The sequence below is a fragment of the Frankia sp. AvcI1 genome, assembly GCF_001420875.1.
Lineage (GTDB): Bacteria > Actinomycetota > Actinomycetes > Frankiales > Frankiaceae > Frankia > Frankia alni.
Window position 1 is genome coordinate 1 of record NZ_LJFZ01000033.1, and the last position, 57,671, is coordinate 57,671.

29 protein-coding genes and 51 pseudogenes (1 of these 80 running past the window's edge) are annotated in these 57,671 nt (G+C 73.8%); 32 read left to right on the forward strand and 48 right to left on the reverse strand.

Annotation, left to right across the window (positions count from 1 at the left end; all coding sequences use genetic code 11):
- A partial coding sequence (gene mftE, locus UK94_RS26140) for a mycofactocin biosynthesis peptidyl-dipeptidase MftE (RefSeq protein WP_313949599.1) occupies window positions 1-784 on the forward strand: 784 nt, incomplete at its 5' end.
- The gene (locus tag UK94_RS26145; protein ID WP_011606936.1) at window positions 781-1,617 is read left to right on the forward strand and encodes a mycofactocin-coupled SDR family oxidoreductase; all 837 of its coding nucleotides are present in this window, start codon (window positions 781-783) and stop codon (window positions 1,615-1,617) included. The genes mftE and UK94_RS26145, both read left to right, overlap by 4 nt.
- 17 nt (window positions 1,618-1,634) lie before the next feature.
- On the opposite strand, the gene UK94_RS26150 is transcribed toward UK94_RS26145, so the two are convergent.
- The 7 genes and pseudogenes from UK94_RS26150 to UK94_RS26165 form a co-directional block, all read right to left on the reverse strand.
- Window positions 1,635-2,360 (reverse strand): ROK family protein, encoded by a 726-nt coding sequence (locus UK94_RS26150; RefSeq protein ID WP_095213011.1) that lies wholly within the window; start codon window positions 2,358-2,360, stop codon window positions 1,635-1,637.
- 20 nt (window positions 2,361-2,380) lie between these two features.
- A pseudogene (locus UK94_RS65930) lies at window positions 2,381-3,017 on the reverse strand (ROK family protein); the annotation flags it as partial.
- 1 nt (window position 3,018) lies between these two features.
- Window positions 3,019-3,379 (reverse strand): annotated as a pseudogene (locus UK94_RS65935) (ROK family protein); the annotation flags it as partial.
- Window positions 3,380-3,579: 200 nt separating this feature from the next.
- Window positions 3,580-3,842: pseudogene (locus UK94_RS65940) on the reverse strand (electron transfer flavoprotein subunit alpha/FixB family protein); the annotation flags it as partial.
- A 1-nt stretch (window position 3,843) separates the two neighbouring features.
- Window positions 3,844-4,466, reverse strand: a pseudogene (locus UK94_RS65945) (FAD-binding protein); the annotation flags it as partial.
- 1 nt (window position 4,467) lies between these two features.
- Window positions 4,468-4,532: pseudogene (locus UK94_RS75120) on the reverse strand (hypothetical protein); the annotation flags it as partial.
- A gap of 12 nt (window positions 4,533-4,544) precedes the next feature.
- Window positions 4,545-5,268, reverse strand: a 724-nt coding sequence (locus tag UK94_RS26165) for an electron transfer flavoprotein subunit beta/FixA family protein (RefSeq protein ID WP_268761657.1), incomplete at its 5' end; no start/stop codon positions are given.
- Between the two features lie 639 nt (window positions 5,269-5,907).
- Here UK94_RS26165 and UK94_RS26170 point away from each other — a divergent pair.
- Complete coding sequence (locus tag UK94_RS26170) at window positions 5,908-7,284, forward strand: hypothetical protein (protein ID WP_011606941.1); 1,377 nt, start codon at window positions 5,908-5,910, stop codon at window positions 7,282-7,284.
- 219 nt (window positions 7,285-7,503) lie between these two features.
- Window positions 7,504-8,525, forward strand: a pseudogene (locus UK94_RS26175) (endonuclease/exonuclease/phosphatase family protein); the annotation flags it as partial.
- Between the two features lie 6 nt (window positions 8,526-8,531).
- Here the strand turns inward: UK94_RS26175 and UK94_RS26180 are convergent.
- Window positions 8,532-9,250 (reverse strand): enoyl-CoA hydratase-related protein (locus UK94_RS26180; protein ID WP_235489967.1); only part of this gene is annotated, 719 nt, incomplete at its 5' end.
- Between the two features lies 1 nt (window position 9,251).
- Window positions 9,252-9,308, reverse strand: a pseudogene (locus UK94_RS75125) (hypothetical protein); the annotation flags it as partial.
- A 327-nt stretch (window positions 9,309-9,635) separates the two neighbouring features.
- Here UK94_RS75125 and UK94_RS65950 point away from each other — a divergent pair.
- The 4 genes and pseudogenes from UK94_RS65950 to UK94_RS65970 form a co-directional block, all read left to right on the forward strand.
- Window positions 9,636-10,583 (forward strand): alpha-amylase family glycosyl hydrolase (locus UK94_RS65950; protein WP_268761660.1); only part of this gene is annotated, 948 nt, incomplete at its 3' end.
- 27 nt (window positions 10,584-10,610) lie between these two features.
- Window positions 10,611-10,860, forward strand: a pseudogene (locus UK94_RS65960) (alpha-amylase family glycosyl hydrolase); the annotation flags it as partial.
- A gap of 1 nt (window position 10,861) precedes the next feature.
- Window positions 10,862-11,026: pseudogene (locus UK94_RS65965) on the forward strand (hypothetical protein); the annotation flags it as partial.
- A 1-nt stretch (window position 11,027) separates the two neighbouring features.
- A pseudogene (locus tag UK94_RS65970) lies at window positions 11,028-11,933 on the forward strand (glycogen debranching enzyme GlgX); the annotation flags it as partial.
- A 91-nt stretch (window positions 11,934-12,024) separates the two neighbouring features.
- Here UK94_RS65970 and UK94_RS65975 read toward each other — a convergent pair.
- From UK94_RS65975 to UK94_RS75130, 13 genes and pseudogenes are all read right to left on the reverse strand, one after another.
- Window positions 12,025-12,425 (reverse strand): annotated as a pseudogene (locus tag UK94_RS65975) (DUF3417 domain-containing protein); the annotation flags it as partial.
- A gap of 1 nt (window position 12,426) precedes the next feature.
- Window positions 12,427-12,561 (reverse strand): annotated as a pseudogene (locus UK94_RS65980) (hypothetical protein); the annotation flags it as partial.
- A gap of 1 nt (window position 12,562) precedes the next feature.
- Window positions 12,563-12,779 (reverse strand): annotated as a pseudogene (locus tag UK94_RS65985) (hypothetical protein); the annotation flags it as partial.
- A gap of 1 nt (window position 12,780) precedes the next feature.
- Window positions 12,781-14,583, reverse strand: a pseudogene (gene glgP, locus UK94_RS26190) (alpha-glucan family phosphorylase); the annotation flags it as partial.
- 142 nt (window positions 14,584-14,725) lie between these two features.
- The gene (gene acs, locus UK94_RS26195) at window positions 14,726-16,684 is read right to left on the reverse strand and encodes an acetate--CoA ligase (protein WP_235490006.1); all 1,959 of its coding nucleotides are present in this window, start codon (window positions 16,682-16,684) and stop codon (window positions 14,726-14,728) included.
- 177 nt (window positions 16,685-16,861) lie between these two features.
- Window positions 16,862-17,704 (reverse strand): hypothetical protein, encoded by an 843-nt coding sequence (locus UK94_RS26200; protein ID WP_011606948.1) that lies wholly within the window; start codon window positions 17,702-17,704, stop codon window positions 16,862-16,864.
- The coding region (locus tag UK94_RS65990) for a tellurite-like stress resistance cysteine protease StiP (protein WP_235489969.1) at window positions 17,701-18,362 on the reverse strand (662 nt) is incomplete at its 5' end. The genes UK94_RS26200 and UK94_RS65990, both read right to left, overlap by 4 nt.
- 1 nt (window position 18,363) lies before the next feature.
- A pseudogene (locus UK94_RS65995) lies at window positions 18,364-18,601 on the reverse strand (tellurite-like stress resistance cysteine protease StiP); the annotation flags it as partial.
- A 1-nt stretch (window position 18,602) separates the two neighbouring features.
- Window positions 18,603-18,915 (reverse strand): annotated as a pseudogene (locus UK94_RS66000) (tellurite-like stress resistance cysteine protease StiP); the annotation flags it as partial.
- Between the two features lie 136 nt (window positions 18,916-19,051).
- Window positions 19,052-20,486 (reverse strand): annotated as a pseudogene (locus tag UK94_RS26210) (phosphoribosyltransferase family protein); the annotation flags it as partial.
- On the reverse strand, window positions 20,483-21,691 hold the full coding sequence (locus UK94_RS26215; RefSeq protein WP_055751945.1) for an HpcH/HpaI aldolase/citrate lyase family protein: 1,209 nt from the start codon (window positions 21,689-21,691) through the stop codon (window positions 20,483-20,485). The pseudogene UK94_RS26210 and the gene UK94_RS26215, both read right to left, overlap by 4 nt.
- 289 nt (window positions 21,692-21,980) lie before the next feature.
- Window positions 21,981-22,373 (reverse strand): glycosyl hydrolase (locus UK94_RS66005; RefSeq protein WP_268761658.1); only part of this gene is annotated, 393 nt, incomplete at its 5' end.
- Between the two features lie 9 nt (window positions 22,374-22,382).
- A pseudogene (locus UK94_RS75130) lies at window positions 22,383-22,730 on the reverse strand (beta-mannanase); the annotation flags it as partial.
- Between the two features lie 79 nt (window positions 22,731-22,809).
- Between UK94_RS75130 and UK94_RS66015 the strand changes: the two are divergent.
- Window positions 22,810-23,307: pseudogene (locus tag UK94_RS66015) on the forward strand (hypothetical protein); the annotation flags it as partial.
- A gap of 5,423 nt (window positions 23,308-28,730) precedes the next feature.
- Here the strand turns inward: UK94_RS66015 and UK94_RS66020 are convergent.
- The 3 genes and pseudogenes from UK94_RS66020 to UK94_RS66030 all read right to left on the reverse strand — a co-directional run.
- The coding region (locus UK94_RS66020; protein ID WP_235489971.1) for an Hsp70 family protein at window positions 28,731-29,323 on the reverse strand (593 nt) is incomplete at its 5' end.
- A 1-nt stretch (window position 29,324) separates the two neighbouring features.
- Window positions 29,325-29,605: pseudogene (locus UK94_RS66025) on the reverse strand (Hsp70 family protein); the annotation flags it as partial.
- A 1-nt stretch (window position 29,606) separates the two neighbouring features.
- A pseudogene (locus UK94_RS66030) lies at window positions 29,607-30,401 on the reverse strand (Hsp70 family protein); the annotation flags it as partial.
- Between the two features lie 649 nt (window positions 30,402-31,050).
- Between UK94_RS66030 and UK94_RS66035 the strand changes: the two are divergent.
- Window positions 31,051-31,389, forward strand: a 339-nt coding sequence (locus UK94_RS66035; protein ID WP_235489973.1) for a hypothetical protein, incomplete at its 3' end; no start/stop codon positions are given.
- Between the two features lie 1,894 nt (window positions 31,390-33,283).
- Here the strand turns inward: UK94_RS66035 and UK94_RS26240 are convergent.
- The 7 genes and pseudogenes from UK94_RS26240 to UK94_RS66055 all read right to left on the reverse strand — a co-directional run.
- Window positions 33,284-33,790, reverse strand: a 507-nt coding sequence (locus UK94_RS26240; protein ID WP_235489975.1) for a Tellurium resistance, incomplete at its 5' end; no start/stop codon positions are given.
- Window position 33,791: 1 nt separating this feature from the next.
- Window positions 33,792-33,964: pseudogene (locus UK94_RS66040) on the reverse strand (Tellurium resistance); the annotation flags it as partial.
- Between the two features lie 223 nt (window positions 33,965-34,187).
- On the reverse strand, window positions 34,188-34,404 hold a 217-nt coding region (locus UK94_RS66045), incomplete at its 5' end, for a DUF475 domain-containing protein (RefSeq protein WP_235489977.1).
- Between the two features lies 1 nt (window position 34,405).
- Window positions 34,406-35,307, reverse strand: a pseudogene (locus UK94_RS26245) (DUF475 domain-containing protein); the annotation flags it as partial.
- A gap of 1 nt (window position 35,308) precedes the next feature.
- Window positions 35,309-35,369: pseudogene (locus tag UK94_RS75135) on the reverse strand (hypothetical protein); the annotation flags it as partial.
- A 388-nt stretch (window positions 35,370-35,757) separates the two neighbouring features.
- A partial coding sequence (locus UK94_RS66050) for a TerD family protein (RefSeq protein WP_235489979.1) occupies window positions 35,758-36,114 on the reverse strand: 357 nt, incomplete at its 5' end.
- A gap of 13 nt (window positions 36,115-36,127) precedes the next feature.
- Window positions 36,128-36,333, reverse strand: a pseudogene (locus tag UK94_RS66055) (TerD family protein); the annotation flags it as partial.
- A gap of 699 nt (window positions 36,334-37,032) precedes the next feature.
- Here UK94_RS66055 and UK94_RS66060 point away from each other — a divergent pair.
- The 17 genes and pseudogenes from UK94_RS66060 to UK94_RS66140 form a co-directional block, all read left to right on the forward strand.
- Window positions 37,033-37,228: maltotransferase domain-containing protein (locus UK94_RS66060; RefSeq protein WP_235490009.1), on the forward strand; the 196-nt coding region annotated here is incomplete at its 3' end.
- Window position 37,229: 1 nt separating this feature from the next.
- A pseudogene (locus UK94_RS66065) lies at window positions 37,230-37,992 on the forward strand (maltotransferase domain-containing protein); the annotation flags it as partial.
- A 1-nt stretch (window position 37,993) separates the two neighbouring features.
- Window positions 37,994-38,294, forward strand: a pseudogene (locus UK94_RS66070) (alpha-1,4-glucan--maltose-1-phosphate maltosyltransferase); the annotation flags it as partial.
- Window position 38,295: 1 nt separating this feature from the next.
- Window positions 38,296-38,523 (forward strand): annotated as a pseudogene (locus UK94_RS66075) (alpha-1,4-glucan--maltose-1-phosphate maltosyltransferase); the annotation flags it as partial.
- 234 nt (window positions 38,524-38,757) lie between these two features.
- Window positions 38,758-39,066, forward strand: a pseudogene (locus UK94_RS66080) (alpha-1,4-glucan--maltose-1-phosphate maltosyltransferase); the annotation flags it as partial.
- 26 nt (window positions 39,067-39,092) lie between these two features.
- Window positions 39,093-40,039 (forward strand): alpha-amylase family glycosyl hydrolase (locus UK94_RS66085; RefSeq protein ID WP_268761661.1); only part of this gene is annotated, 947 nt, incomplete at its 3' end.
- Between the two features lies 1 nt (window position 40,040).
- A pseudogene (locus tag UK94_RS66090) lies at window positions 40,041-40,790 on the forward strand (alpha-glucosidase C-terminal domain-containing protein); the annotation flags it as partial.
- 229 nt (window positions 40,791-41,019) lie between these two features.
- Window positions 41,020-41,291: pseudogene (locus tag UK94_RS66095) on the forward strand (aminoglycoside phosphotransferase); the annotation flags it as partial.
- 108 nt (window positions 41,292-41,399) lie between these two features.
- A pseudogene (locus UK94_RS66100) lies at window positions 41,400-41,949 on the forward strand (aminoglycoside phosphotransferase); the annotation flags it as partial.
- A 1-nt stretch (window position 41,950) separates the two neighbouring features.
- Window positions 41,951-42,124, forward strand: a pseudogene (locus tag UK94_RS66105) (aminoglycoside phosphotransferase); the annotation flags it as partial.
- Between the two features lies 1 nt (window position 42,125).
- Window positions 42,126-42,294 (forward strand): annotated as a pseudogene (locus tag UK94_RS66110) (aminoglycoside phosphotransferase); the annotation flags it as partial.
- 1 nt (window position 42,295) lies between these two features.
- Window positions 42,296-42,480 (forward strand): annotated as a pseudogene (locus UK94_RS66115) (aminoglycoside phosphotransferase); the annotation flags it as partial.
- 194 nt (window positions 42,481-42,674) lie between these two features.
- Window positions 42,675-43,260, forward strand: a pseudogene (locus UK94_RS66120) (1,4-alpha-glucan branching enzyme); the annotation flags it as partial.
- Between the two features lies 1 nt (window position 43,261).
- Window positions 43,262-43,827 (forward strand): annotated as a pseudogene (locus UK94_RS66125) (1,4-alpha-glucan branching enzyme); the annotation flags it as partial.
- Window position 43,828: 1 nt separating this feature from the next.
- Window positions 43,829-44,336, forward strand: a pseudogene (locus UK94_RS66130) (1,4-alpha-glucan branching enzyme); the annotation flags it as partial.
- Between the two features lies 1 nt (window position 44,337).
- A pseudogene (locus UK94_RS66135) lies at window positions 44,338-44,411 on the forward strand (hypothetical protein); the annotation flags it as partial.
- Window position 44,412: 1 nt separating this feature from the next.
- Window positions 44,413-45,185 (forward strand): annotated as a pseudogene (locus tag UK94_RS66140) (alpha amylase C-terminal domain-containing protein); the annotation flags it as partial.
- Window positions 45,186-45,264: 79 nt separating this feature from the next.
- Here the strand turns inward: UK94_RS66140 and UK94_RS26275 are convergent.
- On the reverse strand, window positions 45,265-46,206 hold the full coding sequence (locus UK94_RS26275) for a tetratricopeptide repeat protein (protein WP_055751988.1): 942 nt from the start codon (window positions 46,204-46,206) through the stop codon (window positions 45,265-45,267).
- A gap of 161 nt (window positions 46,207-46,367) precedes the next feature.
- Window positions 46,368-46,709 (reverse strand): MTH1187 family thiamine-binding protein, encoded by a 342-nt coding sequence (locus UK94_RS26280; protein ID WP_011606966.1) that lies wholly within the window; start codon window positions 46,707-46,709, stop codon window positions 46,368-46,370.
- Window positions 46,710-46,935: 226 nt separating this feature from the next.
- On the opposite strand from UK94_RS26280, the gene UK94_RS26285 reads away from it, so the two are divergent.
- Window positions 46,936-48,705 (forward strand): hybrid sensor histidine kinase/response regulator, encoded by a 1,770-nt coding sequence (locus tag UK94_RS26285; RefSeq protein ID WP_055751956.1) that lies wholly within the window; start codon window positions 46,936-46,938, stop codon window positions 48,703-48,705.
- A gap of 113 nt (window positions 48,706-48,818) precedes the next feature.
- Here the strand turns inward: UK94_RS26285 and UK94_RS26290 are convergent, their stop codons facing one another.
- The 10 genes and pseudogenes from UK94_RS26290 to UK94_RS66185 form a co-directional block, all read right to left on the reverse strand.
- A complete protein-coding gene (locus tag UK94_RS26290) occupies window positions 48,819-49,232 on the reverse strand; it encodes a cupin domain-containing protein (RefSeq protein WP_041941012.1) in 414 nt (137 codons plus the stop codon).
- Window positions 49,233-49,373: 141 nt separating this feature from the next.
- On the reverse strand, window positions 49,374-50,486 hold the full coding sequence (meaB, locus tag UK94_RS26295; RefSeq protein WP_235489981.1) for a methylmalonyl Co-A mutase-associated GTPase MeaB: 1,113 nt from the start codon (window positions 50,484-50,486) through the stop codon (window positions 49,374-49,376).
- Window positions 50,483-50,933, reverse strand: a pseudogene (locus UK94_RS66145) (acetyl-CoA C-acyltransferase); the annotation flags it as partial. The gene meaB and the pseudogene UK94_RS66145, both read right to left, overlap by 4 nt.
- A gap of 1 nt (window position 50,934) precedes the next feature.
- Window positions 50,935-51,147, reverse strand: a pseudogene (locus tag UK94_RS66150) (acetyl-CoA C-acyltransferase); the annotation flags it as partial.
- A 1-nt stretch (window position 51,148) separates the two neighbouring features.
- A pseudogene (locus UK94_RS66155) lies at window positions 51,149-51,285 on the reverse strand (acetyl-CoA C-acyltransferase); the annotation flags it as partial.
- A gap of 1 nt (window position 51,286) precedes the next feature.
- Window positions 51,287-51,505 (reverse strand): annotated as a pseudogene (locus tag UK94_RS66160) (beta-ketoacyl synthase N-terminal-like domain-containing protein); the annotation flags it as partial.
- A 34-nt stretch (window positions 51,506-51,539) separates the two neighbouring features.
- Window positions 51,540-51,670 (reverse strand): annotated as a pseudogene (locus tag UK94_RS66170) (acetyl-CoA C-acyltransferase); the annotation flags it as partial.
- Between the two features lie 1,250 nt (window positions 51,671-52,920).
- Window positions 52,921-53,072, reverse strand: a 152-nt coding sequence (locus UK94_RS66175) for a sigma factor-like helix-turn-helix DNA-binding protein (protein WP_268761662.1), incomplete at its 5' end; no start/stop codon positions are given.
- Between the two features lies 1 nt (window position 53,073).
- Window positions 53,074-53,214, reverse strand: a pseudogene (locus UK94_RS66180) (SigE family RNA polymerase sigma factor); the annotation flags it as partial.
- Between the two features lies 1 nt (window position 53,215).
- Window positions 53,216-53,478: pseudogene (locus tag UK94_RS66185) on the reverse strand (sigma factor); the annotation flags it as partial.
- 343 nt (window positions 53,479-53,821) lie between these two features.
- On the opposite strand from UK94_RS66185, the pseudogene UK94_RS66190 reads away from it, so the two are divergent.
- The 4 genes and pseudogenes from UK94_RS66190 to UK94_RS26320 all read left to right on the forward strand — a co-directional run.
- Window positions 53,822-54,010 (forward strand): annotated as a pseudogene (locus UK94_RS66190) (crotonyl-CoA carboxylase/reductase); the annotation flags it as partial.
- 1 nt (window position 54,011) lies between these two features.
- A pseudogene (ccrA, locus tag UK94_RS66195) lies at window positions 54,012-54,831 on the forward strand (crotonyl-CoA carboxylase/reductase); the annotation flags it as partial.
- Window position 54,832: 1 nt separating this feature from the next.
- Window positions 54,833-55,171: pseudogene (locus UK94_RS66200) on the forward strand (crotonyl-CoA carboxylase/reductase); the annotation flags it as partial.
- A 74-nt stretch (window positions 55,172-55,245) separates the two neighbouring features.
- Window positions 55,246-55,962, forward strand: coding sequence for a sugar-binding protein (locus UK94_RS26320; protein ID WP_011606975.1), 717 nt, complete (start codon window positions 55,246-55,248; stop codon window positions 55,960-55,962).
- A 45-nt stretch (window positions 55,963-56,007) separates the two neighbouring features.
- Here the strand turns inward: UK94_RS26320 and UK94_RS26325 are convergent, their stop codons facing one another.
- The 4 genes and pseudogenes from UK94_RS26325 to UK94_RS66210 form a co-directional block, all read right to left on the reverse strand.
- Window positions 56,008-56,355 carry a hypothetical protein gene (locus UK94_RS26325; protein ID WP_011606976.1) on the reverse strand — a complete coding sequence of 116 codons (348 nt, stop codon included), beginning with the start codon at window positions 56,353-56,355 and terminating at the stop codon, window positions 56,008-56,010.
- Entirely contained in the window at window positions 56,352-56,942 is a 591-nt protein-coding gene (locus UK94_RS26330; RefSeq protein ID WP_011606977.1) for a DUF1232 domain-containing protein, read from the reverse strand. The genes UK94_RS26325 and UK94_RS26330 overlap by 4 nt, the downstream gene beginning before the upstream one ends.
- Before the next feature lie 178 nt (window positions 56,943-57,120).
- A partial coding sequence (locus UK94_RS66205) for a 3-hydroxyacyl-CoA dehydrogenase family protein (protein WP_235489983.1) occupies window positions 57,121-57,507 on the reverse strand: 387 nt, incomplete at its 5' end.
- Window position 57,508: 1 nt separating this feature from the next.
- A pseudogene (locus UK94_RS66210) lies at window positions 57,509-57,671 on the reverse strand (3-hydroxyacyl-CoA dehydrogenase NAD-binding domain-containing protein); its annotated part runs 608 nt beyond the window's last position; the annotation flags it as partial.

The following is a 57,671-nucleotide window of genomic DNA, read 5'->3' on the forward strand; positions in this document are numbered from 1 at the left end:
CGCGCGAGAGACCAGCTCGGTTGTCCGGGAGAGGAGTGACGAGGTGTCGGTACTCGGCCGAGCAACCTGGCGGGAGCTCGGGGGCGACCGACCGCTGCTCGTGCTGCCCCTGGGCAGCACCGAGCAGCACGGACCGCACCTCCCGCTCGACACCGACACCCGGATCGCCTCCGCCGTCGCCCACGGTCTCGCGCAGCGGCTGGAGCCCCTGCTCGTCGGGGCGGCGCTGCCGTACGGGGCCAGCGGCGAGCACGCCGGGTTCCCCGGCACGGTCTCCCTGGGCACGCAGGTGCTCGAGCGGGTGGTCGTCGAGCTCGTTCGCTCGGTCGACGACACGGCTCGCGCCGTCGTGCTGGTCAACGGTCACGGGGGGAACATCGCCGCCCTCAGGTCGGCCCGGCGGATCCTGGCCGGGGAGGGTCGTCCGGTGTTCCTGTGGGCGCCGGTTGCGGCGCTGGCCGCGACCGTCGGCGTACCGGCGGCGGACCGCGACCTGCACGCCGGCCGCGGCGAGACCTCCCTGCTACTGCACCTGGCTCCCGACCTGGTCCGGCTGGACCTGGCCGTGGCCGGACCCAGCCCGTCGCTGGCCGAGCTCCTCGCCCGCGGCGTCGCCGCGCTCAGCCCCTCCGGAGTGCTGGGCGACCCGGCGGGCGCGTCGGCGGCCGAGGGCGCCCGCCTGCTCGACGCCTACGTCGACGACGCCGTCGAACGGCTGCTGGACTGGACGCGGCATCAGGGCCTCACGCCGCCGACGGCGCGGACCGTGGGCCGGTCCGCGTGACGCGCGGCAGCGGCGCCCCGGCCTCGTCGCCGTCTTCGGTCGCGCCGTCTTCGGTCGCGCCGGCTCCCGTTGCGCTGATCACCGGTGCGGCGCGCGGGCTCGGGGCCGCGGTCGCCCAGGCGCTCGACGCGGCCGGATACCGCCTCGTCCTCGCCGATCTGGCAGTGCCGGAACCGCCGACGGCGGGCTACCCGTACGCGACCGGACGAGAGCTCGACGCGGTCGCCGCCCGCTGCCGCGACGCGGTCGCCGTCCGGGTGGACGTCCGCCGCCAGGCCGACGTCGACGCGGCCGTCGCCGTCGCCCGGGAGCGCTACGGCCGGCTCGACACGGCCGTCGCCGCCGCCGGCATCATCGCCGGCGGGCCCCCGATCTGGCAGACCGACGACGACTCCTGGCAGACACTGCTCGCCGTGAACCTCACGGGTGTGTTCCACGTCATCCGGGCGGCGGTCCCGGCACTGCTCGAGGCGCCCGCCGGGCGGTTCGTCGCGGTCGCCTCTGCGGCGGGAACCCGGCCGCTGGCCCGCCTGGCCGCCTACTCCGCCGGCAAGCACGGCGTCGTCGGGCTCGTGCGCAGCCTCGCCGCGGACCTCGCCGGTACGGCGGTGACGGCGAACGTCGTCTGCCCCGGCTCGATGGACACCACCATGCTGGCCGAGTCCGCGAAGATCTACGATCTGCCCGACGCGGGGGAGTTCGCCGGCCATGCCTACCTGCGCCGGCTGCTGCGACCCGAGGAGGTCGCCGCCGCGGTGGCCTTTCTGTGCTCACCCGCGGCGAGCGGGATGACCGGCTCCGTGCTGGCTGCGGACGGCGGCTTCACCGGCTGACCGGCTGACGGGACATGTCAGTCTGGCCAGCCGTAGCGTTCCGGCGCCAGGACGAAGGCGGCGGCTCCCCGCAGCGCGACGCCGGCCGGATCGTCGCTGCGCCCGATGCGCATCCGCCGGACGAAGGCCAGACCGGCATGGCGCTCGAAGCCGGCGAGCAGGGCGTCCCAGAAGATCGGCCCGGACTGCGCGAAGCCGCCGGCCACGACGGCCGCCTCCAGGTCGAGCAGGCTCGCGCTGGCGGCGAGCCCCGCGCCGACGGCGGTCCCGGCTCGGGCGAGCTCGCGGCGGGCGATCTCGTCACCGGCCGCGGCCGCGGCGGCGAGGGTGTGACCGTCGGCCGGCTGACCGGCGGGGGGAGCCCACCCGGCCGCCCGGGCCCGGTGCACCGTCCGCGGACCGGACGCGAGCGCCTCGACGCAGCCCCGACCGCCGCACGGGCAGTCCGGTCCGTCCACGTCCACGACGACGTGACCGATGTGGCCGGCGTTGCCGGAGGTGCCGTGGAACAGCCGGTCCCCCAGCACCAGCCCGCCGCCGACGCCGGTCGAGACGGTCACCGCGAGCAGGTTGCGCACGCCCCGCCCCGCCCCGGCCCAGTGCTCGCCGGCGACGAGCGCGACGCCGTCGTTGTGGACCAGCACGGGCCGCTCGGGGAACAGCTCGCGCAGCCGCGCGCGCAGCGGGAACCCCCGCCAGGCCGGGATGTTCAGCGGCGACACCTCGCCCGCCGGCCATTGCATCGGGCCCGCGCACCCGCAGNGGCCAGACCGGCATGGCGCTCGAAGCCGGCGAGCAGGGCGTCCCAGAAGATCGGCCCGGACTGCGCGAAGCCGCCGGCCACGACGGCCGCCTCCAGGTCGAGCAGGCTCGCGCTGGCGGCGAGCCCCGCGCCGACGGCGGTCCCGGCTCGGGCGAGCTCGCGGCGGGCGATCTCGTCACCGGCCGCGGCCGCGGCGGCGAGGGTGTGACCGTCGGCCGGCTGACCGGCGGGGGGAGCCCACCCGGCCGCCCGGGCCCGGTGCACCGTCCGCGGACCGGACGCGAGCGCCTCGACGCAGCCCCGACCGCCGCACGGGCAGTCCGGTCCGTCCACGTCCACGACGACGTGACCGATGTGGCCGGCGTTGCCGGAGGTGCCGTGGAACAGCCGGTCCCCCAGCACCAGCCCGCCGCCGACGCCGGTCGAGACGGTCACCGCGAGCAGGTTGCGCACGCCCCGCCCCGCCCCGGCCCAGTGCTCGCCGGCGACGAGCGCGACGCCGTCGTTGTGGACCAGCACGGGCCGCTCGGGGAACAGCTCGCGCAGCCGCGCGCGCAGCGGGAACCCCCGCCAGGCCGGGATGTTCAGCGGCGACACCTCGCCCGCCGGCCATTGCATCGGGCCCGCGCACCCGCAGNCGACCCCGGCTACCGCGTCCGCCGCGACCCCGGCGGATGCCAGCGCCGCGTTGACGCACTCCCGCAACGCGCCGAAGACCTCCTCGGCCGCCCTGCCCCGACCCGGCCCGGCTCCGGCCGGCTCGGCTCCGGCCGGCTCGGATTCGGGCGGCTCGGATTCCGACGGCTCAGGCCCGGACGGACGGTGAGCAGGCACGGGACGGCGGGCGGTGGCACGGATCGTGCCGTCGGCGTCGACGACCGCCGCTGCGATCTTGGTGCCGCCGACGTCCACGGCCAGCGCGGGCCCGGCTCCGAGCTCGACCAGCGGTGCCGACGCCTCGACCCCGACGACCCCCCGTGGCCGCGACGACCCCGCCATGCCCCATCCCTCCGCTCGGCCCGTTCTCTCGACTGGCCGTCCTGCGACCCGATCCGCGGGCCCGTGGCCGTGGCCGTGGCCGTGGGCGTGGCCGTGGGCGTGGGCGTGGGCGTCCGGGCGAACAACAACGGCCGGGCTCCAGCCTCGTCGGGGACGGGTGGAGGCCCGGCCGTGCGGTCCGGGGAACCGGTCAGCCAGCNTTGCGCTTCTCGATCGCCTCGGTGAGCTGCGGGACGACGTTGAAAAGGTCGCCGACCAGCCCGTAGTCCGCGAACTCGAAGATCGGCGCCTCGGGGTCCTTGTTGACGGCGACGATCGTCTTGGACGTCTGCATCCCGGCCCGGTGCTGGATGGCACCGGAGATGCCGACCGCGATGTAGAGCTGCGGCGACACCGTCTTGCCGGTCTGGCCGACCTGGTTCTGGTGCGGGTACCAGCCGGCGTCGGTCGCGGCACGCGAGGCNCCGACGGCCGCACCGAGGGTGTCGGCCAGCTTCTCCACCAGCGCGAAGTGCTCGGCTGCGCCGAGACCACGGCCGCCGGAGACGACGACCTGGGCCTCGGTGAGGTCCGGCCGGCCGGACTTGGCCTCGACCACCCGGTCGACGATCTTCGCGCCCTTGGCGGCGTCGGAGATCGCGACGTCCACGGTCTGCTCGGCCGGCGTCGACGGCGCGGCCTCGGGAGCCGTGGAGTTCGGCCGGACGACGACCACCGGAACGCCCTTGGTGACCTTCGAGGTGACGATCGTCGAACCGCCGAAGATCCCCTGGGTGGCGACCAGGTCCGCGGTCAGCGCGGTGGCGTCCCAGATCAGGCCGGACTCGGTCTTGGCGGCGACCCGGGCCGCGACCTCACGGGAGTCCGCGGTGGCCGCGACCAGCACGGCCGCCGGCGACGCCGAGGCGACCAGCGAGGCCAGCACCTCCGCCGCCGGTCCGCCGACGTAGCTCGCGATGTCGTCCGACTCCGCGACGTACACCTTGGCGGCGCCGTACTGGGCGAGGTAGTCCTTGGCCTTCGCGTAGGTGCCCGGGGCACCGAGGAAGACCGCGGACGGCTCACCGAGCGTGCGGGCGAGCGTCAGNAGCTCGGCGGTGACCTTCTTGGGTTCACCGTCGGCGTGCTCGACGAGTACGAGAACTTCAGCCATCGAACAGACCCCTCAGATGAGCTTCTGCGCGGCGAGGAACTCCGCGACCTTCGTTCCGCCGTCGCCCTCGTCCTTGACGATCGTCCCGCTCGAACGCGGCGGGGCGGGCTCCGACGTGACGACCGCCGACGCGGCGCCCGCGAGGCCGACCGCGGCGCCGTCGAGCCCGGCGTCGCCGGCGGACAGCGTCGTCAGCGGCTTCTTCTTGGCCGCCATGATGCCCTTGAACGAGGGGTAACGCGGCTGGTTGATCTTCTCGACGACACCGACGACCACCGGCAGGCTCGCCTCGACGAGGGCGTAGCCGTTGTCGGCGAGCCGCTCGATCGTCACCTTGCTCGCGCCCGGGTCCACCGTGACCTTGCGGGCCTGGGTGAGCTGGGGCAGCCCGAGGCGCTCCGCCAGCAGGGCACCGATGACGCCGCCACGGGCGTCCGAGGCCTCGGAGGAGGTGATGACGATGTCCGGGGACAGCGTCGAGATCACCTTGGCGAGCGCCGCGGAGGTCGCCAGCGCGTCCGACCCGTGCAGCGAGTCGTCCGTGAGGTGAACGGCCTTGTCCGCGCCCATCGAGAGGGCCTTGCGGATCGTCTCGACCGCCTTGGCCGGCCCCATCGTGACGACGGTGACCTCACCCCCGTGCGCTTCCTTGATCTTCAGGGCCTCTTCGACCCCGTACTCGTCCATCTCGTTCATGACGTTGTCGACGCTCTTGCGGTCGACGGTCTTGTCCGCGNCGTCGNGCTTCTTCTCCGCCCAGGTATCGGGAACCTGCTTGACGGTAACGACGATGTTCACGCCTTGGGGCCTCCGTAGCCAACATCCGATGTCAGTGCTCTTGACATCGTCGCATCTGGGGCGCTCACACGCCCGATGATCGGCGGCGTGACGCCGACCGCACTGTGCCCCTGACCTGGACAGGCAGCACGGGACGGGTATCGACTACACGCCGTCACCAAGACTAGTCCGTGCGCCCCGCTGCGGNCATACCTCGNGGTGGGTGNACCACGCCCGGCCAGTTCCACCCAGAGCGGGACAAGGTCTCCCCCGCGGACGCGGCTTTGCCACGCATATGTCCCATCCGCCCCGGGATGCACGTNCATAAGTACCGCGCATCTGGATGAGCAGATGACTCAACTCCCACGTTCCGTGGTACCGCTGCGAAGCCATCCCCCGCCGCCGGCGCAGCACCAGAGGCGTCGGCCCCGGATGGGCGTGCAATTCGGCCAGGTTGTGCACACCCTCTTCCCTTGACAGTGACTGACCCACTACTTTCTGCCCAAGGCAGGGTTACCACCCAGGGCACCGCCCACCAGACAGGGCCACCACCCAGGGCACCGCCTACTTAGGCTTACTTAACTTCGACGGGGGACAGATGTCGAATACGCCGCCGGAAAATCCCGCACCCAGCTCCCCCTTCGCGCGTCTGCTGCGCGAGGCCGGGGTATCGGACACCAGGTTCGCCTGTCAGGTGAACGCCCGCGCCCGCCAGCAGCGCAAGATCGAACTGGGCCTGGCACGCACGACGGTCGGTCACTGGCGGCGGGGCATGCGCCCGCGCGACCCGATGGTCGCGGAACTTGCGGCCGCCGAGATGTCGGCCGCGCTGGGTTACCCCGTCCTGCCGGCCGACCTCGGCTGGCGCGGGGAGTCCTACGGCAACGACGACCTGGGGCTGTGCGGCGCGAACGCACCCGTCGAGACCCTGCGCACCCTCGCCGGACTATCGGGAAGAGACATGCGCCGACGTGACCTTCTCCAGGATGGAACCGCCTTCATCGCGTCCGCCTTCGCCGAGCCGGTGCTCTCCAGCCTCACCGGCGTCGTCGACCGGATCGTCGGCGCGCCACCACCGGTCGCGGGCGGCGGCGCGCTGATCCGCGACGTGACCGAGACCTTCCGCAAGCTCGACGCCAAGTTCGGCGGCAGCGAGATCCGCCCCCAGGCGGTCAGCTTCCTGCACGACCAGACCCGGGCCGCCCGCGACAACCGTCCCAACCCGGACCTGTTCAGCGCCCTGGCGGAGCTGACCCAGTTCTGCGGCTGGCTCGCCCAGGACTCCAGGCGCGAGGCGCTCGCCCAGCGCTACTACATCCAGGCCCTCAGCCTCGCCGAGCACGCCGACGACGCGATGCTTGCCGGGCGGATCCTGTCCGGCATGAGCGACCAGGCCGCCCAGCTCGGCCATCCGCGCCAGAGCCTGGCGCTGGTCCGGGCCGCGCTGCGCCGGTCGTTGAAGCAGTCCACCAGCGCGGTGCAGGCCATGCTGTACGACAAGAACGCCTGGGCGCTGGCGCGCAACGGCGACGAGTCCGGGTGCCTGCGGGCCCTGGACGCCATGGACGAGGCCATCGCCCGCGACGACGGGGCCGGGCCGTCCTGGGCCGGCCACTACAACGCCGGCGACGCCGCCGAGTGCCGCGGTCACTGCCTGCTGCTGCTGAAGCGGCCGCGCGAGGCGGCGGACATGCTCGTCGAGGCACGCACGCTGCAGGGCGCGGCCCGCGCGCGTACCCGCAGCTACGCCGAGGCCGACCTGGCTCTGGCCTACCTGCGCGGGCCGGTCCCGGAGCTGGAGGGCGCCCTGGAGGCGGGCTACCGGGCCGTCTCCGTCGCCGGGCAGGTCTCCTCGCAACGGATCGCGAGAAAACTGGGCGAGCTCGACGAGGAGCTCAGCAGGCACCCGACCGTCGCGTCACGGCAGTGGCGCGAGCAGGCCCGCCCGCTGCTCCAGTCCGCCTCCGCCGCCTAGCCCTCCCGACGGGGGCTGCCACTCGGCGTGGCCCCCTCCCCCACGTGACGCACTCCTGGGGCCCGCCTCGCGACGGCCCGGCGCTCCCGCCGGGCCGCGCGGGGGTCCCCGCCAGGTCACCCGGGTCACCCACCGCTCGGATGCCCCGGCGCGCCGGGCACTCTGGGATGGTGACATCCGCGCAGGATTCCGGCCGCACGGCACCGGACGCCAAGACCNACACCGGACCGGGCGACATCCCGGTCGCCGCTCCCGAGCCGAGGACCCGGCCGGCCGTTCCGGTCGGCACCGTCATCACGGTGATCGCCTGGGTCGTCGCCACGGGCCTCGCCCTGCTCGCCCTCGGCCGGCTGGTGCACCTCGACGACGGCGTCGACTGGCCCTACTCGGCGATCAACGCCGTCACCCCGCTGCTCTACCTGCCGGCCTACGCCACGCTCGCCGTGGCCTTCGCCCTGCGCCGCAACCTGCTGCTGATCCTGTCGGTCGTGCTGGTCGCCGTCCACCTGTTCTGGTCGGTGCCCGAGCTGCTCCCGGGCGACGCCGAGGACGCGCCCCAGGGATCGGCCAGGCTGCGGATCATGTCGGCGAACCTGCTGTACCGCAACGCCCACGCCGACCGGCTCGGCGCGCAGATCCGCTCGGCCAACCCCGACGTGCTCATCCTCGTCGAGCTCTCGCCGCTGACGCTGTCCCGGGTGAACGCCTCCGGCGCCCTGGCCGGCTTCCCCTACCGGGAGGTGCACCCGGACGACGGCGCCTTCGGCGCGGCGATCTACTCCCGGTTCCCGCTGCGCGACGCCGCCACCCCGGTCGTCGGCGGGTCGATGTCGCTGCGGGCCACCGTCGAGGTCGACGAGAACCGCCGCTTCGTGATGTACGCGGTGCACACCATCTCGCCGACGTCCGGTTCCTACACCGGCCGATGGCGCACCCAGCTCACCGCGCTGCGCCACGAGGCCCAGCACGCCACCCTGCCGGTGGTGATGGCCGGCGACTTCAACGCCACCCGCGACCACCGGCCGCTGCGCAGACTCGTCAGCGCCGGGGTCCGCGACGCGCACGACGTCGTCGGCGGCGGGTGGGAACCCACGTGGAACGCCCGCTCGGTGGTGCTGCCGCCGGTGCTGCGCATCGACCACGTGCTGACCTCGCCCGCCTTCGCGGTCACCGGCTTCCAGGTCGGCCACGACTTCGGCAGCGACCACCTCCCGGTGATCGCCGACCTGGCCATGCGGTAGCGGGGATCAGCGGCCCGTGAAGTCGGCCTTGCCGGGGCCGTGGGCGAGGAAGGACTCCATGCCGATGCGACGGTCCTCGGTGGCGAACAGGCCGGCGAACAGGGCGGCCTCCAGACGCAGGGCCTCGGCGAGGGCGAGCTCCGAACCGTCGTCGACGGCCTGCTTCGCCGCCGCCAGCGCCATCGCGGGGCCGGCCGTGTACCGTCCGGCGATCTCCCGGGCCCGGTCCAAGACCTCCGCCGCGGGGACGACGACGTCGGCCAGGCCGATCTCGGCGGCCTCGTCGGCGCGCACCTGCCGGCCGCTGAAGATGAGGTCCTTGGCCCGCCCCGGGCCGATCAGCCGCGGCAGGCGCTGCGTCCCGCCGGCCCCCGGGATCACCCCGAGCAGGATCTCCGGCTGGCCGACCTTCGCGTTGTCGGCGAACACCCGCACGTCGGCGCACAGCGCGAGCTCCAGCCCACCGCCGAGGGCGTAGCCGGTGACCGCCGCGACCACCGGCTTGGGAATGCGGGCGACCACCTCGAAGGTCGAGTTGAGGTCGCCGACCCAGGCCGACGCCTCCGCGTACCCCATCGGCGCCATCTGCTTGATGTCCGCGCCGGCGGCGAAGACCTTCTCGCCCCCGTAGAGGACCACCGCCCGGATCGCCGGATTGCGAGTCGCCTCGACGGCGGCCGCCCGCAGGTCGGCGGCGACGCCGGAGTCCAGCGCGTTCATCGGCGNCCGATCCAGCCGGATGGTGCCGATCCCACCGTCGACCTCGAGCCGCACGACGCTCATCCAGGGTCCTCCCGCTCTGGCCCGCGCCCGGGCAGGCGGGGCATGGCGACACCCGACCGGCCGCGGCGATCACCTGCCGGGGACGCCCGCCGCCCGGCCTGGTCGTCGGTCGCTCCAGGGATGGGTCGCGGCGGCCGCCCGGGTCGGATCGCGCGGATCAGCGGGTGGTCGGTGGTCACGATAGGCCGACCGGCGCTGATCTTCCTGCGTTCGCGGCGGCGGCGGGGGTGGGAGGGAGGGAGCCGCCCGATCGGCCCACCGGGGGCGGGGGCGTCCGTTAACGTCACCGAGGTGTCCGACGCAGGCGGCAGCATCCGCGCACCACACATGTCACCCCGCTCGGGCGGCGGCCCGCACCCGGGGCGGCCCGGCCCGCTCGGGGTGATCTGGGACGGCGCCGGGGTCAACATCGCCGTCGCCGCCCCCGGCGCCGAGGCGGTCGAGTTCTGCCTGTTCGACGACGCCGACCGGGAGTCCCGTCACCGCCTGCCGGAGCGCGACGGCGAGGTGTGGCACGGCTACCTGCCCGGCGTCGGGCCGGGGCAGCGCTACGGCCTGCGCGCGCACGGACCGTACGACCCGAGCCGGGGCCAGCGCTACAACCCGGCGAAGCTGCTGGTCGATCCGTACGCCCGGCTGCTGACCGGGGCGCTGCGGCCGGATCCGGCGATCTACGGGTTCGGCGGCGGCGATCCCTACGGCTACGAGCCGGACGCCCGGGACTCCGCCCCCTTCGTGCCCCGCTGCGTCGTCGCCGGACCCACCCGCCGCGACGGCGCGCGCCGCCGGGGCAGGGGCCGGCACCCGGCGGACAACAGACCCGCGATCCCCTGGTCCCAGACCGTTCTGTACGAGGCGCACGTGCGTGGCTTCACCCGCCTTCACCCGGGCCTGCCGGCCAGGCTGCGCGGCACCTACGCGGGGCTGGCCCATCCCGCCGTGGTCGACCACCTGCACCGGGTGGGCGTCACCGCGCTCGAGCTGCTGCCGGTGCAGGCCTCGGTCTCCGAGCCGGCGCTGCTCGAACGCTCGAAGACCAACTACTGGGGTTACAACACCCTGGGGTTCTTCGCGCCGCACGCCGCATACGCGGCGACCGGCGACCCGATCGGCGAGTTCCAGACGATGGTGTCGACGCTGCACGCCGCCGGCATCGAGGTGATCCTCGACGTCGTCTACAACCACAGCGCCGAAGGCAGCGAACGCGGCCCGACGCTGTCACTGCGCGGCCTGGACAACGCGACCTACTACCGACTGGAACCCACGGACCCGCGGNGCTACCGCGACGTCACCGGGTGCGGNAACACCCTGAACATGACGTCGCCGCACGTGGTGAAGCTGATCTGCGACTCCCTGCGCTACTGGGTCAGCGAGATGGGCGTCGACGGCTTCCGCTTCGACCTGGCCACCGCGCTCGCCCGCAACCCGGACTCCTTCGATCCCGCCGCCGGCCTGCTGACCGCGATCCACGCCGACCCGCTGCTGTCGTCGGTGAAGCTGATCGCCGAGCCGTGGGACGTCGGCTGGGGCGGCTACCAGGTGGGCTCGTTCCNGGCGCCGTGGGCGGAGTGGAACGGGCGCTTCCGCGACACGGTGCGCGACGTGTGGAACGGGCGCAGCAGCGGCGTAGCCGATCTCGGCTACCGGGTGACGGGCTCGTCCGACCTGTTCGAGCACGGTGGGCGCCGGCCGTGGGCGTCGGTGAACTTCGTCACCGCNCACGACGGCTTCCCGCTGGCCGACCTGGTCTCCTACGCGGAGAAGCACAACGAGGCCAACGACGAGGGCAACCGGGACGGCGAGTCGGACAACCGGTCGTGGAACTACGGCGCGGAGGGCCCGACCGACGACCCGACGATCCTCGCCACCCGCCGCCGGGTCCGTCGCGGCCTGCTCGCCACGCTGCTGCTGTCGGCCGGCGTGCCGATGCTGCTGGCCGGTGACGAGTTCGGCCGTTCCCAGGGCGGCAACAACAACGCCTACTGCCAGGACAATCCCGTGTCCTGGCTGGCCTGGCCGGTCTCCGGCTCCAGGCCCGAGACCAGGGCCGGTGCCGCCGGTGCCGCCGGGGCAGCAGGGGCCGCGGGGCGCGACCCTGCCGGACCGGACGCCGCCCTGACCCGCCTGGTCAGCGGCCTGATCTCGCTGCGTCGACTCGAACCGGCGCTGCGCCGCGAGGTGTTCTTCCACGGCGGCGAGTCAGGCCCCGACCGGCTCGCGGACATCACCTGGTTCCGCGCCGACGGGCAGGTGATGTCCACGGCGGACTGGAACGCGCCGAAGGTCGTCACGCTGGTCGCCCACATCGCCCCCGGCACCTGCGCGGGCACCGCCCCGGACACCACCTCCGGCGCCGTGCCGGGCGGCCTGCCCGGCACCGGACGCGACGGTGGACGCGCGCCGGGCCTGCTGGGCGTGATCCACCCCGACGGTGCGGACACCGCCGTCACCCTGCCCGCGGCGCCGTGGGCGCAGCGCTACGACCTGCTGCTCGACACCGCCGACGAGGACCTCGCCGGTTTCCCGGCGACCCTGGCCGACCCGCGCCGGACACTGCTGCCCGGCGCCGTCGTGCCCGTCCGCGCCCGCAGCGTCCTGCTGCTGCGGGCGCATCCCCCGGCCTGACCAGCCGGCGAGCCACGACGATGGTGAGCCGACCGGGCGGACGACTTACGGGCGGGCCGACTTACGGGCGGGCGACTTACGGGCGGGCGACTTACGGGTTGGCGACGAGGCCCAGCTCGGCGACGCTGGCGGTGAGGCGGTGGCGGGGCAGCACCCGCACGGTGTAGCCGAACGGCCCGGTGCGGCCGAGCGGGATCGTGCCCTCGTAGCGGTGGCCGCCCTCGCCCTCGCCGACGGGCTGCAACGACAGCACCTCCGGGGCAAGGATCCGGTCGGTCTGGTCGATCCGACCGTAGGAGGCGAGGACGTCGACGTCGTCGGCTGCGAGCCCCCCGAGGTCGATCGTCGCCCGCACCACCAGCGACTGGCCCACCTGCGGGGTGTCGCCGAGCCCGGCGGAGTCGACGTTGAGCACCCGCACCCCCGGCCAGGCGGCGCGGACCCGGCTCTTCCAGGCGGCGAGGTCGCGGGCGCCGGCCAGGCCGTCGGCGGNGGCGGTCCGGGCGGAGACGCCGGCCGGCACGTAGTACCGCTCGACGTACTCCTGCACCATCCGGCTGGCCAGCACCTGCGGGCCGAGGCTGGACAGCGTGTGCTTGACCATCGCCGTCCAGCGCCGCGGCGCGCCNTCGCCGCCGTCGCGGTCGTAGAACCGCGGGGCGACGGTGTTCTCCAACAGGTCGTACAGGGCGGCGGACTCGATGTCGTCGCGCCGGTCGGGGTCCTCGACGCCGTCGGCGGTCGGGATCGCCCAGCCGTTCTGGCCGTCGAACATCTCGTCCCACCAGCCGTCCCGGATGGACAGGTTGAGGCAGCCGTTGAGCGCCGCCTTCATCCCGGACGTGCNGCACGCCTCCAGCGGGCGCAGCGGGTTGTTCAGCCAGACGTCCGAACCGGAGTAGAGGAACCGCGCCATGCCGATGTCGTAGTCGGGCAGGAACACGATGCGCGCGCGCACGGCCGGGTCGTCGGCGAACTGGACGATCTGCTGGACGAGCTGCTTGCCGCCGTCGTCCGCGGGGTGGGCCTTGCCGGCGATGACCATCTGGATCGGCCGCTGCGGGTGCAGCAGCAGTCGGCGCAGCCGGTCGGAGTCCCGCAGCATCAGCGTGAGCCGCTTGTAGGACGGCACCCGGCGGGCGAAGCCGATCGTCAGCACGTCGGGATCGAAGACGGACTCGACCCAGTCGAGCTCGCCGGGCGCGGCGCCGCGCTCCAGCCACGAGGCCCGCACCCGGCGGCGGACCTCGCCGACGAGCCGTTCCCGCAGCTGGCGACGGGTGGCCCAGACGACGTCGTCGGGCAGCTCGGAGATCTTGGCGAAGCCGGCCGCGTCGTCGGCGAGCAGGCCGGGGCCGGGCTGGCGGTCGGCCAGCTCGATGACCGCCCGCGAGACCCAGGTCGGGGCGTGCACGCCGTTGGTCACCGAGCCGATCGGCACCTCGGCGGAGTCGAACCCGGACCACAGGCCGGCGAACATCTCCCGGCTGACGATGCCGTGCAGCTTGCTGACGCCGTTCGACCGCTGGGCGAGGCGAAGGCCCATGTGCGCCATGTTGAACACGTTCGGGTCGGACTCGACCCCGAGTTCCAGGATCCGCTCGACCGGCACGCCTGGCCAGGAGTTGTCCCCGCCGAAGTGACGCGCGACGAGGTCGCGGGGGAAGCGGTCGATGCCGGCGGGTACCGGGGTGTGCGTGGTGAACAGCGTGCCGGCGCGGGCGGCCTCCAGCGCCTCGTCGAAGCTGAGCCCGGTCTCGACGAGCTCGCGGATCCGCTCCAGGCCGAGGAAGCCGGCGTGGCCCTCGTTGGTGTGGTAGACCTCCGGCGTCGGCGTGCCGGTGACGGCCGCGTAGGCGCGCAGCGCCCGCACCCCGCCGATGCCCAGCAGCATCTCCTGCAGCAGCCGGTGGTCGGTGCCGCCGCCGTAGAGCCGGTCGGTGACGCCGCGCTCGGCCGGCTGGTTGTCCTCGACGTCCGAGTCGAGCAGCAGCAGCGGAACCCGGCCGACCTGCGCCTTCCAGATCTGCGCGTGCAGGGTGCGGCCCTCGGGCAGCCCGACGGCCACCTTCACCGGCACGCCGGCGGCGTCGGTGAGCTGGGTCAGCGGCAGCCCGTGCGGGTCGATGCCCGGGTAGCGCTCCTGCTGCCAGCCGTCGCGCGACAGGGACTGGACGAAGTAGCCCGCCCGGTACAGCAGGCCCACGCCGATGATCGGCACGCCGAGGTCGCTGGCGGTCTTGAGGTGGTCGCCGGCGAGGATGCCCAGGCCGCCGGAGTACTGCGGCAGCACCTCGGTGATGCCGAACTCCGGCGAGAAGTACGCGATCGCCGCCGGCGCGCCCGGCAGCTGCTGGCGCTGGTACCACAGGTCGGCGGAGAGGTAGTCCTGGAGATCGTCCGCGATGGCGGTGAGCCGGCGTACGAAGCGGCGGTCGGCGGCGAGCGCGAGGAGCCGGTCGTGATCGACCTCGCCGAGCAGGCGGACCGGGTCGCCCTTGGTGGCCCGCCAGAGCTCGGGATCGACCGACTCGAACAGGTCCAGCGTCTCGGGGTGCCAGGACCAGCGAAGATTCAGGACAAGTTCCCCCAGTGGAGCAAGCTGCTCGGGGAGCTGCGCACGGACGGTGAACCGTCGGAGGGCTCTCACGAAGACGTGAGCCTAGACAGTGCGGGTGACGTCGGCGCANCCGGGTTCGACCTGCGGGTTACGTTCTCCGAACAACTCGCCGCCCGGCCCGACGATCAGCCGGAATCCTCCGGAATTGCCCTGCCGGGACGGGCCGGTCTTGCTACTCCTCGTCGGGCGCGGCGGCCACCTTCGCGGCGAGGGCGGACATGACCGCGGGGTCCCGCAGGGTCGTGACGTCGCCGAGCTCCCGGCCCTCGGCGACGTCCCGCAGCAACCGGCGCATGATCTTGCCGGATCGGGTCTTCGGCAGGTCGTCGGCCCAGACGATCCGCCGCGGCCGGGCCAGCTTGCCGATGCGCCGGGCCACGTGCTCACGCAGCTCGGCCTCGACGGCGGCGTCGCCGACCCGTTCGCCCGCCAGCGTCACGAACGCGACGATCGCCTGGCCGGTCTGCTCGTCGGCCTGCGCGACGACGGCGGCCTCGGCCACGGCCTCGTGGGCGACGATCGCCGACTCGACCTCGGCGGTGGACAGGCGGTGCCCGGAAACGTTGATGACGTCGTCGATCCGGCCGATGATCCAGAAATAGCCGTCGGCGTCGAGCCGGGCCGCGTCCCCGACCACGTACGTCGTCGGGCCGAAGCGGGAGAAGTACGTCTCGACGAACCGCTTGTCGTCCTTGTACAGGGTCCGCAGCATCGACGGCCACGGCTGGGTGATCACCAGGATGCCGGTGCCCTCGGTGACGGGCCGGCCGTCCTCGCTCAGCAAGGCGGGGCTGATCCCGGGCAGCGGCCTCGTCGCCGAGCCCGGCTTCGTCGGGGTGACCCCCGCCAGCGGCGAGATGAGCACCGAGCCGGTCTCGGTCTGCCACCAGGTGTCGACGATCGGGCAGCGCCCGCCCCCGATCACCAGGTGGTACCACAGCCAGGCCTTCGGGTTGATCGGCTCGCCGACCGTGCCGAGGACCCGCAGCGAGGACAGGTCGTGGCGGTCGGGGTACTGCGCGCCCCACTTGATGCAGGTGCGGATCGCCGTCGGCGCCGTGTAGAAGACGGTGACCTTGTACTCCTCGACGATCCGCCACCAGATGTCGTGGTCCGGGTAGTCCGGGGCCCCCTCGAACATCACGCTGGTCACGCCGTTGGACAGCGGTCCGTACACGATGTAGGAGTGGCCGGTGATCCAGCCGACGTCGGCGGAGCACCAGTAGACGTCGGTCGCCGGGTCGAGGTCGAAGACCGTCCGCAGGGTGTAGGTCGCACCGAGCAGGTAGCCCGCGGTGGTGTGCAGGATGCCCTTCGGCTTCGCCGTCGACCCGGAGCTGTACAGGATGAACAGCGGATGCTCCGCCGGCAGGCCGACCGCCGGGCACACCGGACCGGCGGCGGCGAGCAGCTCGTCGTACCAGACGTCGCGCCCGGCGGTCATCGGCACCTCGTCGGCGTTCTCCCCCGGGCCGCGGACCACCACGATGTGCTCCAGCGCGGGCAGGTCGCCGAGCTCGGCGTCGACGGCGGCCTTCACCGGCGCCCGGCGCCCCTTGCGCCGCGCCCCGTCGACGGTGATGAGCACCTTGGCGTCGGAGACCTCCATCCGCTCGCGGACCGCGGACGGCGCGAAGCCACCGAAGACCACGTTGTGGACCGCGCCGATCCGGGCGCAGGCCAGCATCGCGGCGGCCACCTCGGGAATCATCGGCAGGAAGATGCCGACGACGTCGCCGGCCCGCACGCCGAGGGACAGCAGACCGTTCGCCAGCCGCTGGGTCTCGGCCAGCAGGTCGGCGTAGGTGACGTCGCGGTGCTCGCCCTCCTCACCGCGCCAGTGGAACGCGACCCGCCCGCCCCGGCCGGCCTCGACATGGCGGTCCAGGCAGTTGGCCGACAGGTTCAGCTCGCCGTCGGCGAACCAGGTGTAGAAGGGCGGGTTCGTGTCGTCGAGCACCTGCGTGAACGGCGTGTCCCAGGTGAGCAGCTCGCGGGCCGCGGCGGCCCAGAACGCCTGCGGGTCCGCCGCGGCGGCGGCCCGGTCGGCGTCCACGGGGCGGCGTCGGACGAAGCCGGCCGGTGGGTCGAAGCTCTCCACCGACAGCAGGCCCTCCAGCGTGGCCTCCAGATCGGTCGTGGCGCTCCGACCGGTCGTGGCGCTCCGACCGGTCGTGGCGCTCGGGTCGGTCGTGGCGCGCACGGCCTGATCGGTCACGGTTCCTCCTGGACGAACGCTGTCTGGACGAAACGGTGGGTGGTGGGACACCTACCCCGGTGTACCACGAAGACCGCTCGCCGCCCAGGATCACGCCGGGGCGGCGGGAGTCGGATCGGGCCGGTCGGCGCGCACCCGGTCCAGCAACGCCGCCAGCACCTGTTCGCCCGCGAGCGCCCCCGCGCCGGCGGTGACGGCGACGTTCGGCGCCGACCAGCCGAGTTCGTGCAGCTCACCGTGGGCGGGCCGGACGGCGGCGTCGGCCGCCAGCAGCATCGGGATGTCCAGGACCGAGTCGCCCGCGGCCAGCAGCGTCACCGTGCCGGCCCGGCGGACCACCTCGTCGACGGCCCGCTGCTTGGTCAGCACCGTCGGCACCAGGTACACCTTGCGGCCCTGCGCCGACACCGACCAGCCGCCCGCCCGGGCCGCCGCGGTGACGCCGGTCAGGTCCGGGATGGCGGGCCGGTCGTGGGCGACGAGGTAGACGAACAGGTCGTCGGCGGCGCGGACCGTCCGGGCCCAGCCGCCGGCGGCGAACCGTTCGGCGAGCGCCAGCATCTCGGGCAGCGGCGCGCAGGCGGCGGCCACCTCCGCCGCGATCCCGGCCGCCCACGCCGGGTCCGGGACGCCGTCGACGAGCAGGTGCCCGCCGTTGGCCGCGATCGCGTACCGCGGCCGGACCCCGAGGTCGACGCGGCGGTACTGGGCGAGCGTGCGGGTGGTGACGGGGACGACCACGGCCCGGCGGTGCAGCTCGGCCAGCAGCGCGAGCTCCCGCGCCGTCGCGAAGGACAGCGGGGCGCCGTCGAGCCGCTCGACCTCGACCAGCTCGGGCTCGGCGGCGCCGGCGGGCAGCAGCAGCGAGCGCCGGGAGAAGATCAGCGTCTTGTCCAGGTCGAGGGCCACCAGATGGTCGGCTCCCGCCGTCACGAGGCGTCCGAGGCGCCGGAGGGGCTCCAGGGGCCGGAGGGGCCGGAGCGGTCCGAGGGGCCCGGGACCGCCGGCAGGTCCGGCAGGTCCGGCAGGTCCGCGGCGTCGGGGCGCCAGCGCGCGTTCGGGGTGTGGAACACCGGCGCCGCGCCGACCGGACGCACGAGCCCCACGCACGAGAACGGCAGGTCGGCCATCTCCTCGACGGCAACGCCGCGGTCGGCGGCCAGCGCCAGGACGTGGGGCAGCTCGTCGACGCGGTCCGGGGCGACGAGGATGCGCCACGGCACCCGGCGCAGCAGCACCCGGGTGGTCTCGCCGACTCCGGGCTTCACCATGATCACGTCCGGGATGTCGTAGGCGGCGGCGATGCGCTCCACCGCCGCCCAACCGGCCCAGGTCGGCCGTCGGTCGCCCGCCCACAGCCGCGGCCAGGTCTCGGCGACCTCGTCCGCGACCGCGTCGAACTGCGCGACGACCGTGTCGACGAAGTGCCGGGACAGGTCGTGCGGCGCGAGCTCACCGTAGAACTTCGCGCCGTGGAAGTCGTCCGGGCCGATGTGCTCGGCATTGAGGACGGTCCGGCTGACCAGCCCACTGACCGTGGAGTTCAGGCAGGCGCTCGGGATGAGGAAGTCGTCGCGGGTGCCGTACAGCGNCACGCACCGCGCCGGGTCGGCGAGCACGGCGAGGGTGTCGTCGAGCCCGAGACCCGCGACCGCCTCGGTGAGCACCCGCGTCATCACGCCCTTGCCCGTCCAGCCGTCGACGAACTGGATCGCCTCGCGGTCGAACCGCTCGGTCAGGTAGCGCACGGCGTTCATGTCCACCCCGCGATCCTTGATCACGGAGATGGCATAATGCGGGGTGTCGAGGCCGTGCCGCCAGCCGTACCAGNGGCGCATCAGGATCCCGACCGGCGTCCCCGCCCGGGCGATCGAGGCCAGGACCGGCTCGGGCTTCGTGACCCGGACGAGCTCGGCGACCAGCCCCGTGGCCAGCGCCACCCGTCGGGCCGAGCGTTCCAGCGCCTGGTGGTAGAGGCGCAGGTAACCGGCGTCGGGCTGGTACTCGACGGGCAGGTCCTCGGAGTAGTGCCGGCCGGCCTGCATCGCCTCCTCGCGGTCCTCGGTGGGCCGTTCGAGGTCGACGGCGCTCAGATCGGTGAGCAGGAAGGTGACGTCCGCCGGGTCGTACGAGCCCGAGCCGATCGTCCCGGCGAGCGCGGGGTCGNCCGGCCGCCCGGCCACCGGCGTCGCCGGCCCGGATCCCGCGGCGCTCATCGGGCCTGCTCCGGCAGGGCCAGCCCGACCTCGATGCTGCGGGGGGCCGGGCGGTAGGCGGGCNGGGTGAGCACGGCGACCGGGGCGCAGCGACGCAGCTCGGCGACGAGGCCCGCCGGGTCGGCGACCGGCGCGGGGGAGGCGGCGTCCACGCCGGAGTCGACGATCAGGACGATGTCGTCGTAGGCGCCGGGACGGACGTTGTAGACGTGGCTGACCCGGCCGGGGTCGTCCGGGGCCGGGAACGTGTGCGCCGCCCGGATGGCGTAGCCCTCGACGTCGACCGGGTGGACCGGCGAGCGGGTCGTCGACTGGTAACGGACGTCGCCGGAGCCGGTGGCGGCCAGCGTGTCCGCGATCCGCATCGGGGTGTACATCAGTTCCTCCGTCCCGAGGACGAGTGTGCGGCCGTCCGGCCGGGTCAGTGCCGCGCGCACGGCGGCGGCGACCGGCGCCAGGGCGTCGTCCAGCCGGCGCCGGTGGGTCGGCGACCAGCCGTACCTGCCGCCCTCGGGCAGGTCCGCCGGCCAGTCCGCAGTCAGCCACCGAACCGGATGCCCGGCCTGGACGGCCTGGACGAACGGGACGGACGGGACGGACGGGCGGGCCTTGGCGGGGGTCGGGATCTGGTCGGACGCCGGGGCCCGGTCGGACGCCGGGGCCCGGTCGGGCGGCTCGGCCCCGGCGAGGCGGGCACGGATGCTCGCAGCCCGGTCGGCGATCTCGGGCGGCACCGTGACGGTGGCCGCGATCAGGGCGACGACGTCGATCCGGACGCCGAGTTCGGCGGCGAGGTCGGCGAACGCCGTGCGGGCCGCGGCCGGCCGGGCGTCGACGAGGGTCGCCACCACGTAGCGACCGCGGGGGGCGTGGGCGTGCAGGATGCGGATCGTGCCGAGGGCGGTCCGGCCGGTGGACAGCTCGTCGTCGACGAGCACGATCGGCTCGCCGCCGCGCAGGATCGCCGGATCCTCGGGGACCAGCCAGTGGTGGGAGGCGTGCGAGTGCGACTCCGTGAACTCCAGCACCGGCGGCACTCCTGGCAGGTCCCGCCGGGTGGTGTGCAGGTAGTGGCTGCCCGCCAGGCCGTCGGCGACGGCGTGGCCGAGCGCCGTCGCCGTCTCGCAGTAGCCGATGACGAGCGGCCCCGGCCGGGCGCCGTCACGATGGCCCGCGGCAGCGGCCTCGCCGGCGGCAGCGGCCTCGCCGGCGTCGTGGGCGTGGGCGGCGCCCGGGCCGTCTTCGGGGAAGCCGGGCAGCGCCCGTACCAGCGCCGCGAGGTCCGCGCCGGCGGCCAGGCCCGCCCCCGGCGCGACCGGCAGGTGCTTGCCGAGCACCCGGCTGACCAGCAGGTGGGCCCGGCGCGGATTGCGCCGCAGGGCCAACCCGACCAGCGCGTCCAGGCCCTCGCCGCGCACGTCCGCGCTGACCTCGACGGCGAGCCCCAGCTCCGCCCACAGCCAGCCCGGGTCCGCCGGCACCGGTGTCGTCGTGGTCATCGGGTGGCGCCCGCGCTGCTGTGGCCGCGGGTGGCCGCCAGCACCTCGACGAAGGTGTCCCCCTCGCGCAGGACCCCGAACGCCCTGGCCCGGCGCTGCACCGCCTCGGCCCAGGCCCGGTGCGGGCGCAGCTCGTTCATCTTGTTCGCGTAGCTGCTCGGGCGGACTCCGCCGGAGTCCCCGGCGAGGATCGTCTCGGCATCGGTGAACTCCTCCTGGCTCACGACGTGCAGCGCGTGCACCGCCGGGATGTGGCTGGGATGGATCACGGTCTTGCCGATCAGGCCGTTGGCCCGGTCCAGGACGACCTCCCGGATCAGCCGGTCGAGGTCGGCCGAGACCAGCGCGCTGCGCATCCGGATCGCCTCCTGGCTGCCGTCGACCCGGTCGGCCTGGGCGAACGGGGTCACCCGCAGCGAGCTGACGAACAGGCGCTCCGGCTGGGCGAAGTACTCCCACACCGGGCCGGTGACGATGTGATCGCCACCGCGGGCGCAGATGTTCACGATGTCGGCGATGCAGTCGCGGACCACGGCGATGTCGTAGATCGTCAGGTCCCGGTCCCGGCGCAGCCCGAACAGCCCGCACAGGTCGGTGGCGCCGAGCCGGATCGCGAGGACCTGCTCGGCGTGCTTGTCGACCAGTCGCCGCACGGCCGTGAGCGCCTCGACGCGGGTCTCCCGATTGATCACCGGCGGGCTCTCCAGCACCGGCATCGCCCACAGCGGCCGGCCGGCGACGTCGGAGGCCCGCAGCACCGCCTCCAGCGCCGCCTGGCCGCCCTCCTCGGCGAACTTGGGCAGGACGAACCCGGCGAGGCAGCGGGCGCCGTCCGGACCGAGCCGCGCGATCAGGTCCGGGATCTGCCCGACGGCACGCACCCGGACGAACACCAGCGGCAGCCCGTCGCCGGAGCGCGGCGGGTCGTCGGCGAGCGAGCGCAGCGCCGCGACGACGTTGGCCTCGGCGTCGGCCACCTCGGTGTCGGCGATCGAGTCCTCGAGACAGAGCACCATCGAGTTCACCCCGGCCGCGGTCTGCCGGCGCACGTCGAACGCCAGGTGGCGCCTGGTGCCCGGCGCGTACAGCGTGGCGCCGAGCGCGGTGGCCAGCAGCCGGCGGTCCCCGTCGACGGCGATCTCCTCCGGCGGGCGGTGGAACAGGGTCTCGATCGTCTCGTCGTCGAGGAAGGCGAAGTGGCGCAAGCGACGTTCCCCTCGTGAAAGGCGGCGGCGTCGCTCGACCAAGGTCCCGGGTTCGGTGTGCNCCGGCCGGGCCGGCAAGATCGTCAAACGTCGCCTTTCGGGTGACGGTACCTGCCCGGGGGCGTGTGACGACAGACAACGACAACCGTCAGTCAGCCGACATTCGACGGTCACCCTGAGGTCATCGGCAGGCAGCCGACCTGCAGCTGAGCATCCGCAACGGGTCGGGCCGGGACGGATCGCTCCGTCCCGGCCCGACGATCTGCCGCCCGCGCGTCCGGCGCCCCGGTCAGCTTGCTCCGGTGCCGAACAACTTCTTGTACTCGGCGGCGGCCTTCGGGTTCTGGCCGCCGTTCGTGATCGTCGAGCAGACGTTGCCGGGGGTGGGATCGCTGAAGTAGGCGTCGTAGCCCATCACGTCGCCGGCCGCCTTGAACGTCTCGAACATCTTCTGGATGTAGAAGGGGTTGTCGCCGCCGCCGTCACCGCTGCAGGAGGCCACGCCCCACTCGCCGACCCCGACCTTCTTGCCGTGCTCCCGGGCGAACCGAATCACGTAGCACAGGCCGTTGACGTCCTCGCACTGCTTGTTCCACGTCGCGTCGTCCTTCGACGGCGGGAAGTGGTCGTAGGCGTCGATGCCGACATAGTCGACGTACTCGTCGCCCGGGTAGGCGCTCCANGGGCTGTNGCCGGTGGGAACCGGGGAGTTGTGCGCGTTGAACGTCCAGTCGATCTTCACCTGCGGGTCGGTGGACCTGATGGCCGCCGAGATCTTCTGGAAGCAGGTGCGGAACGTCGTGGCGTCGGCGTCGGTGTGCCAGTACATGAACGTGCCGTTGAACTCCCAGCCGATCCGGACGATGGAGTCGCCCCGGCCGTGCGCGACCAGGAAGCTACCCAGCTTCTTCCACTGGCCGTCGTACTCACCGCGGGCGCAGGCTCCGTTGTCGCCCTGGCCCTTGGGGTAGGTCGGCTCGCTGATCAGCAGCTTGCCGGCGAACCCCTTGAACAGGTCGACCGGCCAGCTCGGCTCCACGAGCCCGCCCCAACCGGAGGTGCGGTCGGTGTAGACGTGGACGAGGTCGTTGGGCCGCCCGCGCCAGTTACCGAACTCCGTGAGCTGCGCGAGCTGGTGCGACTGGAACCCGGACAGCCAGGGCAGGCCCGACGTGGACCCGCCGGCGTCGATCTCCGGCGCCCCGCCGGTCGCCGGGGTGGCCGCGGCGGTCGCGCCGGTCGTGGTGCCCGGGCTCGCCGGCGGGACCGTCGGCAGCCCGGCGGCCGACGGCGAGGCGGCCGAGGCCGACGGCGACGCGGCACCGAACGGCCGGCGCCCACCCCTGCCCTCGGCGGCGGACGGACTCGCGGTCGGGCTCGGCGGCGTGGTGACGCCGACGGCGGGCGAAGGCTGCGTCGTGGCGCTCGGCGTCGGCGATCCCACGGCGTCCGGACCCGGCGACACGGTCGGCGACGCGGCACCGGGGCTCGCCGAGGCGGCGGTGCCCGTGGTACCCGGCAGGGCGGCGGCACCCGGCGTGGCGGTGGCGCCCGGCGTCGTGGTTGTGCCCGTCGCGGTCGAGCTGCCGGAGTGCTGCACGGGGACGTCGGGCAGGNCCGGCGCCTGCCTGAACTCCTTCGCCGCCGCCTCGGGGCCGGTCACGTCGAGGGCCTCGGCGGCGGTGGCGTTGCCCTGGGTCGCCTTGACGTTGACCGTGCCCTTGAAGTCCGCCGGGACCCGGAAGCCCAGGATGAAGCGGCCGTCGGCGTCCGCCTTGGTCAACGCGCTGCCGCCCAGACTGGTGGTCTCGGCGGCGACGGTGACGTCGTCGCCGGCGGCGAAGTCACGCCCGCCGACGAGCACGATGTCCTCGTCGAACAGGACCAGCGTGATGCGACTGCGGGCCTGCGGGGTCATCGTGGAGATCGGGACCCCGGGCTGGGCGGTGCCGGCGGGCTCGGTCGAGGCCGTCGGACTGGCGCTCGGCGACACCGCGCTCGGGGGCGTCGCCGACGGCTGGGGGCTCGGCGTCTCGCCCGCGGCCTGCGCCAGCGGGGTGACCGCGCCCAGCAGGCCGAGGACGAACACCGACACCAGGCCCAGCCGGGCGCCGGTCCGGACCGGCCGACGGGCCCGACGGCGACCGGGGCCGCCGTGGCCGGGCGCGCCACGAGGTCGGGTGGGCGGGGAGACCGAACGGCCGACCGGAGGGGACGGTCGGCGACGAGAGGTCGAGACCATGCTCGCGCGCTGCCTTTCGGAGTTGGCGTGAGACGCACCCGCCGAGCGCACTGCACACCGACAACGGAGCATGGCCGGATCACGACCGTTGATGGGGCGTCCCCTCCGAGCCGCCGCCTGCGCGGCCGCCCAGCGCGCCATCAGAGCTCGACGACACCACGATGGGCGCGTCGACCGGGCTGCCACTGCGGCCCGTCCGTGACGCCGACCGTCTCCGACCTCGAGGTCAGGACGGTTCGACAGATGCTCCGGCCGGGTGGCGAACACCCACCTGACCGGTACTGGAACTACGCGTGATGGACCCAATCGTAAGGGGCACACCGGCTACAAGGAACAGCACCAGGACGAATACTTTCCGTGGTAGTGCCATTATTGCAGACCTGGTGGGACATCTCCGCACGGCGGACGCCACAGGACAACACTCGCCCAAATCGCGACGCGGAAGAACATGATCTGACCAGGCCGGAACGGTCGTTCAGCGGACGACCAGATCCTCGTCGGCGGGATGNGTGACGCTCCAGCCGGTGGGGTGGACCAGCGCCGGCAACAACCGGACGCCCCACGGAAGCTGCGCCCCGTCGAGCGTGACGTCGATGGTGCGGGTCACGGCCTGATCGACGGCCGCAAGCCGGGACAGCTCGTGGGCCTCGGCGGCCACCCGCGGCGGCGCGGCGCCCGGCCGCGCGAACAGGATCAGCTCACCGACCGGGCCGGAGGTGTGCACCTGGACCCGCATGGTCCGCCGCCGCCACCCGGACCGGCTCACCGTGTAGGTGACCGTCGGCTGCACCAGCGCACCGCCCTGCGACCCGAGCGGGACCGGACCCGTCTGCGCCGGACCGTCCGCCGCTCCCGCCGCCGCCGGGACGCCGGGCCCCCCCGCGGCCACGGGCGTCGCCGGCCCACCGGAGGGACCAGGAACAGCGGAGGCACCAGGAACACCGGGAGCACCGGGAACACCGGGAGCGCCGGGAGCGCCACCTCCCCCGCGGCCGTCCGAGCCGCCGGCACCGTCGGGGACGACCGGCTGCCCCGGGCCGGGACCGGGTCCCGGCGGTGCCACGCCGCCAGGAACAACCGGGACGGGCGCGCCGGGCGCGAACCGCCCGTGCCACGCCTGCGCCGAGCCGCCCGCGCCCGACATGCCGGCGCCGGGTCCGGCCGGCGGGAACAGGGGCAGGGGCAGTACGCCCAGCGGGGTCGTGGGCGGGTTGTCCCCGTGCGAGGGCCCCCGGGTCCCGCCCGGCTGAGGGCCCCCCGCCACCGGAGGGCGGGCGCCGACCGGCACCGGGACCGCGCCGGTGCGCGGCTGGGCCGGGCCCCCGAGCGGGTGCGCGGCGGTGATCGGATCGGCGCCTGGCGGGTCGGACCCGGCGGTGGGCCGCCCCGCGAACGGACCGCCGGCGAGGTGACCTCCGACGAGGTGACCGCCGACGAGCTGACCGCCGACGAGGTGACCTCCGGTGGCGGGCCCGGCCGGCATGGCAGGCGTCACCGGCAGCGGCGGCGGGTCGCTGCGGGTCGCGGGCCGGGCCAGCACCGCCACCCCCGCGGTCGCGACGCGGGCGATCCCGCCCGCCCGGTACATCGGATAGGCGGCCACGTGGTAGGCCCACCCGTCCGCCGGGGCGGCGAGATGCCAGCCGCCCTTGATCTCCAGGCTGGTGTTGGTGACCTTGGCGCTGGCGGCATACGGGTCGTCCGGACCGGTGGGCGTCCGGTCGCGCCGCCAGAGCACCCGCGCCTCGGTCACCCCGGGTGGCATCTGGAAGGACAGCACGATCGACTCGCCGCGGTCGTCGGCGCGCAGGTCGCGCACGGGCTCGATCACCACGTGTCGCACGGCCCGGCCGATGACGGCGGACTCCCCGTGCACCGTCACCGGGGTGTAGATCACCTCGCCGACCGGGGCGGACTCCGCGGCCTGGCCGGCGCGGCTGGCGCCGACCAGGCGGACGGGCCCGGTGATGGCGGCGAGCTGCACGTCGTCGCCCTCGCCACCGAGCCCGCCGAGGGGCAGCGGGCCGGAGCCGGGCATCGCCAGCGGGCCCGAGCCGGCGCCGGGCAGGGGCAACGGGCCGGAACCCGAGCCCGCCACCAGCCGCGGACCGGTGTTCCCGGCGCCGCCGGCGGGACCCGACGCGACCGGTGTCGCGTAGATCCGCACCTCCCAGCCGGGCGGGGGCGTCCAGCGCAGCGTGGTGCGCCCGCTGGTGGTGACGGCGGCGAGATCCTGCACCGGCCGGGGCCGGGCGGTCACCTCGACCTCGGCCTCGGCGCCGGGCGTGCGGACGGGGTGCCCGGCCGCGTCGTGATACTCGATGAAGACGTGGTAACGGTAGGTCACGCCGACGACGACGTCGGTGTCATGGAACACCCCGCCGGTGACCCGGGCCCGCCGGGGCGGCTGGCTGACGGGCGAGCCGGGCGCCACGGTCCGCTCGACCGTGACGACCGACAGGACGCCGTCGAGCCGCCAAGCCAGCCGGATCCCGGCGGCGGTCCGCTCGGCCCGCAGCTCGGCGAGGTCACGAGTGCAGACCACGGGCGCGGTGGCGACCGGTTCGGAGCGGCGCTCGCCGCAGATCGCGGTGACCTCGTGGCGCACCGGCGTCCACGCCGGCGCGCCGGCGTCGTAGAGCTCGGTGGCACGGGTGGTGCCCAGGCTGCGCCGACCCAGCGTCGCCGCGGCGCCCTCGACGAGCACGACGCGCTCCACCCGGTAGGAGACGGGGCCGCCGACGGACGGCGATGCCCGCCAGCGAAGTTGCACCGATCCGTCGGGGCCGGCGACCGCGACGAGGTCCGACGGCGGCGACAGCGGCAGCGCCGCCAGCGCCGCGAGCGCCTCCCGGTTGTCCGCGGCGGTGGCGAGCACCGCGGCCAGGGCGGCCTCCTGGGCCTCGGGCGGCAGCGCCCGCGCGGCCTGGACCCGCCGGCGGATCACCGCCTGGGCGGCGATGAGCTCGGCCAGCACCTCGGCGGGCCCGCGGCCGTCCGGACCGGGCACGTCCGCCGCCTGCGCGGCGAGCCAGCGGGCGTCGTCGAGGGCCGCGTCGGCCCGGTTGGCCGCGCGCGCCTCCGACAGGGCCCGCCAGCCGGCGTCGGCCGCGCCGAGCGCGGCGGAGACCCGGGCGCCGAGCTCGTCGGCGGCGCCGGCGACCGGGCCGCCGACGGCGACCAGCACGGGATGTGCGGCGGCGAGCAGCTCACCGGCCTCGCGGGGGCGCCCGCCCTCCAGCGCGCGGCGCACGGCGGCGAGCGCCTCGGCCGCCTCCCGGGCCTGGCGCAGGCTGTGCCCGCAGTGGCGGCAGACCACCGCCGCGGCCTCGGTCATCGAGCCGCAGGACGGGCAGGTCGTGTAGAGGTCGGTGTCGCAGTACCGGCAGTGCCGGGCGGCGCCGGCCGCCTCCGGGCGCCCACAGCCGGGACAGACGACGTAGTCGACGACCCCGCCGACGTTGACCGCGGCGCCGAGTTCCCGCGCCACCCCGAGGACCACGGACTTCGCCTGCGCCGCGGTCAGCCCTCGCCCGGTGGCCAGCGCCGCGCGGACGAGGCCCTCGAAGGCGACGGCGGTGAGCTCGCCGTCGAGGACGACGTGTTCCTCCACCGCGGGGCGCAGCTCGTCGGCCGCGTCCGCCATCAGGCCGACGGTGTAGGCGGCCGGATCGCCCTCGACCAGCCGGGTCGACACGAGGGCCAGCAGGTCGGCGGTGACCGTCTTCTCCCGGTCGTGCGGGCGGCGGCTGTTGGCCGCCGCCACCGCGGCGTAGGCGGCGGCGAGCCGGTCCGGCGAGGCGTCGGGGGCGAGCCCGAGGAACGCCCACAGCGACGCGCTGGACACCCGGTCGCCGCCGCGCAGGGCGCGCAGTTCGGCCAACCGCTCGGCGATCTGGCGGCGGACCTCGGGCGCCAGCGGCTCCACTCCCCCGCCGACCCCGTCGACGATGATCTGCTCCCGGCTGAGCCGGGCGTCGAACTCCTCGACGGTCACCCCGGCGGCGACGGCGAGCCGGCGCAGGCCGTCGACACGGGAGGCGGGGATGCCGCCGAAGCGTTCCCGCACGGTGGCGAGGTAGCCGTCGACCTTGGCCAGCCGCTCCGCGTCACCGCTGCGCCGGGCGGCGAGCACGTGGGCGCGGACCCGTTCCCGGGACTCCGCGTCGCGCAGCGGCTCCTCCCACTCCCCGCGGCGACGCACCAGCTCGGTGGCGAGCGTGGCGTACTTGGCCGAGTTGCGCTCCCGTTGCAGGAAGGCGAGGACGCGGACGAGATGGGCCCCGACGTCGGAGTCGGTGTACGGCACGGTGGGGTCCAGGCCGGCGATGAGGAAGGGGTCGGCGGTGTCCAGGAAGGAGCCCGCCCGCAGCGGTGCGAGCACCCGCTGGCGATAGCCGCTGCCGTCGAACGCCGCGCTCAAGGATCCACCTTCGTCCCACGTGACCGCCGTGCCCTGCGGACGGACCGGCGACCGGCCCGTCTTCGGGCGCCGAACGCGGGGCGGCAGTTTACCGCCCCACACCCGGCAGGCCCCACACCCGAGAGTACGAAGCGGCGCCCCGCCCCGGGTCCCGGACGCCGCAGACGCCCAGTCCGGTCCTTGCGGATCGGCGGTCCGGTAGCGCCGTCTGGCGGCGATTGCGGACCTTGACCGTGCGTCCCGGCTGACCCTACCGACTACGGGGCCGACACCCGGAAGCGCCTGCGTACGTGGGAAATTGGCAGCTCATAACACTTCTTGAGGGGGTTTTTCCCGGTCCGCGGGAGAAGTCCCAGGTCGCGGGATCGACCGGCTCAGTCCCGCTGCTTGAGCAGGCTGACCTTCGCCGACTCGGTCGCCCGCATCTCCTCGGAACCGACCCCGGCACGCACCTGGAGGACCAGTGCACTGGCGGCACCCTCGTGCGCCGCGGTAACCCGAATTGTCTGGTCCCCCGCCATGGCGAAGGTGACCTCGACCGGCGTGCCCCGCTGGTGGCCCGGCGGAATCCCGGAGATCGCCCCGGCGACAATCACCTTGTTGTCGTCGATCGCCGTCGATTCGGCCGTGGTCCCCTGCTCGAAGACCCGGATGTCGACCTCGGCCTGATCGTCGGTCACCGTGTAGAAGGTGCGGGTCACCGAGATCGGCAGCGGGTCGTTCTGGTGGGCGAGGAAGGCCGCGACCGGCACGCCGCGGTCCTCCGCGAAGATCCCGAAGCCGCGGGAGGTCACATTGGTGACCTTGGTGCGGACGAGGTCGACCACGGACGCGGTCGCGAGCCCGGCGGCGCCGGCGCTGGCCGCCGCCGCCTTCTCCACCTCGGCGGCGTCGGCCGCGGCGAGGTCCTGGTCGGGCCGCAGCGCCCCGCTGGCCACCAGGTCGGAGTGGACCTCGCGCTCGAGTGNCTTCTTCTGCCCGTACACGGCGGCGCCCTTGGCCACGGCCAGGTCCGGGTCGACGAGCCGGGAGGTGAGCCCGAAGGACTCCTGCAACCGGCGGCCGACCGCCGGGGTCTTGCTCATGCCGCCGACCAGCAGGCACAGGTCGATCTTCTCGACGCCCTTCTCCCGGGCCCGCTCCAGCACGGAGCCGGTCAGGTCCAGGGTGCGGCGCAGCAGCGGCCCGGTGATCTCCTCGAACGTCGCCCGGGTCACCGGCACGCTCACCCGCCTGCCCTTGTGCACGANGAGAACGTCGACGCTGTCGCGCCCGGACAGCGCGAGCTTGGCGTCCTCGGCCGCGGTGAGCAGCTCCTGCTCGTCGTAGACGTCGTCGAGGGGGTCGCCCGCGTCCGGCTGCGCCTCGGTGAACTTCTGCGCCAGGTAGCGGACGAGCTCGTTGTCCCAGTCCGCCCCGCCGAGCTCGTGGTCGCCGTCGGTGGCCACCACGGTGATCGCGCCCTCGCTCAGCCGGATGACCGTGGTGTCGAACGTGCCGCCGCCGAGGTCGTAGACCAGGACGGTCGACTCCTCCGCGCCGTCCTGGCCGAAGCCGTACGCGAACGCCGCGGCCGTGGGCTCGTTGATGATGTCGACCACGTTCAGCCCGGCCAGCTCGCCCGCGAGCTTGGTCGCCTTGCGCTCCTCGTCACCGAAGTACGCCGGCACGGTGATGACCGCGTCCGTGACCGGGGTACCGGTCGCCCGCTCCGCGTCGGCGGCGAGCGCCTTGAGCACGAGGCTCGACACCGCCGAGGCGCTGTACTCCACGTCGTGCGCGACGAAACGCCAGTCGGACGCGCCCATGTGCCGCTTGACCAGCCGTGCGACGTCGTCGGGGCGGATGCGGGCCTGCCGCTTGGCCTGCGTGCCCACCACGAAGGACGTCGCGCCCTCGCCACCGCCGTCGAACAGCACCACCGACGGCGTCGTGGGCTGCGACTCGATGTTGCGGATCACGTCCGGCCGGCCGTACTCGTCGACCTGGGCGATGCAGGAGTAGGTCGTGCCCAGGTCGATCCCGAACACCTTGGTACCCGCCACCGTCTGAACTCTTCCCTTCGCCAGTCTCGTCAGCGTTCNCCGACACCGCGACTCAGCGCGAGCGGTAGACCTCGGTCTCCGCGGGCCGGACGACGGTCGTCTCGCCACGGACGAAGCCGGGGCGCACGGTGCGGGCGANGGTCCCGTCCCGTCCCGGATCGTCCGTGGCCACCCGCCGCACACCGAGATGCCGCGCCGGGTCGAAGGTCCCGCCCGGTACCGCTGTGTACGGCCGCACGTCCACGGCCAGGTCCAGCACCTGGAGGANCTGTTTGCGCAGGATGCCGGCGACGCTCTGCGGATCGTCCGCCCCCAGGCTACCCATCTGATCGTGGAGCCGGATCAGGCCCCGCAGCAGCGGCGCCATCGCCTCGGTGAGCTCCCCGGCCCGCAGGCGGCTGTTCTCCGCGTGCAGCCGGTCCACCAGCTCCGCGTCGTGGCGGCGCAGCCGGGCGAGCTCGTCAACCTGGCCGGCGAGACGCTCGAGGGCCACCGCCTGGATCGCGCCGATCGACCCGACCAGGTCCCCGTCCCCCGCCGACCCGGCGCCCGCCCGCCCGCCGCGAGGGCGGAACGCGGCCGCCACGGAGTCCTCCGCGTCCTGCGCGTCCTGCGTGCACCCGGCGGCGTCCTCCCGGACGGCGCCCCGATGACGACCGGCAGCGTCCTCACGGTCGGGATCCTCATGATCGACATCCTCGCGGCCGGCCTCCCCGGGGTGGAGATCCTCGCGGTGGACATCCCGATGATGATCGACTTCGCCGCTCCGATCGCCCGCCACCTGCGCCGTCACCATTGCGTCCGCATCGTCGTCGGGGTCGGGATCCGTGTCGCCGGCGTAGTTCGTGCCGCCGGGGTAGTTCGTGCCGCCGGGGTAGTTCGTGCCGCCGGGGTAGTTCGTGCTGCCGAGGTGGTCCGCCTCCGCGGCATCGCCCACCTCGTCGTGGCGCCCCTCGCCCGCCCGGTTCGCCGCATCGTCGTGGTCGTGNTCGCGCACCGGCGGCGGGCCCGTAGCCGGCGATACGGCGAAACCGGCCGCCCGCAGCGCGTCGTCGTCGATGCCGAGCGCGTTCGCCCCGGCCTCGCCCGAGCCCCGCAGCCTGCCCGTCCCCCATGCTTCGGCCGCCGGCCCAACGCCCCGCACCGCCTCGACGCCCCAGGCCAGCCCAGCACCCTGCGCCTGCCGGACCCCTGGTGCCGGCCCAACCCCTTGTACCGGAGCAACCCCTTGTACCGGAGCAACACCACCGAGGGTCGGCTCAGCAACCGGATTCGGCTCAGCCTCAGGATTCGGCCCCACCTCCAGGGTGGATCCGGGACGCTGCGCCGTCCCGGCGAGATCGGCGTACCCGGCCGGCCCGACGAGATCGGCGTACCCGCCGGCGGCCGTCCTCAGCGGGTTGTCGGCTCGCGCTCCGTGCGGGTACTCGCCCGGATCGCGGCGCTCCTCCGGAGCGAGCAGGTCCGGATAGTCCATGCGGCGGGAGTGCTCCAGCTCCTGCGGGTATGGACGCCGGACACCGTCCCGCCGCGGGCCGAGGTCCGGCTCGGCGCGGGCGGGCCAGGCGTGGTCGGGGTGGTCCGGGTTGTCCGGGTGGTCCGGGTCGGAGAGGTCGGCCTCGTAGGCAGGCTCGGTCCGACGACCGGGGTCAGCCCAACGTGCCGGCTCGGCCGGCCGCTGGGGATCGGCGGCGTGCCGAGGACCGACGCCGTGGTGGAGGCCGGCAGCGGGCCGGGGATCGGCGGCGTAGCGCCGAACGACGGGCGGATAGGGCTCGCCGCGGTAGTCGTCGGCCGGCTCGTCACGCCACTGGCCGCCGTCATGGTCGTCGGCCACGGGCCCCGGGTCGGCGGTGGATGCACCCGTCGCCGCGTGTCCGGCGTCCTCGGCTCCGGAGCCGAGGACTCCGCCCGCGTGAGGCGCGGCGTCGGCGTAGGAGGGGCCGTCTGCATAGGAGGGCCCGCCAGCGTGGGAGGAGCCGCCGGCATGAGGGAAGCTGTCGGCATACGAGGCGGCGTCACCACAGGTGTCGGCGTCGGCGTGCGAGGCAGTGTCGGCGAACGAAGCCGTGTCGGCGGCGGGGCCCGGGGCGTCATCGGCGTCGCGGGCGTCCGCGGTACCGGCGCGATCGCGTCCCGCGGGCTGGTACGGGTTGACCGGCGGGGCGACGCCCAGAGGCGGCACCCCGAAGCCGCGCACCCCCACCGGCACGGACTCGTCCCAGTCCCCGCCGGCCTCGGGGGCAGACTCTCCGCCCGTCGCCGGGCGCCCGTCAAAGCCGTGGGTGCGGTCGGGGGGGTCGAAGTAGTCCCTCGGGCCGTGGCCGGCAGGCCACGGATCCCATTCAGGGAGGGCGTCGTCACGCCGCGGCCCGAGGTTCCGCCCCGACCANTCGAAGGCTGCCCGGTCCCGCGCCGCCCGGTCCCGCGCTGCGCGGACCTGCGCTGCGCGGTCCCCGGGATGGTCCGGTCCCCGCCAGGCCGAGTAGCCGGCGTCGTCGAACGACTCCAGCCCGTCCCCCACCCCCAGCGGGTCGCGGCCCGGCTCACCGACGCCTGCGAGCGGGTCCGCGTGCGACGGGTCGGGTCGCGGCGACTCCGGCTCCAGCAGCCGCGGATCCGGCAACTCCGGATCCGGCAACTCCGCGTCCGTGGGATCCGGAGCCAGGGGGTCCAGGGCCAAGGGATCAGAGGCCGGGGGATCGGGGGCCAGGGGATCGGGGGCCAGGCGGTCCGGCGGCCCGGGGCGCGCCCCGCCGGGCGGGAACCAGCTTCCCCGGCCGCGGGGCGCGGGATCGCGACGTGACTGGAACATCGGGTATCGATCCTCCTCGCCGCCGGGCGGCGNGACCGGGGGGGTCATCGCGAGGTACCGGCGTTACTCACTTACGGCCGGCGGTCCAGTTCAGCCCCCAGCCGTAAGCCTGGTCGAGCTCGCGGTGCCCGCCGACGTACCGGACCTCACGGCTCACGGTGAAGTCGTTGCCGGTGTTGGTCAGCAGCGCGATCGCGCACATCCGGGCGCCGCCGGCCTGCTCGTCGAGGCGTACCTCGATCGGGGCACCCTGGGCGGGCGTCAGGGTTACCACCGCGTCGGCCTGGTCGAACGAGGCCACGCCCTGGTAGATGAAGGCGAAGACGAGCAGCCGGCGGATCTGGCCGATCTGCGCGAGGTTGACGTAGAGGTTCTCCCCGCCCACGGCGGCGCCGGTCCGGTCGTCCGCGTCGAGGTTGACGTAGGGCGGCCCGTCGAAGGAACCGAACGCGTCGCCGAGCGCCTGCACCACGCCGGAACGGCCGTCGGCGAGCTCGAACAGCGCGGCGAGGTCCAGGTCGATGCCGCCGCCGGCGGCGCCGAGCACCCGCTTGAGGAAGCCGCCCTTCTGCTGNTGGCCCCCGGACGGGTTCTGGTTCCAGTTGAGGTTGACGTGCAGCCGGCCGCCGCCGCCCTGCTTGCTCAGCGACACCGACGGCGCGGACTTCGTCAGCGTCACCTTGCTCAGCGAGACCGGTCCGGAGCCGGCCGGTGGCGTGCCGGGACGCTTGGTGTAGTCGATGCCCATGGTCCGCTCCTTCGCGGTTGCCGGATTGGTGATCTGCGATCGGTGGGCGGATACGAGCGGTGGGGGTACCGTCGCCGGCTGCGCCCGGTGTCATCCCGACGATGCCACATCGGCGGCGGACCACTCCAGAGCGCAGCATCCGCCGGATGCGCGAGACCGACGGACCGACCATCGCCGGCCCGGCCCCTGGTACTGCAACGGCACCAGGCGGGTCGCGCCGGCGCTACAGCGGCGCGCCCACCGCCTCGCGCGGCTGGCCCTGGCCACCCTCGCCCCCGGCGGAGCCGGTGGAGTCGGCGTCGTCGTCGGCGTGCCGGCGGCGGTGCCGGATGGAGGACACCAGCGCCAGACCGATGAAGGCCACCCCGACCAGGCCGGTGACGATCTCCGGGACCTCGGTCTCGATCGAGATGGCGAGGATGATCGCGAGAGCGCCGATCNCGTAGTGCGCGCCGTGCTCGAGGTAGATGTACTCGGACAGGGTGCCGCGGCGGACGAGGTACACGGTCAGCGAGCGGATGTACATCGCCCCGATGCCCAGGCCGGTGGCGATGACGAAGATGTTCTGGGAGATCGCGAACGCGCCGACGACGCCGTCGAACGAGAACGACGCGTCGATGACCTCCAGGTAGAGGAACAGGAAGGCGGCCGCCCGGCCGGTGGCCAGCACCAGCTTCGGCTGCCCGGAGGACCTCGGGGCAGCGGTCGTCTTCCCGGCGCCATCGACGGCCACGCCGTCGGAGTCGGCGGCGTCGTCGTCCTCGGCGCCGACTCCGCGCGACTCGAAGAACTCGCCGAGGCCCCGCACCCCCAGATAGGTGGCCAGGCCCGCGACGCCCGCGGTCAGCACCTGCTGGGTGTGGTCACCGGAGAACGCCTCGCCCACGACGAGCAGCGCGACGAGGCCGACCACGGTCGGGATCACGTCAAGCTGGCCGGCGCGGCGCAGCGGCTCCTCCAGCTTCTTGATCCACTGAACATCCCGCTCGGGGTCGAACAGGAAGTCCAGGAACAGCATGAACAGGAAGATCCCGCCGAAGGCCGCGATCGCCGGGTGCGCGTCGCCGAGCTTCTCGGCGTACTGCGCGCTGTCGTTGAGCGCCAGGTCGAAGACCTTGACCGGCCCGAGGTGCGCAGTCAGCGCCACGATGATGATCGGGAAGAGCAGCCGCATGCCGAACACGGCGATGACGACCCCGAGCGTCAGGAAGAGCTTCTGCCAGAAGGGGCTCATCCGGCGCAGGATCGTCGCGTTGATGACCGCGTTGTCGAAGGAGAGGCTGATCTCGAGCACGGCGAGGATGGCGACGATGGCCGCGTCCCGGGGGGTGCCGATCACCCCCNCTCCGGCCACCCCGATCGCGGTGATCGCCAAGGACCACCCGAAGATCCGCAAGGCGTGCACGCCCATCAACACCTTTCCGGACCGATCGCCAGACCCCGGTCGCGCCGTGCGGGCGGATCCGCGGTCCGTCGGATCCCGCCGCGTCGCCTGAACTCGCCGGAGACCGCGTCGGCCCGCGGCCGGTTGGCCCGGAGCGGCGGTCGTCGGCATCGTAGCTGTTCATCCGGTGGGTGCGACCTGACAAATGGGTTACACCGGATAGGTCGCGCCCTACCCGCGCACTACCTCCACACACTCCGGGTGATGGAGTCGCTGCGCCGCCGCCACCGGCCGTCCCGGGCTGGTGAGCGGCTCCCTCGGGATGGCCGGTGCCGGTACCGCGCCCGGCGCCGGCCGTCCCCGCCGCCGGGCGCGCGGCCCGGCGTGACGTACGTGCCGCGAACCCGGGTCAGACGTTGACGCCGTAGTCGCGGGCGATCCCGGCCAGGCCCGAGGCGTAGCCCTGGCCGACGGCGCGGAACTTCCAGTCCGATCCGTGCCGGTAGACCTCGCCGAACACCATGGCCGTCTCGGTGGAGGCGTCCTCGGTGAGGTCGTAGCGGGCGATCTCGGTGCCGCCGGCGCCGTTGACGATCCGGATGAAGGCGTTGCGGACCTGGCCGAAGTTCTGCTGGCGCGAGTCCGCGTCGTAGATGGAGACCGGGAAAACGATCTTGTCGATCTCCGCGGGCAACGACGTGAGGTTCACGGAGATGGCCTCGTCGTCGCCCTCACCCTCGCCGGTGAGGTTGTCGCCCTGGTGCTCNATCGCGCCCTCNGGGCTCTTGAGGTTGTTGAAGAAGACGAAGTGCCCGTCCGAGACCACCTTGCCGTCGGCGCGGCACGCGATGGCGCTGGCGTCGAGGTCGAAGTCGGCGCCGGTCGTGCTGCGCACGTCCCAGCCGAGGCCGACCAGGATGTTGGTCAGGCCGGGCGCCTCCTTGGACAGCGACACGTTGCCGCCCTTGCTGAGACTGACTCCCACTGTGTTCCTCCTGCTGTGCGTCGACTGCGTTGTCTGGGGGCCGCACCCGAGCCGGGCGGCGGCCGCTGTCCGGAAGCGCGGCACGCCCCCGGGTGTCCCGGATACCCCGGCGGCCGGGCGCCGGCAGCCTACTGCCCGACGCGAACGGCACGGTGACTCTCCGCCCGCGGAGGCCACGTGCCGGAGTACGTGTGCTCTGCGGGACGAACGAATCGCGCGCGAGGTTCCCGCGAGCGGTCCACCGGTCCGCCTGCTGGCGGCCGGCCGACCCGATCCGGTATACCGGTCTGCCCGTCCACCTGCCGTCGCGCAGCCGACAGGGCCCGGACCAGCCCGGCGATGACCCGATCGGGCGGTCACTTCACCTGCCGGAAACGCGGGTGGAACACGACCCGACCGGTCACCCAACGCAACAACAACGGCGGCCGAGCCCGCCGGACCCGCTCCGGGCCCGGCACTGTCACCGGTACGGCAGCGAATGCGCACGCCGGACGGCACAACAGACGAGGTTCCGACGTTCGTGGGCACAGCAACTGGGGAACATCGGCTTCGGCAGGAACCATCCGGACGGGGCAGGCGGACCCACCCCAACGCCAACAATCACCCATCCGGTGGCCGCGGGCAGTTCACGCAGAGGTGTCGCTATTCGCCACGTGCAGGGCGGACCATTGAGGTGTGGTTCGTCTGGATAAGGTCGCCATGATGATCGGACGTTCAGTAGGCCGGGTTGTCATCTCCGATGTGACCCCGGTCGTGTCGTGTGGGCAGTGGCCCGCGCGCGCGGTCGTGGGCGAGAACCTCACCGTCGGTGCGACCGTGTTCCGGGAGGGTCACGATCTCATCGGCGCCAACGTCGTGCTGTCGGGTCCCGACGGCCAGGGCACGCCGTTCATCCNCATGCGTTCCGCGGGCCCCGGCACCGACCGACTCGAGGCTGAGATCACGGCGGGCGACGAGGGCCTGTGGGGGTACCGCGTCGAGGCGTGGTCCGATCCGGTCGCCACCTGGCGGCACGGCATCGAGCTCAAGGTCGGTGCGGGGCAGAGCGTCGACGAGCTCGCGGTCGACCTCGAGGACGGCGCGCGGCTGCTGCTGCGGGCGTTGCCGGGCGTGCCGGAGGGCCGGCGCGCCGAGATCGCCCGGGCGGTGGCCGCGCTGCGCGACGACACCCGCGACGATCCCCACGAACGGATCGCGGCCGCCGTGGACCCCCGGCTGACGAGCCTGCTGGACGCCTTCCCGCTGCGCGAGCTGGTGACCCGCTCCTCGCTGTACCGGATCTGGGTCGACCGGCCCCGGGCACTGTACGGGAGCTGGTACGAGATGTTCCCCCGCTCGGAGGGGGCGACCCTCGACCCGCCGCGCTCGGGGACCTTCCTCACCGCCGCCGAGCGCCTGCCGGCGATCGCGGCGATGGGTTTCGACGTGGTCTACCTGCCGCCGATCCACCCGGTCGGCGAGATCAACCGCAAGGGCCCGAACAACACCCTCGTCGTCGGCCCGGACGACCCCGGCTCGCCCTGGGCGATCGGCAGCGAGCACGGTGGCCACGACGCCGTGCACCCGGACCTGGGCACGATCGAGGACTTCGACCTGTTCGTCGCGCGGGCCCGCTCCCTGGGCATGGAGATCGCCCTGGATCTCGCCCTGCAGTGCGCGNCGGACCATCCGTGGGCGAAGCACCACCCGGAGTGGTTCGTCGTGCGCAGTGACGGTTCGATCGCGTACGCGGAGAATCCGCCGAAGAAGTACCAGGACATCTACCCGCTGAACTTCGACACCGACCCGACCGGGCTGTATCAGGAGATCCTGCGGGTGGTCCGGCACTGGACCGCTCACGGAGTGCGAATTTTCCGGGTGGACAACCCGCACACGAAGCCGGTCGAGTTCTGGGAGTGGCTCATCGGCCAGGTGAAGGCGACCGAACCGGACGTGCTGTTCCTCGCGGAGGCGTTCACCCGNCCGGCGATGATGCACACCCTCGCCAAGGTCGGCTTCACCCAGTCGTACACGTACTTCACCTGGCGCAACCAGAAGTGGGAGCTGGAGGAGTACGCCCGCGAACTGATCGACGCCGCCCACTACATGCGACCGAACTTCTTCGTGAACACCCCGGACATCCTGCCGGGCTTCCTGCAGCATGGCGGGCCGGCGGCGTTCCGGATCCGCGCGGTGCTCGCGGCCACGATGNCGCCGACCTGGGGCGTGTACGCCGGGTACGAGCTGTACGAGAACACCGCGGTCCGGCCGGGCAGCGAGGAGTACCTCGACTCGGAGAAGTACCAGTACCGGCCGCGGGACTGGGCGGNGGCCGAACGGGAGGGGCGCTCGCTGGCGCCCTACCTGACGCGGCTCAACCAGATACGCCGGGCCCACCCCGCGCTGCACTGGCTGCGCAACCTGCACCTGCACCACGCCGACGGNGACGAGTTCATCGTCTACTCCAAGCGGCTGACGGACGACGCCGACCCGCGCAGGACGGCCGGTCCGGGCGGGACGGGTGATCCGGCTGGCGCCGACACCGTGCTCGTCATCGTCAACCTCGACCCGCACGAAGCGCGGGAGACCACGGTGCGCCTCGACATGCCCGCCCTCGGCCTCGGCTGGGACGACTCCTTCGACGTGACCGACGAGATCACCGGGCAGACCTTCCGGTGGGGCCGGGACAACTACGTCCGGCTCGACCCGTCCGTCGAGCCCGCGCACATCCTCACCGTGCGGGCCCGGTCGTGAGGGAACCGGAGCCGCTGAGCGAGCCCATCGGCGACGACAACCCCCGCCCGGCCCCCGCCGGTCCCGTCGGCGAGTCGTCCCGCGATCCCCACTGGTTCAAGCGCGCCGTGTTCTACGAGGTGCTCATCCGGGGATTCGCCGACTCCAACGGTGACGGCACCGGCGACATCCGCGGCCTGATCTCCAAGCTCGACTATCTGGAGTGGCTCGGCGTCGACTGCCTGTGGCTGCTGCCGATCTACTCCTCGCCGCTGCGCGACGGCGGGTACGACATCAGCGACTACTTCCAGATCCTGCCCGAGTTCGGCGATCTGGGCGACTTCGTCAGTCTCGTCGACGAGGCGCACCGACGCGGCATTCGGATCATCGCCGATCTGGTGATGAACCACACCAGCGACGCACATCCGTGGTTCCAGGCGTCCCGGTCGGATCCGGACGGGCCCTTCGGGGACTTCTACGTCTGGTCCGACACCGACGAGCGGTATCCCGAGGCGCGGATCATCTTCGTCGACACGGAGAAGTCGAACTGGTCCTGGGACCCGGTGCGCGGCCAGTACTACTGGCACCGGTTCTTCTCCCATCAGCCCGACCTCAACTACGACAACCCGGACGTGCAGGAGGCGATGCTGGAGGTCCTGCGTTTCTGGCTGGACCTCGGCATCGACGGTTTCCGGCTCGACGCGGTGCCCTACCTCTACGTGCGGGACGGCACCAACGGCGAGAACCTGCCGGAGACCCACGAGTACCTGCGGCGGGTCCGCAAGGAGGTCGACGCCAAGTACGCCGACCGGGTGCTGCTCGCCGAGGCCAACCAGTGGCCCTCGGACGTCGTCGAGTACTTCGGCAACGACGACGAGTGCCACATGGCGTTCCACTTCCCGCTGATGCCGCGCATCTTCATGGCCGTGCGCCGCGAGTCGCGCTATCCCATCTCCGAGATCCTCGCCCAGACGCCGCAGATCCCGCCGAACTGNCAGTGGGGCATCTTCCTGCGCAATCACGACGAGCTCACCCTGGAGATGGTCACCGACGACGAGCGCGACTACATGTGGGCGGAGTACGCCAAGGACCCCCGCATGAAGGCGAACATCGGCATCCGCCGCCGGCTGGCCCCGCTGCTGGACAACAGCCGCGACCAGATGGAGCTGTTCACCGCCCTGCTGCTGTCGCTGCCGGGTTCCCCGGTGCTGTACTACGGCGACGAGATCGGCATGGGCGACAACATCTACCTCGGCGACCGGGACAGCGTGCGGACCCCGATGCAGTGGTCGCCCGACCGCAACGCGGGCTTCTCCACGTCCGACCCGGCCCGACTCTACCTGCCCCTGATCATGGACCCGGTGTACGGCTACCAGGCCCTGAACGTCGAGGCCGGGCAGCGGATGCCGACGTCGTTCCTGGCCTGGACGAAGCGGATGATCGAGGTGCGCAAGCGCCATCCCGTCTTCGGTCTGGGTACGTACGAGGAGTTGGCCGCGTCCAATCCGTCGGTCTTCGCCTACGTGCGCGAATTCGGCGACGACCGGGTGCTGTGCGTCGCGAACCTGTCCCGCTTCGCCCAGCCGGTGGAGCTGGACCTGCGCCGTTTCGAGGGACTGGTGCCCGTCGAGCTGCTCGGCCGGGTGCACTTCCCGCCGATCGGCGAGCTCCCCTACCTTCTGACGTTGCCCGGACACGGACATTACTGGTTCGCGTTGACCGTACCGGGGGAATTCACCCCCTAGCCCCCTGGGGCGGACGGGGGGAGAGTAAGGCGCTAGGCCCGACCCCGGTGACGGCGGTCGGGTCCGGTGAAACCGGCGGGCCGGCCGGCACACCGCGAGGCTGGCTGGCGGGAACACCGAGGTCGCCGCGGTGGCACGTGCGCGACATGGCCGACGAAAGGTAACTTTCGGGACATTCGACGTTAGGTGCACACGATGATCGTCGAGCACAGGCATCGGGAGGTCGAGGATGGGTGACCACCACGCCGAACTGACCGGCCTGCTGACCGACTGGCTTCCCCGACAGCGCTGGTTCGCCGGCAAGGGCCGCGGCGCCGGGCGGATCCGGATCCGCCGGGACACGACCGTCTTCGAGCCGCTGCGGCTGCTCGTCGTCGACGTGGACTACGACCACGGGCCGCCGGACCACTACCAGGTACCGCTGGTGGTCCGCGCCGACGCCCCCTTCGGCCACGACGGCTTCCTGATCGGCGAGTGCGCCGGCGGGCTGGTGTACGACGGNCTGCACGACCCCGACGGCAGCGCCGCCCTGCTGCAGTTCCTCGGCCGCTCGGCGCGCCGCGACGACCTCGTCGCCGAGGCGACGCGGACGCTGGACGACCTGCCCGNGCACGCCGTCGGCGCAGAACAGTCCAACACCTCGATCATCTACGGCGACGCCTACATCCTGAAGGTCTTCCGCCGGCTCTGGCCGGGCCTCAACCCCGACCTGGAGGTCACCCGGGCCCTCGCCGAGGTCGGCAGCGCGCACGTCGCCGCCCCGGTCGCCTGGTTCTCCGGCGAGGTCGAGGGACAACCGACCACGCTCGGCTTCCTCCAGGAGTACCTGCGCAGCGGGACCGAGGGCTGGCGGCTGGCGCTGGCCAGCGTGCGCGACCTCTACGCCGAGGCCGACCTGCACGCCGACGAGGTCGGCGGGGACTTCGCCGCGGAGGCGGAGCGGCTCGGCGCGGCCACCGCCGAGGTGCACGCGGACCTGGCCCGGGCGCTGCCGACGCGCCAGCCCACCGCCGACGCGCTGCGCGCCCTGGTGACGTACCTGCACGGCCGCCTCGACGCCGCCGTCGAGGCCGTCGCCGAGCTGCGGCCCTTCGAGGCCGCCGTGCGCAAGTCCTACGACGAGCTGACCGGCGCGGCGCCGGCGGTCGTCCATCCCCGGNCGTTCCAGCGCCTGCACGGCGACCTGCATCTCGGCCAGGTGCTGCGGGTCGACTCGGGCTGGGTGCTGTTCGACTTCGAGGGCGAGCCGGCCCGCCCGGTCGCCGAGCGGGTGGGGCTGGAGTCGCCGCTGCGCGACGTCGCCGGGATGCTGCGCTCGTTCGACTACGCGGCCCNCTCCATGCTGCTGGAGCGGGGCGACGAGCCCGCGCTGGTCTACCGGGCGCAGGAGTGGGCCGACCGCAACCGGGAGGCGTTCTGCCGCGGGTACGGCGCCGCGGCCGGTCGTGACCCGCGCGACGACACCGCGATGCTGCGCGCGTTCGAGCTCGACAAGGCGGTCTACNAGGTGCTGTACGAGGCGCGCCACCGGCCGGGGTGGATCGGCATCCCGATGGCCTCGGTGGAGCAGCTCACGCAGACCCATCCACCGGCGGCCGCCCAACCACCGGCGGCTACCCAACCACCGGCGGCGACCCATCCGACGGCCGCGACCCATCCACCGGCCGCGACCCATCCACCGGCCGGATGAGCGGGCGCGGGCGGAGCGACCCGCCGGTGCGCCGGACCATCGTCCCCATCGCGGAGAGAGGCAGGGGTGTCCCAGTGAACAGCGGCGACGTCAACAACGGCACGGCGCGGACGGGGCACCGCGGCGCCGGGCAGAGCACCGGTCGACCTGACGCCGATCCGGCGAGCGCCCCGGCCCGCGATNGCGCGAGCCGGGTGGCCCTGGCCGACCGGATACCGGGGCGCCTGCCCGACCTGGACACCTCGGCGACCGATGCGCCGGCGGCGGCCGGCGATCAGCCGACCTCGGGCGATCCCGCGGCGGCTACCGGGCCGCCGACGTCCCCCGGCACCGGCACCGCTGCCGGCTCCGGCATCGCTGCCGGCTCCGGCACCGCTGCCAGCACCGGCACCATCGCCGCCGGTGATGTGGCCGACTTGCCCGGCACCGCCGCGCCGGCGCCGGCCGTGCCACTCGGCCTGCCGCGCGAGGACCTCGAACGGCTCGTCAACGGCACCCACCACGACCCGCACGCCCTGCTCGGGGCGCACCCGGCCGGGGACGTGACCGTCGTGCGGGTGCTGCGTCCCGACGCGAGCGCCGTGACCGTCCTCGTCGGCGAGGCCCGCCACCCGGCGGCCCGACTCCACAGCGGCGGCGTGTTCGCCGTGGCGCTGCCGGCGATCCTGCCCGACTACCGCGTCGAGGTGGCCTACCCGCACGGCTCCCACGTCGTCGACGACCCGTACCGGCACCTGCCGACCCTCGGCGAGATGGATCTGCACCTGATCAGCGAGGGCCNCCACGAGGAGCTCTGGAAGGTCCTCGGGGCGCACCTGCGTGAGCTGACGACCCCGGGCGGCACGACCGTCACCGGGGTGAGCTTCGCCGTGTGGGCACCGTCGGCGCGCGGGGTGCGCCTGGTCGGCGACTTCGACTTCTGGGACGGCCGGGCGTTCCCCATGCGCTCGCTGGGCCACAGCGGAGTGTGGGAGCTGTTCGTGCCCGGCGCGGGCGTCGGGCTTCGGTACAAGTACGAGATCCTCGGCTTCGACGGGGTGTGGCGGCAGAAGGCCGACCCGATGGCCTTCCGCACCGAGGTCCCGCCCGCCACCGCGAGCGTCGTCACCCACTCGGACTACACGTGGGACGACCAGGACTGGATCGACCGGCGCGCCCGCACCGCCTGGCATGCCGAGCCGATCAGCGTCTACGAGGTCCACCTGGGCTCGTGGCGGCGCGGGCTGTCCTACCGCGAGCTCGCCGACCAGCTCACCGCCTACGTCCTGGCCAACGGCTTCACGCACGTGGAGATGCTGCCCGTCGCCGAGCACCCGTTCGGCGGCTCCTGGGGCTACCAGGTGTCGGNGTACTACGCGCCGACGGCGCGCTTCGGCAGCCCGGACGAGTTCCGCCACCTCGTCGACACGCTGCACAACGCCGGCATCGGCGTGATCGTCGACTGGGTGCCGGCGCACTTCCCCCGGGACTCCTGGGCGCTGGGCCGCTTCGACGGCACGCCGCTGTACGAGCACCCCGACCCGCGCCGCGGCGAGCAGCCCGACTGGGGGACCTACGTCTTCGACGTCGGCCGCAACGAGGTGCGCAACTTCCTCGTCGCCAACGCGCTGTACTGGTTCGAGGAGTTCCACATCGACGGCCTGCGGGTCGACGCCGTGGCCTCGATGCTCTACCTCGACTACTCCCGCCCCGACGGCGCCTGGCTGCCCAACGTCCACGGCGGCCGGGAGAACCTCGAGGCGGTGGCGTTCCTGCAGGAGACCAACGCGACGGTCTACCGGCGCTTCCCGGGCGCCATGATGATCGCCGAGGAGTCGACGGCCTGGCCGGGCGTCACGCGTCCCACCCATCTCGGGNGGCTGGGCTTCGGCTTCAAGTGGAACATGGGCTGGATGCACGACACGCTGGACTACAACTCCCGCCAGCCGGTGNACCGCAGCTACCACCACCACCAGATGACGTTCTCGATGGTCTACGCCTACTCGGAGAACTTCGTCCTGCCGTTCAGCCACGACGAGGTCGTCCACGGCAAGGGGTCGCTGTTGCGCAAGATGCCGGGCAACCGGTGGGAGCAGCTGGCCAACCTGCGCGCGCTCTACGCCTACATGTGGGCGCATCCCGGCAAGAAGCTGCTGTTCATGGGCTGCGAGTTCGGCCAGGACAACGAGTGGAACGAGGCCGGCTCGCTCGACTGGCCGCTGCTGACCGACCCGCCGCACCGGGGCGTGGCCGCCCTGGTCGCGGACCTCAACGAGCTGTACCGGTCCACCCCGGCGCTGTACCGCCGGGACAGCGACCCGACCGGCTTCTCCTGGATCGACGCCAACGACACCGCCAACAACGTGTTCTCGTTCCTGCGCTGGTCGGACGGGACCTCCGCCGCCGGCGACCCGGCGGCGGGCGTGAACGCGGCGGGTGCGGAGGTGGCGGACGGCGGGGTCCTGGCCTGCGTCACGAACTTCGCCGGCATCGGCCACCACGGCTACCGTCTCGGCCTGCCCTTCCCCGGCCGCTGGCGGGAGGTGCTCAACTCGGACGGGCAGCGCTACGGCGGCGGCAACGTCGGCAACTTCGGCGCCGTGCAGGCCGTCGAGGAGTCCCACCACGGCCTGCCCGCCTCCGCGACCGTCACGCTGCCGCCGCTGGGCACCGTCTGGTTCCGCTACGACCCCGGCACCGCCGACTCCCCCGGTTCCCCGGCCTGAGGGCCTGACCGGGTCGGTCTCTCGTCGGCGGAGCCGGAGCCGGAGCCCGCGGACGGGTCGCCCGCGCCACTGGCCGCGGTCAGAACAGGGCCGCGGCCAGGGATCGGCGGGCGGGGGCGACGGCGGGTTCGGCGTCGCCGAGGGCCTGGAACAGGTCGACGAGGTGGGCGCGGGCCTGCTCTCGCTGCGGGCCGGAGGTACGCCGCACGACCTCGACGAGACCGGCGAGCGCACCGGCCACGTCGCCCTGCGCGATGCCCAGGTCCGCCGCTGCGATCGCGGCGTCGACGTCGTCGGGGTCGGCCGCGAGCCGCCTGCGGATGTCCGCCGGGTCGTGGTCGCGCACCCGGCGCAGCAGCTCGGCGCGGGCCAGGCCGGTGAGCGCGTCCGGATCCGCCGGCGCCTCGGCGAGGCGGACCCGGTAGGACTCGACCGCCGTGTCGATGTCGCCGCGGGCCAGCGCGTCCTCGGCCGCGGCCAGGTGCGGATCCCGCGCGGCATCGCCGGCCGCCGCACCGGGCATCCCGCCCATCGCCTCGTCGACGAGGGACAGCAGCTGGTCGAGCCAGTTGCGCACCTCGCGCTCGGGGACGGCGCCGGTGAACTCGCCGATGATCCGCCCGCCGACGACGGCCTTCACCGCCGGGATGCCCTGCACCCCCGCCGCCTGGGCGAGGCCCGGGTTGGCATCGACGTCGATCTTGGCGAGGATCCAGCGGCCGCCGTCGGCCAGAGCCAGCTTCTCCAGCACCGGGCTGAGCTGCTTGCACGGGCCGCACCAGGACGCCCAGAAATCGAGCACGACCGGCACCTGCATCGAGCGGCTGACGACGTCGGTGGCGAAGCTCGCCTCGGTGACGTCGATGACCACAGGGCCGGCGGGCGCGTCACCGGCGGCGGGGGCGGCACCGTTCACGGCGGCTGCGGCGGGCCCGGCACTCGCGGGCGGGGGCGGGGTGGCCGGCTTCGGGTCCAGGGGGACGGCGCCGGCGAGGCGCAGACCGCCGAGACTGTCGGGCAGGCGCCCGGGTCGTCCCGGGCCTCCCGCACCCCGCGGCGGTCCGGATGGGACTGGTGGCCTACGTTGCATGCCTCCATCGTGACATCCGGGTGGGCGGACGGCCCTGCCGGCGGATGACTTTTCGCCAGCCCGTCGTCCGCGTCGCCGCCCGACGGCCCGGGTCAGCCTGCATCGTCCCCGGCGTGGTCCCCCACGACGCCGCCCGCGGGGTCCCCGGCGAGCAGCCGGTCGATGCTCGCCACCTTGCCGTGCAGGGCGTCGCTGACGCCGGGGCGCAGGTCGGCCTTGAGCACGAGGCTGACCCGGCCGGCGCGGGCGCCCACGGCCTGGGTGGCCCGGTGCACGACGTCCATCACCTCGTCCCACTCGCCCTCGATCGTGGTGAACATGGCGTTGGTCTCGTGCGGCAGGCCGCTCGCGCGCACGATGCGGACCGCCTCGGCGACCAGCTCGGCGACACCCTCGCCGGTTCCGATGGGCGTGACACTGAAGGCAACCAGCATGCGTCAGACCTACCACGCCGACGCCGCGCCGACCATCGCTCCGACGCTGCGCCACGCGCCTGCTACGTTGACAAAACGGATGGGTCGGTAAGCTAGCGACTTGTCACGAAAAGTTGCGCGATCGACCCTCATGTGGGCGGTTACGCAAACCCGGGACAACGGGCTCTGACGGCACGCCCTACCATTGCCCGCCGTGGGGTGGAAGAAGACGGATGACGAGGCGTAGGTGGGGCCACGCACACTGCTCGACGCGCTGACGGACCTTGCTGTGGTCGTCGGCGCGGACGGCCATGTCACCGACATGGGCGCCGCGGCTCACGCCTTCCTCGGTGACCGGATCCCCCGTGACCCGCAACTGCGGGACCTCGTCGAGGTGGTCGACCCGGCGTTCCGCGCCGCGCTCGGCGAGGCCGTGACGGCCGCCCTGGCGCAGTCCGGGCAGTGGCGCGGCTCCGTGGGTCTGGTCGACGCCGCCGGGACGACCGTGCCGCACCACGTGACCATCCGGCGCGATCCGGACGGCGGCCTGGTCCTGCTCGCCCGCGACACGTCCGACCAGCGTGCCCGCGAGATCGCCGAGAACGACTCCAGGGCCAAGGACGAGCTGATCGCCCGCCTGGGCCACGAGCTGCGCACCCCGCTCAACGCGATGCTCGGCTTCGCCCAGCTCCTGGAGCTGGAGCCGCTCACCCCCGACCTGCACGACGACGTCGAGCGGATCATCACCGGCGGCCGGCACATGCAGGCCCTCATCGACGACGTGCTGGACCTGGCCCGGCTGCGCGCGGGCCGCGGTGACATCAACAAGGGCCCGGTCAACGTCCTCGACATCGTCCAGGGCGTGGTGGAGCTGGTCGAGCCGCTCGCCGCGCAGCGCAGCATCCGCCGTGTGATCGACCCGGCCGTGCCGCTCGTCGCCGACGCGGACCGCCGCCGGCTGTGGCAGGTACTGCTCAACCTCGTCGGCAACGCCCTGAAGTACGGCCGCGAGGGCGGCAGCGTGCGGGTCGGCATCGTGCCGATCACGGGCTCCCGCATCCGCATCGAGGTCGAGGACGACGGCGCGGGCCTGTCCCCACGGGCGATCGACCGGTTGTTCCGCCCCTTCGAACGCCTCGGCGCCGAACGCAGCGGGATCGAGGGCAGCGGGCTGGGGCTCGCCCTCTCCCACGCCCTGGTCACCGCGATGGGCGGGGTGTTGACCGTCGCCAGCCGCTACGGGGTCGGCAGCGTGTTCGCCATCGTGCTCGACGCCGTCGACATGCGCTTCGAGGACCCCGACGCCGACGACGACGGCTTCGGCGATCACCTCCGCGGCCACGGCTACCGCGACACGGGCCACGGACGCGCCGGCTACGGCGAAGCCGGCCACGAACGCAACGGCCACGGCTACGGCTACGGCTACGGCGAGATGGGCCGCGCATCCGGATACGGCGACGGGGGTCATGGACGCGCCGGCTACGGCGGAACGGACCACGACAACATCGCCTATGGCGACGCCGGCAATGGGCGGGCCCGCCATGCCGGCAGCGCCGAGGGTGCTCCAGGCGGGCGGCACGCGGGCGTCTCCCCCGCCGGTGGCGGCGGGCTCGGGCGGCGGGCGGCGCCCGGCGGCCTACGGGTCGTGCACGTCAGCGGCGATCCGGCCGTGCGGACGGCCGTGGCGGAGACCCTCACCGAGAGCCTGGCCGCCGATCCGGTCACCGTGCCGCGGGCGGCCCTCGCGGTCGACGCGGTGCGCCGCGCGCGGCCGGCGTTCATCCTCCTCGACCGCGACCTGCCCGACGCGACCGCGCCCGAGCTGCTCGCCCAGCTCGCGGCGGACCCCGCCACGGCCGGCACCCCGGCGTTCGTCCTGACGGAGGACACCGACCCCCGCGAGCGCACCCTGCTGCGCCGCGCCGGAGCCGTCGACATCCTCGCCCTCCCGCTGGACCCGGCGAGCCTCGTCGCCGCCGCGACCGCCCTCACCGCCGCGATGACCGCCCCCCGCTGACCCGCCCCCGCCGCGCCGCTGCGTCACCCGCGGGGGTGGGACCGACTGCGGTGCGGTCTGTACGGTCGGCGGGCCCAGACCGTACACAACGCACCGCAACCGGCCCGCCCTGGCTAGTCGGCGAGGAGTTCGAAGTCGGCCCAGTCGAAGCCGGGCGCGACGACACAGCCGACGAGAACGTGCCGCCCGTCGCGCGGCGCGGCCGTCTGCCACTGCCCCGCCGGGACGACGAGCTGCGGCACCTCGCCGGCCGCCGCGTGCGGCCCGAGCAGGCCTGCGGGGCCCGGCGACGGTCGACGGGCCGTGCCGCCGAAGGTGAGCTCGAGGACGCCGCCGCCCTGCCAGAGCCAGATCTCGGCCGAGGCCACCCGATGCCACCGGGACACCTCGCCCGGGCGCAGCAGGAACAGGATGGACGTCATCGCGGGCCGCTGCCCGCCGTGCGCCGTGACGAGGTCGGGGCTGGCCCAGGTCTGGCGGTACCAGCCGCCCTCCGGGTGGGGTTCAAGGCCGAGGGTGTCGATCAGGTCGTCGGCGGACGTCGTCGGGTCGTCGAGGCGGNTCATCGACGGATCCTCTCCCACGGGTCGCAGCGGCGTGCCGAGGCTCGGCGGCGGGCCCGGTGCGCCGGCGTGCCGGGGTCGCAGGATGGGGGGGCGGCCTGACCGTCAGCGGGACGGGGCCGGCTGCGCCGGCGTGAGGTCGGCGAGGAGGCGCTCGGCGGCCGACCAGGGGTCGGCGGCACCGGCGAGGACGTGAAGGGCAAGCTCCTCCAGGCGCTCGTCGTGCGGCGGGGCGGCCAGGCGGTCGCGCAGCGCGGTAAGGGCCAGCCCCCGGATCTCGTCGGCGGCCCGGGCCAGGCGGCGACGGTCGAGTTCACCGGTCGCGGCGAGATCCCGTCGGTGCGCGGCGATACACGTGACGAGCTCGTCGACGCCCTCGCCCAGGGTCGCGGCGACACGCACCACCACCGGTTGCCGGGCACCGACCCGCATTCGGGTCATCGCGGTCAGGTCGGCGGCGGTGCGGGCCGCGCCCGGCCGGTCCGCCTTGTTGACGACGAGGACGTCCGCGACCTCCAGCAGGCCCGCCTTGACCGCCTGCACGTCGTCGCCCGCGTCGGGCGCGAGCAGGACGCAGGTGGTGTCGGCGAGCGCGGCGATGTCGATCTCCGCCTGGCCGACGCCGACGGTCTCGACGAGGATGACGTCGAACCCGGCCGCGTCGAGGACCCGCAGGGCCTGCGCCGTCGCGGCCGCCAGCCCACCGAGGCGCCCGCGGCTGGCCAGGGAGCGGATGAACACCCCGGGGTCACCGGCGTGCTCGCTCATCCGCACCCGGTCGCCGAGCAGCGCGCCGCCGGAGTACGGCGAGGACGGGTCGACTGCGAGCACCCCCACCCGGCGCCCGGCGCGGCGGTAGGCCCGCACCAGCGCGGTGACGGTCGTCGACTTGCCGACTCCCGGGGCGCCGGTCAGGCCGACGGTCTGCGCGCCGCCGACGTGCCCGACCAGCGCCGCGCCGATCTCAGGCCACCGCCGAGGAGTGTTCTCCACCGCCGAGAGCAGCCGCGCCAACGCCCGCCGGTCCCCGCCGACGGCCGCCGCCAGCTCCGCCTCGGCCGACGGCTCCGCTCCGGCCGACTCCGCGCCGGCCGACCTCGTCCCGGCCGACCTCGTCCCGGCCGACCCCGCGCCGGGCAGCCCGGCCGCGGCCGGGTCACGATCGCGGTCGGGCAGACCCCGCTCGCGGTCGGCACCCGCGGCGGAGCCCGCGGTCACGCCGCCGGGACGCGCAGGATCAGGGCATCGCCCTGGCCGCCGCCGCCGCACAGGCCGGCCGCGCCGATCCCGCCGCCGCGCCGGGCCAGCTCGTTGAGCAGGGTCAGGGCGATGCGGGCGCCCGAGGCGCCGAGCGGGTGGCCGATGGCGATCGCCCCGCCGTTGACGTTGACGATGTCGGAGCTGATCCCGAGGTCGCGCATGGACTGGATGGAGACGGCGGCGAACGCCTCGTTGATCTCGACGAGGTCGAGGTCGGCGGGAGTGAGCCCCTCCTTGGCCAGCGCGGCGAGGATGGCGTTGGACGGCTGCGACTGCAGGGAGGTGTCGGGGCCGGCGACGAAACCGTGGTGGCCGACCTCGGCGAGGATCGGCAGGCCGAGCTCCTCCGCCTTGGCCCGGCTGGCCACGATGACCGCGGCCGCCCCGTCGGAGATCTGCGACGCCNACCCGGCGGTGATCGTGCCGTCCTTGCCGAACGCGGGGCGCAGCTTGCCGAGCACCTCGGCGGAGGTGTCGGCCCGCACGCCCTCGTCCTGGCTGACGACGAGCGGCTCGCCGCGGCGCTGCGGCACCGAGACGGGGACGATCTCGTTGTCGAACAGGCCGTTCTTGGCGGCGGCCGCGGCCCGCTGGTGCGACCGGGCGGCGAAGGAGTCCTNCTCGGCGCGGGAGATGTTCAGCGCACCGTTGTAACGCTCGGTGCTCGCACCCATGGAGATCTGGTCGAAGGCGCAGAACAGGGCGTCCTGGTCGATGGCGTCGAGCGCCTCGGTCGCGCCGTACTTCACCCCGGCGCNCATCGAGCGCAGCAGGTGCGGCGCCCCGGTCATGGACTCCATCCCCCCGGCGACGACCAGGTCGAACTCGCCGCTGGCGATGTAGGTGTCGGCGAGGGCGATCGCGTCGAGGCCGGACAGGCAGACCTTGTTGACGGTGACCGCGGGCACCGTCATCGGGATGCCGGCGGCGACGGCCGCCTGCCGGGCGGTGATCGGGCCGGTGCCGGCCTGGATCACNTGCCCCATGATGACGTACTGGATCGCGTCGCCNGACAGCCCGGCCCGCTCCAGTGCACCCTTGATCGCGATGCCGCCCAGGTCCGTCGCGGTGAAGCTCTTCAACGCCCCGGACAGCTTCCCGATCGGTGTCCGTGCGCCGGCCACGATCACGGAACCAGGCATGGCTGCCTCCTCATCACTCCTGGGAAGATCTCCACCGACGNCCCCCCGCGAGCCGGCGCCGGACGTTCCCCCGCGACGACGTCACGGCGGCACGCTCGGTGCGCTCACCCCACGGGCACCTGCAACACCACGATAACGTGATCTTGTTCCTGGTGCCCGGCCCGGCGGTGCACCCCGTGCCCGACCGGGGCCGCCCCGCGGCGGCCGGGTGGGAGACCTCGCCGCCCGGCCCCGGTCACGACCCGGTCAGGACAGGGCGCCGCAGGCCACCACGAAGGGGGACGGGTCCGCCGGCAGCCGCACCGTGCTGGAGGCGGAGTCCTGGACGCTCAGGCCGTCGGGGGTGAACCCCAGCGTCGTGGTGACGACGTTGAACTGGGCTCCGTCGGTCGAGGTGCCGGTGATGATCTGCAGGGTCNGGTCGGCGCAGCGCAGGCCGAGGCCGGAGTTGCCGTGGNCGCCGGCACCGAGGGCCAGGCCGCTCGGCGGCGTCACCGCGACCAGCTCGCCGAGGCCGACATAGCGCAACAGGGCGTAGTTCTTCGTCCCGTTGGTCACCTGGGTCTGCACGAGCAGCTCACCGAAACCGTCGCCGTCGATGTCGACGACCGCGCTGTTCAGCGGGGTGACGATGGCGCCGAGGGGGATCCTGGCCTGCTGGCCGTCCCGGGAGAACCGCACGCGCAGGTTCGTCCCGTCCACGGCGACCGTGTCGGGCTGGCCGTCGCCGTCGACGTCGTTCAGGCCGGCCGGCTTCGCCACCGGCGTGGGCAGCTGCGGGCTGCCCGGGCCGGTCGTGCCGGTCGGCGCGGACGGCTGCGTGCTGGCGGCCACCGACGGCGAGGACGCCGACGTCGTCGGCCGGCTCGGCGGCGGGCTCGTCTGCGTGCGGGTGGCCGGGCCCGAGCCTGGGCCCGAGGCGGACCCACCGCCACCGCCGGAGCTGGAGTGCCCCCCACCGCCGCCCAGTGACGGCACGGTCGCCGCCCGGCTCGGCTCGGTGAACATGGTCGGCAGAACCGGCGGCGCGGCCGGCTCGACGACCTGGTTCGACGGACTCGGCCGGATGGCCACCACCGCCAGCCCGATGAGCGCCGCCATCACCATCCCNCCGACGGTGAACACGGGGACGCGCCAGCGGCGCCGGCGGGCGATGCCGGCGCGGATCTGCCGGTAGGCCTCCGGGGACGGCCGGATGGGCTCGACCGCCTCGGTCAGCAGCCGCGTGAGCTCGTCCGGTTCCAACGCGCTCACCGTAGGCCCTCCAGCTTGCCGCTCAAGGCCGACAGCCCTCGGGAGGTGTAGGCCTTGACGGAGCCGATGCTGCAGCCCATCACCGCCGCCGCGTCCGCCTCGGACATGTCGGCGTAGTAGCGCAGGACGACCGCCTCCCGCTGGCGCCNCGGCAGCTCTCGCAGTGCCTGGATGACGGCGGCTCGCTCGACGAGAGAGTAGGCCCCCTCCTCGGCGCTGGCGGCATCGGGCATGGGCTTGGGGGCATGCTTGAGAGCGACGAGTCGACGACGCAGCGTGGAACGTGCGAGNTTGACGACGGTCTGCCGAAGGTAGGCCAGGGCCTTGTCCCGGTCCTGCAGGCGTCCCCAGGCCCCGTGGACGCGGATGTAGGCGTCCTGGACGACCTCCTCGCACAGACCCACGTCGTCGAGCAGCAACGCGGCGAGACGCACCAATGACCGGTAGTGCTCGGAGTACAAGGCGGTCAGGGCGGCGTCCGCGTCCCGCGCGACGTCGCTACGGGCGGCGTCGCTCCGCGCAGGCACGGGCCGCCACCCCTCCACGACTGTCATGGGCGCGGTCACACCACGTTGGACGCGGACCGAGCACTCGAAGTTGTCCCGAAAGTTCTATCGCGTCGCGCACCAAACAGACAGCCCCCTCATCCCGCGACCCCGTCTCCGTACCCATCGGTTACCTCTGCCGCCCTGTCGACGCCGTCTGCCGCCCTGTCGACTACCTGTGCCGCCTGCCGGTTGACTACGTGTACCGCCCCGCCAACTGCCCGTGTCGCCCGCCCGACTGCCCGTGCCGCCCGTCCCCCGCCCGCCGACAACCCGCCTGTGCCACCCGCCTGTGCCACCCGCCTGTGGCGCCGGTCATCCGCCCTCGACCACGCACCGCCGGAGGCCGATCGTGAAGGACATCCTCGAAGCGATCCTCGCCCAGACCCCACCGTCCCCCGAACGCCGAGCGGAGTTCGCCGCGTTCGCGGTTCCGGAGTTCTACCGCGGCGTGGTCGTGCGCCGCGACGAGACCGGGATGTTCGACGGCGTCCCGTCCCAGGACAAGGACCCGCGCCGCTCCCTGCACGTCGACGAGGTANCCACGCCCGAGGTCGGCCCCGGCGAGGCCCTGGTGGCGGTCATGGCCTCCTCGGTGAACTACAACACGGTTTGGACATCGATCTTCGAACCGATGTCCACGTTCGGCTTCCTCGAACGCTACGGTCGGACATCTCCCCTCGCTTCCCGCCATGACCAGCCTTACCACGTCGTGGGTTCCGATCTGGCCGGAGTCGTGCTGAGGACAGGAGCCGGCGTACACGTCTGGTCCCCGGGGGACGAGGTCGTGGCCCACTGCCTGTCGGTCGAGCTCGAACGCGCCGACGGTCACAACGACACGATGCTGGATCCGGAGCAACGAATCTGGGGTTTCGAGACGAACTTCGGTGGCCTGGCCGAGCTGGCCCTCGTCAAGGCGAACCAGCTCATGCCCAAACCGGGCCATCTCACGTGGGCGGAGGCGGCTGCGCCGGGGCTGGTCAACTCCACCGCCTACCGCCAGCTCGTCTCCGCCAACGGAGCCCGGATGAAGCAGGGCGACGTCGTCCTGGTCTGGGGGGCGTCCGGGGGACTGGGCTCCTACGCCACCCAGCTCGCGCTGCGCGGCGGGGCGATCCCGGTCTGCGTCGTGTCGTCGCCGACGAAGGCGGCGATCTGCCGATCCCTCGGCGCCGAGCTCGTCATCGACCGGGCCGCGGAGGACTACCGGTTCTGGAGCGACGAACGCACGCAGAATCCGCGCGAATGGAAGCGACTGGGCCAGCGCATCCGCGAACTCACCGGCGGCGACGACCCGGACATCGTGCTCGAGCACCCCGGGCGGGAGACCTTCGGCGCCTCCGTCTACGTGACCCGTCGCGGNGGCACCATCGCGACCTGTGCCTCCACCAGTGGCTTCCTGCACGAGTACGACAACCGGTACCTGTGGATGAACCTCAAGCGCGTCGTCGGCTCCCACTTCGCCAACTACCGGGAGGCCTGGGAGGCCAATCGCCTCATCGCCCGGGGGATGATCCATCCCACCCTCTCCCGGGTGTACCCGCTCAACGAGACGGGCCAGGCCGCCCACGACGTGCACCGCAACATGCATCAGGGCAAGGTCGGCGTGCTGTGCCTGGCCCCCAGCGAGGGGCTGGGTGTCCGCGACGAGGAGTTCCGCGCCCGCCACCTGACTGCAATCAACCGGTTCCGTGGCGTGTAGCCAGGGAAATCGCGACGGGCCCGATGACCGGCTGGCGTCACGTTCACAGTGACGGTCTGAGATGCTGAGGCCCTATGACCGAACACACGGATCTCATCCCGATGGCCGGCGAGACCGACGGGCCCCCAGCCTTCGATCTGGTCCGCCGTGGCTACGACCCCAACCAGGTCACCCACCACGTGAACTGGCTCGTCGAGCAGCTCCGCGAGGCCGAGGCGCACCGGGCCGCCGCCGAGGCCGCCGCCTCCGAGGCGGCGACCGAGGCGGCCCGCGTGCGCGACGATCTGGCCGCGAACCGTCCCGCCTGGGAGGAGTTCGGCGGCCGGGTCACCCAGATCCTCCAGCTCGCGGAGGAGGAGGCGGCCACCGTCCGCGCCGAGCGGACCCGCGAGGCCGACGCCCAGCTCGAGGAGGCCCGCCGGATCGTCACCGAGGCCGAGGCCGCCCGGGAGAAGACGCTGCGGGAGGCCGACGAGCAGGCCGCCTCGATCGTCTCGACGGCGCGCGCCGAGGCCGAGCGGATCGTCGAGATCGCCCGGTCCACCGCGGCGGCGGCCGAGGACGAGTCGAAGCGCCGGCTGGCCGATCTGGAGCGTCAGCGCGAGCAGGTCACCACCCAGCTCGCCGCCCTGCGCGAGCAGGTGACGGCCCAGCTCGGCGCGCTGCGCGACAAGCTCACCGCCGCCAGCGCCTCGATCGCCTCCATCGAGGCCGCGCCGGTCGAGGAACGCAAGGCGATCGGCGCGGAGACGACCGTGCTGCCCGCGCCCGCCAGCGTGCGCAGCGCCTGAACCCGCGCCTGCTCCCCTGCGCGGCCGACTCGGGCGGGCGCGCCTTCAGCCGGCACCCTCCGACCGCAGGCGCGCCGCCCGGCAGCGGCGATCCCAGCACGGGCGATGCCAGTGCCGGCGGTCCTCGACGCGCTCCGGCGGCCAGACGACCAGGTGGGCGGTGCCCGGGTTGATCTCATGGTCACACCCGGGGCACCGGTAGACCTTCGCCGTCGCCGCCCCGGTGACCGGGCGGACCACCCACTCCCCGTCGCGCAGCACCACCACCGGATCGGGCAGCCACGCCCCGACCGGCCGCCCGCGCCCGTTCTGCCCGCGCCCGTTCTGCCCGCGCGCGTTCTGCCCGCGCCCGTCCCGACCTCGGGTGGGACGGCGCCGCGCCCGCCGCGTCACCGACCTCGTCTGCCCGGCTCCCAGGAGCGCGCCCGCCGCGGCCGCGCCCCGGCCGGGCCGCCGTCCGCCTCCGGCGCGGCGACCCACTCGGCCCGGTCCACGACCTCCCCGTCGACGACCCGGCCCGGGTCTCCCGCCGTGTGACCGCCACCGCCGGCCCCGCCGCCGCCACCGCCACCGCGGACGCGGTCGATGCCGGCGGCCACGAGCGACCGGGCCACCTTCGCCTTGCGCAGGGCCCCGGCCGGGCTCGCCAGCGCCGAGGACGCGCCGATGAGCACCTGGAAGCCGCGGTCGCTGCCCCGCCAGTGCTCGCGCAGGATCGGCTCGCCGGCGCCGACGACCAGCCGACGGAACGCGAAGGCGACGATGGCGACGTCGTCGAGCTGGCCCACCACGGGGATCATGTTCGTCAGCCGGTTGCGCGGCGACACCAGGTACGCCAGCGCCGCCGCGGCCTCGACCTTCGCCGACTGCGGCACCCGCGGATCGGCGACGACCCGCCGCAGCATGATGACCAGATCGGGGAGAAACATCGTTATCTCCCGACCGAACTGCCGCACGGCGTCCTTGTCGAGCGTGACCATCGCCGTCGCGTCTCCTCTTGTGCGAACCAGGACTTCCCGCCGACCGGCGACATCCTAGTGCCGCATCCGGCACCTGCCACGGGCGACCGCGGCGCCGGCCGTCACCTGTCAACGGACGGCGCCCCCACGGCGTGCCACGCCCTACCGGGGACGCCTCCATCCGGCGACCCCGCCCGGACTATCGGGGAGCATGCGCGTGAAAGCCCCGGCCGGTCTTGCGGCCCAGGAAGCGGGCTCGGACGAGATGCTCCAGCAGCGGTGCGGGGGCGTAGCCGGGCTCGCGGAACTGCTCGTACAGCGAGCGGGTGATGGCGAGGGTGACGTCGAGCCCGACCACGTCGGCGAGGGCGAACGGACCCATCGGATGGCCGCAGCCGACGGTCATCGCCGTGTCGATGTCCTCGATCGTGGCGTAGTTCGCCTGCAGCATCTTCACGGCGTCGTTCAGATAGGGGAACAGCAGCGCGTTGACGATGAACCCGGCCCGGTCGGCGCACTGCACCGGGTGCCGGCCCGCCGCCCGCGCCAGCGCCGTCACCGTCGCCGTCGCCCCGGCCCCGGTGAGNACCGTGGGCACCACCTCGACCAGGCGCATGACCTGGGCCGGGTTGAACCAGTGCATGCCGACGACGGCCTCGGGCCGCCGGGTCGCGGTGGCGCACTCGACGACCGGCAGACAGGACGTCGTGGTCGCCAGCACGGCGCCGGGCCGGGCGACCTTGTCCAGAT

Coding starts and splice junctions, on each gene's coding strand:
- UK94_RS26150 (WP_095213011.1), bottom strand. CDS start 2,360: ATGCAATGGCCGGCGGGCGAGGTGTCGCCGCTGAACATCCCGGCCTGG.
- UK94_RS26320 (WP_011606975.1), top strand. CDS start 55,246: ATGACCGAACACACGGATCTCATCCCGATGGCCGGCGAGACCGACGGG.
- UK94_RS26280 (WP_011606966.1), bottom strand. CDS start 46,709: ATGCTGGTTGCCTTCAGTGTCACGCCCATCGGAACCGGCGAGGGTGTC.
- UK94_RS26330 (WP_011606977.1), bottom strand. CDS start 56,942: ATGGTCACGCTCGACAAGGACGCCGTGCGGCAGTTCGGTCGGGAGATA.
- UK94_RS26170 (WP_011606941.1), top strand. CDS start 5,908: ATGTCGAATACGCCGCCGGAAAATCCCGCACCCAGCTCCCCCTTCGCG.